This is a genomic window from Pseudomonas sp. CYM-20-01 (genome assembly GCF_023169845.1).
GTDB lineage: Bacteria > Pseudomonadota > Gammaproteobacteria > Pseudomonadales > Pseudomonadaceae > Aquipseudomonas > Aquipseudomonas azotoformans.
The window spans coordinates 572,430-630,100 of the sequence record NZ_AP025169.1 but is presented as its reverse complement, the minus strand read 5'-3'; the positions used below and the strand labels follow the sequence as shown (position 1 = coordinate 630,100).

General features: G+C 61.2%; 50 protein-coding genes (2 of these 50 cut by a window edge). 15 read left to right on the top strand and 35 right to left on the bottom strand.

What is annotated here, in order from left to right; all coding sequences use genetic code 11:
• Positions 1-864: the end of a methyl-accepting chemotaxis protein gene (locus M2497_RS02805; protein WP_248485754.1), read on the top strand. Its footprint begins 1,044 nt before the window's first position; only the last 864 of its 1,908 coding nucleotides appear in the window; the start codon falls outside the window, past its left edge; the stop codon is at positions 862-864.
• A gap of 3 nt (positions 865-867) precedes the next feature.
• On the opposite strand, the gene M2497_RS02800 is transcribed toward M2497_RS02805, so the two are convergent.
• The 22 genes from M2497_RS02800 to hutC all read right to left on the bottom strand — a co-directional run bounded on the left by M2497_RS02800 (position 868) and on the right by hutC (position 27,378).
• Complete coding sequence (locus tag M2497_RS02800; protein WP_057724449.1) at positions 868-1,602, bottom strand: amino acid ABC transporter ATP-binding protein; 735 nt, start codon at positions 1,600-1,602, stop codon at positions 868-870.
• The gene (locus M2497_RS02795; protein ID WP_071492396.1) at positions 1,595-2,554 is read right to left on the bottom strand and encodes an amino acid ABC transporter permease; all 960 of its coding nucleotides are present in this window, start codon (positions 2,552-2,554) and stop codon (positions 1,595-1,597) included. The genes M2497_RS02800 and M2497_RS02795 overlap by 8 nt, the downstream gene beginning before the upstream one ends.
• Positions 2,555-2,685: 131 nt before the next feature.
• A complete protein-coding gene (locus M2497_RS02790) occupies positions 2,686-3,483 on the bottom strand; it encodes a transporter substrate-binding domain-containing protein (protein WP_058423699.1) in 798 nt (265 codons plus the stop codon).
• 219 nt (positions 3,484-3,702) lie between these two features.
• Positions 3,703-4,503: a transporter substrate-binding domain-containing protein gene (locus M2497_RS02785; protein WP_248485753.1), complete on the bottom strand. Its 801-nt coding sequence runs from the start codon at positions 4,501-4,503 to the stop codon at positions 3,703-3,705.
• 185 nt (positions 4,504-4,688) lie between these two features.
• Positions 4,689-7,259, bottom strand: coding sequence for a glucans biosynthesis glucosyltransferase MdoH (mdoH, locus tag M2497_RS02780; RefSeq protein WP_248485752.1), 2,571 nt, complete (start codon positions 7,257-7,259; stop codon positions 4,689-4,691).
• Positions 7,252-8,988, bottom strand: a complete 1,737-nt coding sequence (locus M2497_RS02775; RefSeq protein WP_071497236.1) for a glucan biosynthesis protein G — start codon at positions 8,986-8,988, stop codon at positions 7,252-7,254. The genes mdoH and M2497_RS02775 overlap by 8 nt, the downstream gene beginning before the upstream one ends.
• A gap of 267 nt (positions 8,989-9,255) precedes the next feature.
• Positions 9,256-9,693, bottom strand: a complete 438-nt coding sequence (dtd, locus tag M2497_RS02770) for a D-aminoacyl-tRNA deacylase (RefSeq protein WP_248485751.1) — start codon at positions 9,691-9,693, stop codon at positions 9,256-9,258.
• The gene (gene pip / locus M2497_RS02765) at positions 9,690-10,661 is read right to left on the bottom strand and encodes a prolyl aminopeptidase (RefSeq protein WP_248485750.1); all 972 of its coding nucleotides are present in this window, start codon (positions 10,659-10,661) and stop codon (positions 9,690-9,692) included. The genes dtd and pip overlap by 4 nt, the downstream gene beginning before the upstream one ends.
• Before the next feature lie 103 nt (positions 10,662-10,764).
• Positions 10,765-11,700: an alpha/beta hydrolase gene (locus tag M2497_RS02760; protein WP_248485749.1), complete on the bottom strand. Its 936-nt coding sequence runs from the start codon at positions 11,698-11,700 to the stop codon at positions 10,765-10,767.
• Entirely contained in the window at positions 11,697-12,629 is a 933-nt protein-coding gene (locus M2497_RS02755) for a choline ABC transporter substrate-binding protein (RefSeq protein WP_248485748.1), read from the bottom strand. The genes M2497_RS02760 and M2497_RS02755 overlap by 4 nt, the downstream gene beginning before the upstream one ends.
• A gap of 204 nt (positions 12,630-12,833) precedes the next feature.
• Positions 12,834-13,634: an N-formylglutamate deformylase gene (gene hutG / locus M2497_RS02750; protein WP_248485747.1), complete on the bottom strand. Its 801-nt coding sequence runs from the start codon at positions 13,632-13,634 to the stop codon at positions 12,834-12,836.
• 12 nt (positions 13,635-13,646) lie between these two features.
• Complete coding sequence (hutI, locus tag M2497_RS02745) at positions 13,647-14,852, bottom strand: imidazolonepropionase (RefSeq protein ID WP_248485746.1); 1,206 nt, start codon at positions 14,850-14,852, stop codon at positions 13,647-13,649.
• Positions 14,853-14,867: 15 nt separating this feature from the next.
• A complete protein-coding gene (locus M2497_RS02740; RefSeq protein ID WP_071497071.1) occupies positions 14,868-16,277 on the bottom strand; it encodes an amino acid permease in 1,410 nt (469 codons plus the stop codon).
• A 202-nt stretch (positions 16,278-16,479) separates the two neighbouring features.
• Positions 16,480-18,018, bottom strand: coding sequence for a histidine ammonia-lyase (gene hutH, locus M2497_RS02735; RefSeq protein ID WP_248485745.1), 1,539 nt, complete (start codon positions 18,016-18,018; stop codon positions 16,480-16,482).
• Positions 18,019-18,038: 20 nt separating this feature from the next.
• Positions 18,039-19,550 (bottom strand): histidine ammonia-lyase, encoded by a 1,512-nt coding sequence (gene hutH / locus M2497_RS02730; RefSeq protein WP_248485744.1) that lies wholly within the window; start codon positions 19,548-19,550, stop codon positions 18,039-18,041.
• A gap of 136 nt (positions 19,551-19,686) precedes the next feature.
• A complete protein-coding gene (locus tag M2497_RS02725) occupies positions 19,687-20,511 on the bottom strand; it encodes a glycine betaine/L-proline ABC transporter ATP-binding protein (RefSeq protein WP_050572407.1) in 825 nt (274 codons plus the stop codon).
• Positions 20,508-21,359 carry a proline/glycine betaine ABC transporter permease gene (locus M2497_RS02720; RefSeq protein WP_012721776.1) on the bottom strand — a complete coding sequence of 284 codons (852 nt, stop codon included), beginning with the start codon at positions 21,357-21,359 and terminating at the stop codon, positions 20,508-20,510. The genes M2497_RS02725 and M2497_RS02720 overlap by 4 nt, the downstream gene beginning before the upstream one ends.
• 71 nt (positions 21,360-21,430) lie before the next feature.
• The gene (locus M2497_RS02715; RefSeq protein WP_248485743.1) at positions 21,431-22,396 is read right to left on the bottom strand and encodes an ABC transporter substrate-binding protein; all 966 of its coding nucleotides are present in this window, start codon (positions 22,394-22,396) and stop codon (positions 21,431-21,433) included.
• 69 nt (positions 22,397-22,465) lie between these two features.
• Positions 22,466-23,911 carry a cytosine permease gene (locus M2497_RS02710; RefSeq protein ID WP_248485742.1) on the bottom strand — a complete coding sequence of 482 codons (1,446 nt, stop codon included), beginning with the start codon at positions 23,909-23,911 and terminating at the stop codon, positions 22,466-22,468.
• A 42-nt stretch (positions 23,912-23,953) separates the two neighbouring features.
• Positions 23,954-25,639, bottom strand: a complete 1,686-nt coding sequence (gene hutU / locus M2497_RS02705; RefSeq protein WP_248485741.1) for a urocanate hydratase — start codon at positions 25,637-25,639, stop codon at positions 23,954-23,956.
• 402 nt (positions 25,640-26,041) lie between these two features.
• On the bottom strand, positions 26,042-26,602 hold the full coding sequence (locus M2497_RS02700; protein WP_179030494.1) for a HutD family protein: 561 nt from the start codon (positions 26,600-26,602) through the stop codon (positions 26,042-26,044).
• A complete protein-coding gene (hutC, locus tag M2497_RS02695) occupies positions 26,599-27,378 on the bottom strand; it encodes a histidine utilization repressor (protein ID WP_248485740.1) in 780 nt (259 codons plus the stop codon). The genes M2497_RS02700 and hutC overlap by 4 nt, the downstream gene beginning before the upstream one ends.
• A gap of 78 nt (positions 27,379-27,456) precedes the next feature.
• On the opposite strand from hutC, the gene M2497_RS02690 reads away from it, so the two are divergent.
• The gene (locus M2497_RS02690) at positions 27,457-28,821 is read left to right on the top strand and encodes a formimidoylglutamate deiminase (RefSeq protein ID WP_248485739.1); all 1,365 of its coding nucleotides are present in this window, start codon (positions 27,457-27,459) and stop codon (positions 28,819-28,821) included.
• Positions 28,822-28,937: 116 nt separating this feature from the next.
• Here M2497_RS02690 and M2497_RS02685 read toward each other — a convergent pair whose 3' ends face one another.
• The gene (locus tag M2497_RS02685; RefSeq protein WP_058423714.1) at positions 28,938-29,507 is read right to left on the bottom strand and encodes a lipocalin family protein; all 570 of its coding nucleotides are present in this window, start codon (positions 29,505-29,507) and stop codon (positions 28,938-28,940) included.
• A gap of 30 nt (positions 29,508-29,537) precedes the next feature.
• A complete protein-coding gene (locus M2497_RS02680) occupies positions 29,538-29,792 on the bottom strand; it encodes a lipoprotein (protein WP_033897714.1) in 255 nt (84 codons plus the stop codon).
• A 219-nt stretch (positions 29,793-30,011) separates the two neighbouring features.
• On the opposite strand from M2497_RS02680, the gene M2497_RS02675 reads away from it, so the two are divergent.
• Positions 30,012-30,284: a type II toxin-antitoxin system Phd/YefM family antitoxin gene (locus tag M2497_RS02675; RefSeq protein WP_248485738.1), complete on the top strand. Its 273-nt coding sequence runs from the start codon at positions 30,012-30,014 to the stop codon at positions 30,282-30,284.
• Positions 30,281-30,604: a type II toxin-antitoxin system RelE/ParE family toxin gene (locus tag M2497_RS02670; RefSeq protein ID WP_248485737.1), complete on the top strand. Its 324-nt coding sequence runs from the start codon at positions 30,281-30,283 to the stop codon at positions 30,602-30,604. Before M2497_RS02675 ends, M2497_RS02670 begins: the two co-directional genes overlap by 4 nt.
• A gap of 56 nt (positions 30,605-30,660) precedes the next feature.
• Here M2497_RS02670 and M2497_RS02665 read toward each other — a convergent pair whose 3' ends face one another.
• From M2497_RS02665 to M2497_RS02650, 4 genes are all read right to left on the bottom strand, one after another.
• Positions 30,661-31,671: a class 1 fructose-bisphosphatase gene (locus M2497_RS02665; RefSeq protein WP_248485736.1), complete on the bottom strand. Its 1,011-nt coding sequence runs from the start codon at positions 31,669-31,671 to the stop codon at positions 30,661-30,663.
• Positions 31,672-31,780: 109 nt separating this feature from the next.
• Positions 31,781-33,133 carry a DUF3999 domain-containing protein gene (locus tag M2497_RS02660; RefSeq protein ID WP_248488164.1) on the bottom strand — a complete coding sequence of 451 codons (1,353 nt, stop codon included), beginning with the start codon at positions 33,131-33,133 and terminating at the stop codon, positions 31,781-31,783.
• Positions 33,133-36,654 carry a DUF2339 domain-containing protein gene (locus M2497_RS02655; protein ID WP_248485735.1) on the bottom strand — a complete coding sequence of 1,174 codons (3,522 nt, stop codon included), beginning with the start codon at positions 36,652-36,654 and terminating at the stop codon, positions 33,133-33,135. Before M2497_RS02655 ends, M2497_RS02660 begins: the two co-directional genes overlap by 1 nt.
• 159 nt (positions 36,655-36,813) lie before the next feature.
• Positions 36,814-39,264, bottom strand: coding sequence for a glycogen/starch/alpha-glucan phosphorylase (locus M2497_RS02650; protein ID WP_248485734.1), 2,451 nt, complete (start codon positions 39,262-39,264; stop codon positions 36,814-36,816).
• Between the two features lie 228 nt (positions 39,265-39,492).
• On the opposite strand from M2497_RS02650, the gene M2497_RS02645 reads away from it, so the two are divergent.
• Entirely contained in the window at positions 39,493-39,927 is a 435-nt protein-coding gene (locus M2497_RS02645; protein WP_017529542.1) for a YkgJ family cysteine cluster protein, read from the top strand.
• Positions 39,928-40,120: 193 nt separating this feature from the next.
• Here the strand turns inward: M2497_RS02645 and typA are convergent, their stop codons facing one another.
• Positions 40,121-41,941: a translational GTPase TypA gene (gene typA, locus M2497_RS02640; RefSeq protein WP_058423717.1), complete on the bottom strand. Its 1,821-nt coding sequence runs from the start codon at positions 41,939-41,941 to the stop codon at positions 40,121-40,123.
• Between the two features lie 139 nt (positions 41,942-42,080).
• Positions 42,081-43,535, bottom strand: coding sequence for a tRNA uracil 4-sulfurtransferase ThiI (gene thiI, locus M2497_RS02635; RefSeq protein ID WP_248485733.1), 1,455 nt, complete (start codon positions 43,533-43,535; stop codon positions 42,081-42,083).
• Positions 43,536-43,869: 334 nt separating this feature from the next.
• On the opposite strand from thiI, the gene glnA reads away from it, so the two are divergent.
• Positions 43,870-45,276 carry a type I glutamate--ammonia ligase gene (gene glnA, locus M2497_RS02630; RefSeq protein ID WP_236411277.1) on the top strand — a complete coding sequence of 469 codons (1,407 nt, stop codon included), beginning with the start codon at positions 43,870-43,872 and terminating at the stop codon, positions 45,274-45,276.
• Positions 45,277-45,352: 76 nt separating this feature from the next.
• Here the strand turns inward: glnA and M2497_RS02625 are convergent, their stop codons facing one another.
• The gene (locus tag M2497_RS02625) at positions 45,353-45,592 is read right to left on the bottom strand and encodes a DUF6124 family protein (protein WP_033897708.1); all 240 of its coding nucleotides are present in this window, start codon (positions 45,590-45,592) and stop codon (positions 45,353-45,355) included.
• A 426-nt stretch (positions 45,593-46,018) separates the two neighbouring features.
• Between M2497_RS02625 and M2497_RS02620 the strand changes: the two genes are divergently transcribed.
• The 4 genes from M2497_RS02620 to ntrC all read left to right on the top strand — a co-directional run bounded on the left by M2497_RS02620 (position 46,019) and on the right by ntrC (position 49,863).
• Positions 46,019-46,555, top strand: coding sequence for a chorismate mutase (locus M2497_RS02620; RefSeq protein ID WP_248485732.1), 537 nt, complete (start codon positions 46,019-46,021; stop codon positions 46,553-46,555).
• Positions 46,556-46,632: 77 nt separating this feature from the next.
• Entirely contained in the window at positions 46,633-47,058 is a 426-nt protein-coding gene (locus M2497_RS02615; RefSeq protein ID WP_248485731.1) for a cupin domain-containing protein, read from the top strand.
• A gap of 286 nt (positions 47,059-47,344) precedes the next feature.
• The gene (gene glnL, locus M2497_RS02610; protein ID WP_056860661.1) at positions 47,345-48,430 is read left to right on the top strand and encodes a nitrogen regulation protein NR(II); all 1,086 of its coding nucleotides are present in this window, start codon (positions 47,345-47,347) and stop codon (positions 48,428-48,430) included.
• Complete coding sequence (ntrC, locus tag M2497_RS02605; RefSeq protein ID WP_248485730.1) at positions 48,427-49,863, top strand: nitrogen regulation protein NR(I); 1,437 nt, start codon at positions 48,427-48,429, stop codon at positions 49,861-49,863. Before glnL ends, ntrC begins: the two co-directional genes overlap by 4 nt.
• A 395-nt stretch (positions 49,864-50,258) precedes the next feature.
• On the opposite strand, the gene M2497_RS02600 is transcribed toward ntrC, so the two are convergent.
• Positions 50,259-50,699, bottom strand: a complete 441-nt coding sequence (locus M2497_RS02600; RefSeq protein WP_248485729.1) for a hypothetical protein — start codon at positions 50,697-50,699, stop codon at positions 50,259-50,261.
• Between M2497_RS02600 and M2497_RS02595 the strand changes: the two genes are divergently transcribed.
• Complete coding sequence (locus M2497_RS02595; protein WP_003171120.1) at positions 50,698-51,153, top strand: tRNA (cytidine(34)-2'-O)-methyltransferase; 456 nt, start codon at positions 50,698-50,700, stop codon at positions 51,151-51,153. The two genes, M2497_RS02600 and M2497_RS02595, sit on opposite strands and share 2 nt — an antisense overlap.
• 126 nt (positions 51,154-51,279) lie before the next feature.
• Here the strand turns inward: M2497_RS02595 and secB are convergent, their stop codons facing one another.
• The 3 genes from secB to M2497_RS02580 are packed head-to-tail and all read right to left on the bottom strand — an operon-like array spanning position 51,280 to position 52,471.
• Complete coding sequence (secB, locus tag M2497_RS02590; protein ID WP_071497058.1) at positions 51,280-51,759, bottom strand: protein-export chaperone SecB; 480 nt, start codon at positions 51,757-51,759, stop codon at positions 51,280-51,282.
• 42 nt (positions 51,760-51,801) lie between these two features.
• Positions 51,802-52,056: a glutaredoxin 3 gene (gene grxC, locus M2497_RS02585; protein ID WP_248485728.1), complete on the bottom strand. Its 255-nt coding sequence runs from the start codon at positions 52,054-52,056 to the stop codon at positions 51,802-51,804.
• A gap of 1 nt (position 52,057) precedes the next feature.
• Positions 52,058-52,471, bottom strand: coding sequence for a rhodanese-like domain-containing protein (locus M2497_RS02580; protein WP_010213877.1), 414 nt, complete (start codon positions 52,469-52,471; stop codon positions 52,058-52,060).
• Between the two features lie 151 nt (positions 52,472-52,622).
• Between M2497_RS02580 and gpmI the strand changes: the two genes are divergently transcribed.
• The 4 genes from gpmI to M2497_RS02560 all read left to right on the top strand — a co-directional run.
• On the top strand, positions 52,623-54,149 hold the full coding sequence (gpmI, locus tag M2497_RS02575) for a 2,3-bisphosphoglycerate-independent phosphoglycerate mutase (RefSeq protein WP_248485727.1): 1,527 nt from the start codon (positions 52,623-52,625) through the stop codon (positions 54,147-54,149).
• A gap of 258 nt (positions 54,150-54,407) precedes the next feature.
• On the top strand, positions 54,408-55,703 hold the full coding sequence (locus M2497_RS02570) for a murein hydrolase activator EnvC (protein ID WP_248485726.1): 1,296 nt from the start codon (positions 54,408-54,410) through the stop codon (positions 55,701-55,703).
• Between the two features lie 30 nt (positions 55,704-55,733).
• On the top strand, positions 55,734-57,050 hold the full coding sequence (locus M2497_RS02565; RefSeq protein ID WP_248485725.1) for a S41 family peptidase: 1,317 nt from the start codon (positions 55,734-55,736) through the stop codon (positions 57,048-57,050).
• A gap of 1 nt (position 57,051) precedes the next feature.
• Positions 57,052-57,671: the 5' portion of a divergent polysaccharide deacetylase family protein gene (locus M2497_RS02560; RefSeq protein WP_248485724.1), read on the top strand. Its footprint extends 166 nt past the window's final position; 620 of the gene's 786 nt are visible here — the first part of the coding sequence; its start codon is at positions 57,052-57,054; its stop codon lies beyond the right edge, outside the window.

Below are 57,671 nucleotides of genomic sequence, written 5' to 3'. Positions count from 1 at the left end.
ATGAACCGCAACCTGCGCAGCCTGATCAGCGGCATCGGCGACAGCGCCCGCCAGGTCGCCAGCGCCGCCACACAGCTGTCGGCCGTTACCGAACACAGTCACACCGGCATCAACCACCAAAAAGACGAAACCGATCAAGTGGCAACCGCCATGAACGAAATGCTCGCCACCACACAGGAAGTTGCCCGGCACGCCGAGCAAGCCTCGGTCGCGGCGAACGAAGCCGATCTGCAAGCCAGCGCCGGGGAGAAAGTGGTGACCCAGGCCGTTGAGCAGATAAGCCAACTGGCAGATGAGATGGCCCTCGCGGGCCGGGCGATGCTGGCGTTACAGCAAGAAAGCCAGAAGATCGGCAGCGTGCTGGATGTGATCAAATCGGTGTCCCAGCAGACCAACCTGCTGGCGCTGAACGCCGCAATCGAAGCCGCACGCGCGGGCACGGCCGGCGAAGGCTTTGCGGTGGTGGCCGATGAAGTACGCAGCCTTGCACAGCGCACCCAGGAATCGGCCGAAGAAATCGAAGGACTGATCCAGGGGTTGCAGACCGGCACCCAGCAAGTCGCCGACATCATGGACAGCAGCCGCAGCCTGACCGACGACAGTGTCGAGCTGACCCGCGACGCAGGTGACGCCCTGGCGGCGATTGCGCGCACGGTCTCGGTGATCCAGGAAATGAACCCGCAAATTGCCGCTGCGGCCGAACAGCAAAGTGCGGTGGCCGAAGAGATCAATCGCAGCGTGTTGAAGGTGCGGGATGTGTCGGAACAGACCGCCGCCGCCAGCGAGGAAACAGCGGCGGCGAGCGTCCAACTGACCAAACTGAGCCTGGATTTGCAGACGCTGGTCGGCAAATTCAGGCTCTGAGCCTTACAGGACCTGGCGCAGGAAAGCCTGGGCTCGTGGGTCTTTCGGTGCATCAAAGAACTCGGCCGGGGCGGCATCTTCGAGCAACTTGCCATGGTCGAAGAACAGCACGCGATCAGCCACTTCGCGGGCAAAGCCCATTTCGTGGGTGACGCAGACCATGGTCATGCCTTCCAGGGCCAAGGTCTTCATCACATCCAGCACTTCGCCGACCATTTCCGGGTCCAGCGCGGAGGTGGGTTCATCGAACAGCATCACCTTGGGCTCCATCGCCAGGGCCCGGGCAATCGCAACCCGTTGCTGCTGCCCGCCAGACAGGCGCGACGGAAACTCGTTGGCTTTCTGGGCGATGCCAACCTTTTCCAGCAGCGCCAGGGCTTTGGCCTCACGCTCCTGCTTGCCGCGCTTGCGCACGACTTTCTGCGCCAGGCACAGGTTCTCCAGCACAGTCATGTGGGGGAACAGGTTGAAGTGCTGGAACACCATGCCGACTTCGCGGCGGTAGGCGTTCACATCGGTCTTCGGGTCAGCCAGTTGCAGGCCGTCGATGCTCACCGAGCCGGAGTCGAATTCCTCCAGGCCGTTAAGGCAACGCAGGAAGGTGGACTTGCCGGAGCCGGACGGGCCGATGACCACCAGCACTTCGCCCTTGGCCACCTGCGTGGTGACGTGGTCCACCGCGCGGACCACATGGCCACGGGTGTCGAAGACTTTTACCAGATCGCGGACTTCAATCACTTTGCGCGAGCCTCCGCTCAAGCCGGCTGGCCATTTTCGACAGCGGCAGGTTGATCAGCAGGTACAGGCCTGCGACACAGAACAGGATTTCAAACGGTGAGAACGAGGTGGTGATGACTTCACGACCGCTCTTGAGCAGCTCGGTAATCGCGATCACCGACACCAGGGACGTGTCCTTCACCAGGCTGATAAATTGCCCGGCCAACGGCGGCAGCACACGCTTGAACGCCTGCGGCAACACCACGTGGCGCATCGACTGGCTGGCACTCAGGCCCAGGGAGCGGGCGGCTTCGTTCTGGCCACGGGTGATGGACTGCACGCCGGCGCGGACGATTTCCGCCACGTAGGCACCGGTAAACAGCGACAGCGCGGCGATCCCGGCGAACTCCCGAGACAGGTTGAGCACTGTGCCGATAAAGAAATAGAAAATGAAGATCTGCACCAACAGTGGTGTACCACGCACCAGTTCGACGTAGATCGTCGACAGATCCCGCAGGGTCGGGTTGCTGGACAAGCGACACAAACCCGTCGCCAGCCCGATCGCCAAACCGAGGATGCCGGACACCACCGACAACCACAGCGTGGTCCACAAGCCCCACATCAACGGGCCCAACGCCCACTGCCGGGTCACGCCCACCACGTCGCCTTCGGCCACATCGTCGCCACGCGCCACTTGCAGGCTGTTGTCGGCCACGGTCAGCTTTTGCTCGGCGCCTGCGTCGTTGCGCAGGGTGACTTCGGCCACATCGCCTTTGCGTACCAGCTCGACCACGGTGGAGATGTCAGCGGCGCGCTGGGATGTTTCGGCCTGGTAGGCGAAGTATTGCGGTACACGGTTCCAACGCCACTCGTAGGACATCAGCGAAGTGGCGTAGTACAAGGCGCCGGCCAGGCCGACCAGCACGACCACGGTCAGCAGGTGCCAGGGCCATTGGGCTTTTTTCTGTTTCATTTCACTTTCCGCGATTTGTGTTGCCTGTGAGGCCGCCATCGCGGGCAAGCCCCCTCCCACATGTTGATGTGTGAACACCGTCAAATGTGGGAGCTGGCTTGCCTGCGATACAGGCAACTCGGTCTGAAGCGTTATTCCATGTCCTTGAGCCACTCGGAGCTCTTGAACCACTTGTCATGGATGCGATCGTAGGTACCGTCATTACGGATCTGGTGCAGGAAGTTGTTGATGAAGTTGATGCTGTCGTAGTCGCCCTTCTTCAAGCCAAACGCCAGGGGTTCGAAGGTGAAGGGTTCTTCCAGGAACACCAGCTTGCCGTTGCCGACTTTCTTCTCGGCAACCACGTTGTACGGCGCGTCATACACGAAGGCATCGGCCTTGCCGTTGACCACGTCCAGCACGCCTTCCTGCTCGTTGTCGTAGCCGTGGTACTTGGCCTTGGAGATCAGCTTCTTGGCGACCATTTCACCCGTGGTGCCCAGCTTGGAAGTCAGGCGGTATTTCTCGTCGTTCAGGTCTTTGTAGGACTTGATGGTGCCTTCCAGCTCCTTGCGAATCAGCAGGGTCTGGCCGACCACGATGAACGGTTCGCTGAAGTTCAGGCGCAGGTTGCGTTCCTGGGTCAGGGTCATGCCGCTGCCGATCATGTCGAACTTGCCGGTCAGGAAGGCCGGAATGATGCCGTCGTAGCCGGTGGAGACCAGCTCCAGCTTGACGCCCATGGACTTGGCCATGGCCTTGAGGATGTCGACTTCGAAACCGATGATTTCACCGCGTTTATCTGTCATTTCGAACGGCATGTAGGTCGGGTCCATGCCGACCTTCAGCGTGCCGCGCTTGACTGCATCGTCGATCGCACCGGCCTGGGCCGCATTGGCCGCGACCAGCGCGGTGACGCCGAGCAGCAGCATCGAAAGATACTTTTTCATCATCAAGTCCCCTGAACCATTCTTATGAGATCGGCGCGCAAAAGGGCTGCACCATTTCGGGGTGCGATCCTAACCCACTCGCCTGCCGCCACAAAGGTTTCACGGCTATTTGTTGTCGGCGTATGTCGGAAAAGCCCCACAACGCTGCAGCAAACCGCAGGGGTAGACACTTGCTCAGGCAGCTCGGGCAACGGCTTGATGTGTAAGCAGTTATGACTTTCAGTCGATTTCCACCAGCCAGTCGGTGTCTTTAAACCACTTGTCGTGCAAGCGATCATAGGTCCCGTCCTGCGCCACCTGATTGAGGAAATGGTTGATCCAGTTGAGGCTGTCGAAATCACCTTTTTTCAAGCCGAACGCCAGGGGTTCGAAGGTGAAGGGTTGTTCCAACGCCAACAGCGCGCTGTTTTCCGGGCGGTTCAGGGCGATCAGGTTGTAGGGGGCGTCATGAATAAAGGCGTCAGCCTTGCCCTGCACCACCTGGCGTACGCCTTCCTCCGGCGTGGCAAAACTGCTGAGTCGCGCCGCCCCCAGAAAACGTCGGGCCGATGACTCGCCGGTGGTGCCTTCGGTGGCGGCAATTCGGTAGCCGGGATCATCGAGGTCTTCGACACTGGTGACCTTGCCCGCAAGGCTTGGGTGCAACAACACCGACTGGCCAACGACGATGAACGAATCGCTGAAATTCAGCTTGAGGTTGCGTTCCTGGGTGACGGTCATGCCGCTGCCGATCAGGTCGAACTTCTTCGCCAAGAGCCCCGCCACCAGTTCGGTGTAGGGCACCACGACCAACTCAAGTTCGACCCCGAGGGCTTGGCTCATGACCTTGAGCAGGTCGATTTCAAACCCAACGATGCGCCCCTGTTTATCGGTCATTTCGAAGGGCACGTAAGTGGGTGTGGTGCCGACTTTCAGCACGCCGCGCCGAACGGCGTCATCAATCGCGCCGGCCTGGGCCAGGCCCATGTGAATGAAAGCGACAGCGCCTATGAGCAGCGCCAAAACATACCGTTTGATCATGAATCCCCCCGTGCCAAGTCAAATGCGGGGGCGATGCTAACTCAGCCACGGGCACGGCAATACGCCTCAAGCGAGGGTCTTTTGTTTCGAAATAACAAGGTGTTGGCACAACAGAGAAAACGCGGGAAACGCTGTAGGACCAGCGCTGCGAACACCCCCGAGGCGAGCCCTCGGGGGTGCCTGAATCAGGCCGGTTGGGCCTGGGACGACAGCGGTTGCAGCGGCAGCAACGGTGCATGCGGATCTGCCTTGATCGAGTCCCGCCAGGCGGCGAGCCACTCGGCATGACCTTCGCTCCAGACCTGCTCGTGCAGGCGCGCCAGGGCGACCGGGTCACTGAGCAGGGCCAGGCGTTCGCCGTTGCTGAGGCCGGCAGGGCCGACTTTCAGCGCGTGGCGCACACGTTCGGTACGCAGGTACTCGATCGGTTCGGCCTGGGCGTGACGCGAGGTTGCCAGGGCGCAAGCCAAAGCGTTCTGCTGCGGGTCGACCACCGAACGCACAAAGCCGTCATTCAGCGCGTGCCAACGGTTTTCGTGGGTGTACTTGTCGGTAGACAGCAGCGCTTGCGGCGGATTGTATTCCTCAGGGATCAGGAACAGGCTCTCGTCGCGGGATTTGAGACCCAGCCCGACACGGCTGGAAATCACCGACACCGGGATCGACAGCATCAACGAACCGACGATCGGCACCAGCCACCACAGGAAGCTCGGGTTCAACCACACCACCAACAGCGCCCACAGGAAGCCCAGCACGGTTTGCGGACCATGACGCTTGACGGCCTCGCTCCACGGGGTGGAGTCGTCGTCACGCTGCGGTGAGTTCCAGGTCGCGGCCCAGCCGAGGAACGCGGCGAGGACGAAGCGGGTGTGGAAGATCATCCGCACCGGCGCCAGCAGCATGGAGAACAGCATCTCCAGCAGCATCGACAAGGTCACCTTGAACTTGCCACCGAACTCTTTGGCGCCCTTGGCCCAGATCAGGATGATGCTCAGCAGTTTCGGCAGGAACAGCAGCACGATGGTGGTGGAGAACAGCGCCACCGCCTTGTCCGGATGCCATTGCGGCCACAGCGGGTACAACTGGCGGGGTGCCATGAAGTACTGCGGTTCCATCAGGGTGTTCACCGCCAGCAAGGCCGTGGACAGCACCAGGAACAGGAACCACAACGGCGCCGACAGGTAGGACATCACACCCGTCAGGAACACCGCACGGTGCACCGGGTGCATGCCTTTGACCAGGAACAGGCGGAAGTTCATCAGGTTACCGTGGCACCAGCGACGGTCACGCTTGAGTTCATCCAGCAGGTTCGGCGGCAGCTCTTCATAGCTGCCCGGCAGGTCGTAGGCAATCCACACGCCCCAGCCGGCACGGCGCATCAGCGCGGCTTCAACGAAGTCGTGGGACAGGATGGAACCGGCGAACGCGCCCTTGCCCGGCAACGGCGCCAGGGCGCAATGCTCGATGAACGGTTTCATGCGGATGATCGCGTTGTGACCCCAGTAGTGGGATTCACCCAGCTGCCAGAAGTGCAGGCCGGCGGTGAACAGCGGGCCGTACACACGAGTAGCGAACTGCTGCATGCGCGCATACAGGGTGTCCATGCCCGACGCACGCGGCGCGGTCTGGATAATCCCCGCATCCGGCGTGGCTTCCATCAGGCGCACCAGGCTGGTCAGGCATTCGCCGCTCATCACGCTGTCGGCGTCGAGTACGACCATGTATTTATAGTCACCGCCCCAGCGACGGCAGAAGTCGTCGAGGTTGCCGCTCTTACGCTTCACGCGACGGCGACGACGACGATAGAAGATCTTGCCGAAACCACCGGCTTCGCGGCACACGTCAAGCCAGGCTTGCTGTTCGGCGATGCAGATGTCGGCCTCGTTACTGTCGCTGAGCACGAAGAAGTCGAAGCGATCCAGGTCACCGGTGGCGGCGACCGACTCGAACGTCGCACGCAAACCGGCAAACACCCGGGGCACGTCTTCGTTGCAGATCGGCATCACCAGCGCGGTGCGGGCGTCTTTCGGGATCGGCTCGTCGCCGGCGCTTTTACCGGAGATGCGGTATTTATCGTGACCGGTGAGCAACTCCAGGAAGCCCATCAACGCGGTCCAGAAACCGGCCGATACCCAGCAGAACAAGATCCCGAACATGATCAGGATGCTGGTTTGCAGGGCGTAGGGCAGTACCTGGGTCGCGGTTTGCAGCAGGGTCTGGTTGCGGATCTCGTCGAAGTCGACCAGCGACCAGCCCTGGTACGGCATGATGCCTTTCATGTACCAGCCGGCCACGAGGGTCTGGCCGATCATCAGCACCAGCAGGATGTAGCGGCGGATCGAACCGACGGTACGCCAGCGGGCAGCCGGCAATACGCGCTCATCTTTCGGCGGGGCCGGCGGGTTGCTGCGCCCGGTGATCCGGCGCCAGCCGCGCACCAGGATATTGGTGCGCCACGGCTCCGGGACCACACGAGTGCGACGGATCGGCGGCGTAGCCTTGAGGCACACGCGGCCCTCGGCGTCGAGGGCCAGCATTTCGGCGTCCTGCAGCTCTTCGGCGGTGCTGAGGGTCAACCGCGTGCCAACCGACGCCTGGGCGGCGTCGATGGGCGCGTCGAAGGTCTTCGACGACAAACGCTCGTGCAACTCGCTGAAGGATGAGCAGCCCGCCAGTTCGGCGCGCTGCTCAGCGGTCATCGGTAGATGCGCCAGGTACTCGGACAGAGTCTCCGGCTGGATTTGAGAATTACTCATCGGCAGGCAACTGATAGCTCCAGGTTTCGGTCAGGACTTGTTCGGTCTTGATCGGCTCCGGCGTGGCTGGGGCAGCTTCTGGCTGCTTGGCTTCCTTGTCTTTTGCGTCTTTCTTGGCCTGTTTCTCGTGTTGCTTGGCCAGGACCTTGTCGGCCTTGAGCACATGGCTCGTGTCCTGCTCAGGGGCCGGAGGCGGAACGTCCTGCACCAGCGCCGCACGCATTTCGGTCGGCTTGCCTGCGTCCTTGATCTTCATGCGCAGGGTCAGGCGCCAGCCTTTGGTGTGCTCGTTGTAGCGCACGCTGTTTTCAACCAGTTCGGCGTTGTCGCTGACACTCACCTGGCTGCGTACCGCGGCATCCGATGGCAGGGCCTTGAGGGACGGGCCCTCGAAGTCCACCAGGTACGCCACGCTGCCGTCAGGCTGACGGATCAGGTTGGATTGCTTCACATCACCGGTGGAACGCAGGGTCTGCTTGACCCAGGCGCTGTCGGCCGGGTGCAGGGATTTTTCGTCCATGGTCCAGTGCAGGCGGTAGGAAACGTCCAGCGGCTGCCCCACTTCCGGCAGTTTTTCCGGGCTCCAGAACGCAACGATGTTGTCGTTGGTTTCATCGGCGGTCGGAATCTCTACCAGATTGACGGTGCCCTTGCCCCAGTCGCCTTCAGGCTCGATCCAGGCGCTTGGGCGCTTGTCGTAGTTGTCGTCCAGGTCTTCGTAGTGGCTGAAGTCGCGGCCGCGTTGCAGCAGGCCGAAACCACGCGGGTTCTCGACGGTGAAGTTGCTGACCGACAGGTGTTTAGGGTTGTTCAGTGGGCGCCAGATCCACTCGCCGTTGCCGGCATGGATCGACAGGCCGCTGGAATCGTGCAGCTCACGGCGGTAGTTCAGCACCTTGGACGGCTGGTTCGCGCCGAACAGGTACATGCTGGTCAACGGGGCAACACCCAGTTTGCTGACCTTGTCGCGCAGGAACATCTGGGATTTCACGTCGACAATGGTGTCGGTGCCCGGACGCAGGATCAGCCGGTAAGCACCGGTAGCGCGCGGCGAGTCCAGCAGGGCAAAGATCACCAGTTGTTTCTCACCCGGTTTCGGACGCTCGATCCAGAACTCGGTGAAACGCGGGAATTCTTCGCCCGAAGGCAATGCCGTGTCGATTGCCATGCCACGGGCAGACAGGCCATAGGCTTGGCCCTTGCCGACCACGCGGAAGTAGCTCGCGCCCAGCATGGTCATGATTTCGTCTTGCTTGTCGGCCTTGTTGATCGGGTACAGCACACGGAAGCCGGCATAACCCAGCTGTTCGGTGGCTTTGGGATCAAACTTCACGTCGCCGAAATCGAAGCGTGTCGGGTCGTACTTGATTTCCTGGACGCTGTCGGCGGTGACTTCGTTGATTTTCACCGGTGTATCGAAGTGCATACCCTGGTGATAGAAGGACAGCTTGAACGGGGTGTTCTGATCAGCCCACTCGGCTTTTTCGTTGCGGAAACGAATCTTCTGGTAGTCCGCGAATTTCATTTCGCGGAATTCGTTCGGCAGATTGCTGCGCGGAGCTTCGTATTTCTGCCCGGCCAGCTCTTTTGCCTTGGCCGACACATCATCCAGACTGAATGCCCACAGTTGACCCGCGCCGAACAGGCAAAACAGGGCGGAGCCCGTCACCAGTGCGTTTCGTAACCGTTTGGCAGACAATTTTGGTGCATTACAGGGACTAACAATCACGAGCAACCCTCGCCGAAAACAGATCAAAAAACCAACGGCCAGCTATCTATATGCCAGGTTGGCGAGCATTGTTCCGACTCCCCTGGGGCAAAATGATTCCCCATTGGCGATCGGACAAGTCTCTACCTAAGTCAAAAATGGACCAAACAACGCTGATCCCCGTAGCGCGCGATTATCTAGTAGCCCGCGAGACAACGCATCAGGGACAACGAAGTATTTGTAGCGAAACCCTGCGTTTTTAGGCATTAAAAGTCGTTTTTAATACATTCACGTCTGCAAGAGGAAGGTCACAGGGCCATCATTGACCAAATGCACCTGCATATCCGCGCCAAAACGCCCCGACGCCACCTTGCCATGCAATTGTTGCGCTTGTAACAGCAAGTGATCAAAAAGCGCCGCTCCCAGGGCCGGCGGCGCCGCTGTGGAGAAGCTCGGCCGCAGCCCGCTCTTGGTATCCGCCGCCAGGGTGAACTGCGACACCAGCAACAAACCGCCGTCGATATCCTTCAACGACAGGTTCATCTTGCCTTCGGCATCGCTGAACACCCGGTAGTTCAGCAGCTTGTGCAGCAGCTTATCGGCACTTTCCGGCGTATCCGCAGGCTCGACGGCCACCAGCACCAGCAAACCCTGGTCGATGGCGCCGACGATTTCGCCCGCGACCTCGACCCGGGCGCCGCGCACCCGTTGCAACAGGCCCTTCATGCTTCTTCAGGCGGCAGATCGAGCAAGCGCCGTGCCATTTCGCTGGTCGCACGTACCAAGGCATCGGTGATGCCGGGTTCGGACGCCGCATGGCCGGCTTCGCGAATCACCTGCAGCTCACTGTTGGGCCACGCCTGGTGCAACTCCCAGGCGTTATCCAAAGGGCAGATCATATCGTAGCGCCCATGGATGATTACGCCAGGCAGATGGGCGATCTTGTGCATATCGCGGATCAGCTGGTTCGGCTCCAGGAACGAGTTGTTGGTGAAGTAGTGGCACTCGATCCGCGCGATGGACAGGGCGCGTTGCGGCTCGGAAAAACGCTCCACGTGCGCCGGGCTCGGGCACAGGCCCAACATGCGCCCTTCCCAGCCCGACCAGGCCTTGGCCGCGTGCATCTGGGCGATCTGGTCGTTGCCGGTGAGGCGCTTGTGGTAGGCCGCGATCATGTCGTGGCGCTCTTCCACCGGGATCGGCGCGATGTAGTCCTGCCAGTAATCCGGGAACAGGCGGCTCGCGCCCTCCTGGTAGAACCAATGAATGTCCTGCGGGCGGGCCAGGAAGATGCCGCGCACGATCAGGCCATGCACGCGCTCCGGGTGGGTTTGCGCGTAGGCAAGGGACAGGGTCGAGCCCCAGGAACCGCCGAACAGCACCCATTTTTCGATGCCCAGGTGCTCGCGGATGCGCTCAAGGTCGGCGACCAGGTCCCAGGTGGTGTTGTTTTCCAGGCTGGCGCGCGGGGTGGAGCGCCCGCAGCCGCGCTGGTCAAAGGTGACGATGCGGTACAGGTTGGGATCGAAGTAGCAGCGGCTCTGCGCATCACAACCGGAACCAGGGCCACCATGGATGAATACGACGGGCAAGCCTTCGGGGGAGCCACTTTCATCGACGTACAGCGTGTGGATGTCATCGACTGCCAGATCGTGCCGGGCGTAGGGTTTGATCTGCGGGTACCAAGTCTGCATTGCGCGCTCCGTAAGGGGTCGGGTTCATCCCTGGGGGGACGTCTTTTATTTTGCCGTCTGGCACTATAAACCCGAATTGTGCAATGAGCATGTCCTAGAGCGCTTAGACCTGTGTCAGCCCTTCGCTCCCCAGGTAATCCAGCAGGAAATCGTAGAGCCGGTCCACCTCCGGTACGTGCCGCCGGGCCCTCAGGCAACCGTGCACCAGGCCTTTGCCGGGATACAGCACGCTGCTCACACCCGCCGCTTGCAGGCGCTCGGCGTAAAGCATGCCGTCATCACGCAGCGGGTCGAACTGGGCCACGGCAATGAATGCCTTGGGCAAACCGCTGAAGTCGTCGACCAGCAGCGGCATGGCATACGCCGTGGGCTTGCCGCTGCCCTGCAGGTACAGCGCCAGGTAACTCTCAGTGTCGGCGCTGCTGAGCAAGGGCGCATCCGCACAGTCGCGCCGCGACGGCAGTTCAGGTGGGCCGCCCAGCCCCGGGTAAATCAGCACCTGGGCCAGCGGCAGTGGCTGCCGGTCGTCGCGCAACCCCAGGCACACCGCCGCGGCCAGGTTGCCGCCCGCGCTGTCGCCGATCACCACCAGGCGTTGCAGGTTGATGGCATGCGGCCCCTGCCCCGCCTGGATCGCCTGCCACACGGCGCGGCAATCCTCATAGGCCGCCGGAAACGGATGCTCGGGCGCCAAGCGGTAATCAATAGCGATTACCAGCACCTGCAAGGCCGTGGCCAATTCGAAGCAGATGAAGTCGTGGGAATCCAGCCCGCCGACCACCCAACCACCGCCGTGCATATAAAGAAGGCACGGCCAGCCAGCCAAGGGCGCGGGGGCAGCGGGCAGATAACTGCGCACACTCACGCCAGCCAGGGAAAAATCCGTCATCGCCAGCCCGTCGGGCACCGGCGGGGTAAACGCCTGGCACATGCGGTCGTAGCTGTGGCGCAACCCAGCCAGCGACGCGTCGTCGCTCGTGAAGGACTCCGTCTTCTCCACAAACGCCGCCAGTTCCGGCGAGATCGGGTATCGACTCATTTAAGGCTCGCCTGCACCGCCGCTACACCATCGCCGCCATCAAATGCCTTTACCCCAGCCAACCAGCGCTGCAAATCCTCGGGATGATCACGCAACCATTGCCTGGCCACCTCCTGCGGCGACTGGCGCTCCATGATCGGTACCATCAACTGGCTTTCCTGGGCGGCGGTGAAGGTAAGGTTCTCCAACAGGCGGTTGGCGTTGGGGCAGCGCTCGGCGAAGTCTGGCGCGGTGACGGTGGACACGGTGGCACGGCCTTCGTCGGGGCCGAACACGTCTTCGCTGCCGGTGAGGTAGGCCATTTTCATGTTGATGTTCATCGGGTGCGGGGTCCAACCGACGAACACCACGAACTCCTTGCGATTCACCGCGCGCTGCACGGCGGCGAGCATGCCCGCCTCACCCGAGGCCACCAGCTTGAAGCCACCCAGGCCGAAGCGGTTGGTGTCGATCATTTTCTGGATATCGGTGTTCGCGCCGCTGCCCGGCTCGATGCCATAGATCTTGCCGCCGAGCTTGTCCTTGAAGCGGGCGATGTCGGCAAAGGTCTTCAAGCCCGCGTCGGCCACATATTGCGGCACGGCCAGGGTGGCCTGGGCGTCGGCGAGGCTCGGGGTGTCGAAGACCTTGACCTGCCTGGCCGCCAGGAACGGCGCGATGTTGTTGTCCATCGCGGGTTTCCAGTAGCCGAGGAAGATGTCCAGGCGCTTGTCGCGGATGCCGGCGAAGATGATCTGCTGCACCGCGCTGGTCTGTTTGCTGTCGTAGCCCAGGCCATTGAGCAGCACGTCGGCCATGCCGGAGGTGGCGATCACATCGGTCCAGCTGACCACGCCCATGCGGATGCTTTTGCAGGAGGCCGGTTCGGCGGCCATGGCGTGTGCACTGAGCAGTGCGACACAGGTGAGGGGCAACAACAGTTTTTTCATGGATGAGCGCTCACTCGGCTGTTTTTATTCAACAACCTTACGCAGTGAAAATGCATTCAACACGAACTGTGGCGACCGGCAGTTGCACTGGGGCGACGGTGAGACCGCCATCGGGGGCAAGCCCCCTCCCACATTTGACTGGGTTCATAAATCAAAAGGTGGGAGGGGGCTTGCCCCCGATAGCTATTCCAGCAGCCCCGCAATTCACCGATAACGCGCTTGCCCCCAGGCCAATAGCCCTTCCAGCAATTGCTTCAGCACCACCCGCGTCGGCTCGGCCAAATCAGGGCGATATCGGAACGGCTCAACCTCTTCCATATAAGTGCTCTGGCACAACTCCAACTGCACCGCGTGGATATCCTGCGCCGGGTCGCCGTAATGCCGAGTGATGTGGCCGCCCTTGAAGCGTCCGTTCAATACATGGGAGTACTGCGGATGCGCGGCGCAAATGGCTTCCAATTGGCTGGCCAATTCGGGATCACACGCGGCGCCATTGAACGTACCAAGGTTAAAGTCCGGCAACTTTCCGTCGAACAGGTGCGGGATCACCGAGCGGATCGAGTGTGCATCGAACAGCAAGGCGTAGCCGAATTCGGCCTTGAGGCGTGCCAGCTCTTCTTGCAGGGCACGGTGGTACGGCCCCCAGATTTTCTGCAGATAGCTGACGCGTTCCTCCTGGGACGGCTCCAGCCCTTCGCGGAACAACGGCACGCCGTCGAACAGCGTCGCCGGGTACAGCCCGGTGGTCGCACCGGCGTACAACGGCTTGTCGTCGGACGGCCGGTTCAGGTCGATGACAAACCGCGAGTATTCGGCGGCCAGGGTGCTGGCGCCCAGCTCTTCGGCGAAGTCATACAGCGCAGGAATGTGCCAATCGGTATCCGGCAGGCTTTGCGCCTCGGGGATCAACCCGGCTTCGACCGCAGGCGTCACGCGCAGGCCGGCATGGGGCATGCTGATCAGCAGCGGCACGCGGCCTTGTTTGAAGTTCAGAACCTTATCCACAAGCAGTACTCCTCATACAGTGGCGTCGACGCCATGGCGCACGACGCGTTTATCCAGCTCGCCACCCAGCCAGTACGCCAGGTCGGCGGGACGATCAATCTGCCAAGCGACAAAATCCGCGACCTTGCCCACCTCCAGCGAACCGTGGGTGTCGCCCATGCCTAATGCGGTAGCCGCATGTTGCGTGGCACCGGCCAGGGCTTCTTCCGGGGTCATGCGGAACAGGGTGCAGGCCATGTTCAGCATCAGGCGTACCGACAACGCCGGCGAAGTACCGGGGTTGAGGTCGCTGGCGATGGCAATTTTCACGCCGTGCTTGCGCAGGGCCTCCATCGGCGGCAATTGGGTTTCGCGCAGGAAGTAGAAGGCGCCCGGCAGCAACACCGCGACGGTGCCGGAAGCGGCCATGGCGATGGCATCTTCTTCGGTCATGAATTCCAGGTGATCCGCCGACAATGCCTGGTAACGCGCGGCCAGGCTGGAACCGTGCAACGAAGAGAGCTGCTCGGCGTGCAGTTTCACCGGCAGGCCGAGTTGCTGGGCAACTTTGAACACGCGCTCCACCTGTTCGGTGGAGAACGCCAGGTACTCACAGAACGCATCCACCGCGTCCACCAGCCCTTCCGCCGCCAGGGCCGGCAGCATGTCGGCGCAGATATGGTCGATGTAGTCGTCGGCGCGGTCCTTGTACTCCGGCGGCAACGCATGGGCCGCCAGGCACGTGGCGCGCACGCTGACCGGCAGCGCTTCACCGAGGCGACGGGCCACACGCAGCATCTTGCGTTCGTTGGCCAGGTCCAGGCCGTAGCCGGACTTGATCTCCACGGTGGTGACGCCATCACGCAGCAGACTGCGCAGGCGTTTTTCAGCACTGGCAAACAGCTCATCTTCGGTTGCGGCGCGAGTGGCGCGCACCGTGCTGGCAATACCACCGCCCTTGGCCGCGATCTCGGCGTAGCTGACGCCTTCGAGGCGTTGCTCGAATTCGCCGCTGCGGTTACCGCCGAACACCGTGTGGGTGTGGCAGTCGATCAGCCCGGGGGTGACCCACGCGCCGTGCAGGTCATGCACCTGGGCGTAATCCGCCGTGGGTGCCTGGCTGCGGGGGCCGATCCACTCGATGAGCGAACCCGCGGTGACCATGGCGGCATCCTCGATGATCGAGTACTTGCCCTGGGCCATGGTTGCGACGTGGCAGTGTTGCCAAAGCGTTTTCATCAACGCCTCCCTAGATTAACGATGAGACAAAGCCGGGTCGTAATGGACCTTGGCCGCTTGCCCGGCAGCGGGTTTGACCCACAGCAGGTAGGCCACCACCAACAGCACGATCCATACGGCACCGACCAGCAAGGCAGCCTGGGTGTCCGGGAAGTAACCCAGCACACCAAACACGAACAGCATGAATACGATGGCGGCCGCCGGCGCATAGGGCCAGAACGGCACCGGGAATTTCAATTCGGCGACCTGCTCCTTGGTCATTGAGCGGCGCATGGCGACCTGGGTGAACAGGATCATCAGCCACACCCAAACGGTGGCGAAGGTGGCAATCGAGGCGATCAGCAGGAATACGTTTTCCGGGATCAGGTAGTTGAGCACCACGCCACCCAGCAAGGCTGCGCCCATCACCACCACAGTCATCCACGGCACACCGTGTTTCGACAGTTGCGCGAAGCCCTTGGGTGCCTGCCCCTGCTGGGCCAGGCCGTACATCATGCGGCCGGCGCCGAAGATGTCGCTGTTGATGGCCGAAACAGCGGCCGAGATCACCACGATATTGAGGATGGTCGCCGCCGAGCCAATGCCCAGGTTGCTGAAGATCTGCACGAACGGGCTGCCCTGGCTGCCGATCTGCGGCCATGGGTAGATGGCCATCAGCACGAACAGGGTCAGCACGTAGAACAACAGGATACGCAGCGGCACCGCGTTGATCGCCTTGGGGATCACGCGCTGCGGGTCCTTGGCTTCGCCGGCGGTGATGCCGATGATTTCGATGCCGCCGAAGGCAAACATCACCACCGCAAACGAAGCGATCAGGCCGCCGATACCATTAGGCATGAAGCCACCGTGGGCCCACAGGTTGCTGAGGCCACTGGCCTGGGTCTCACCGGCCGAGTGGATGCCGAACAGCATGATGCCGAAGCCGCCGAGGATCATCGCCACGATGGCGCCGACCTTGAGCAGCGACAGCCAGAACTCCATTTCGCCAAACACTTTGACGTTGCACAGGTTCAGGCCGCCGATCAGAAACACGATGCCGAGCACCCAGACCCAACGCGCGACCTCGGGAAACCAGAAGCCCATGTAGATGCCGAAGGCGGTGACGTCGGCCAGGCACACGATGATCATTTCAAACGCGTAGGTCCAGCCGAGGATAAACCCGGCCATGGGACCCAGGTAGGTGCTGGCGTACTGGCCGAAGGAACCGGCGACCGGGTTGTGCACGGCCATTTCACCGAGGGCACGCATCACCATGAACACGGCGGCGCCGCCGATCAGGTAGGCCAGCAGCACAGCGGGACCAGCCATCTGGATAGCCGAGGCGGAGCCATAGAACAACCCGGTACCGATCGCGGAACCGAGTGCCATGAAGCGAATATGTCGGGCGCTGAGCCCGCGTTTCAAACCTTTTTCTTGCTGGTGCATTTCTCGTCCTTAATTATTTTTATCCTGAGAAAATTTAGAGCCAGTTGCCTGACAACTGTAGTGAGCGGGCTTGCCCCGCGCTGGGCTGCGAAGCGGCCCTGAAGTTGCCACCGCATTTCTTCAGACAGAACGCGGCGGCAGTTTTTTGGGGCTGCTGCGCAGCCCAGCGCGGGGCAAGCCCGCTCACTACAGGGTGTGGCGGTTACAGGCTCGGCAGCAGCTTGGCCGGCACCAGCTCATTCAGGCAGCGAGTGGCGAGCAGTTCGCTGGCGGCGTTGATGTCCGGCGCGAAAAAGCGGTCCTTGTCGTAGAACGCCACTTTGCTGCGCAGGATGCCACGCGCCTTTTCCAGCTTCGGCGAAGTTTTCAGGCCTTCGCGCAGGTCCAGGCCCTGGCACGCGGCCAGCCACTCAACCGCGAGAATGCCACGGGTGTTCTCAGCCATTTCCCACAGGCGTTTGCCCGCAGCCGGGGCCATCGACACGTGGTCTTCCTGGTTGGCGGAGGTCGGCAGGCTGTCGACGCTATGGGGATGAGACAACGCCTTGTTCTCGCTGGCGAGCGCGGCAGCGGTCACCTGGGCGATCATGAAGCCGGAGTTCACGCCGCCATTGCCCACCAGGAACGGCGGCAGTTGCGACATGTGCTTGTCCATCATCAGCGAGATACGGCGCTCACTCAGCGAGCCGATTTCGGCGATGGCCAGCGCCATGTTGTCGGCCGCCATGGCCACCGGTTCGGCGTGGAAGTTGCCACCGGAGATCACGTCGCCTTCAGCGGCAAACACCAGCGGGTTGTCCGACACGGCGTTGGCCTCGACCACCAGCACTTCAGCGGCCTGGCGGAACTGGGTCAGGCAGGCGCCCATGACTTGTGGCTGGCAGCGCAGCGAGTACGGGTCTTGCACCTTGTCGCAGTTCTGGTGCGACTGGGACACCTGGCTGCTGTCGCCGAGCAGGTCACGGTAAGCCGCAGCAGAGTCAATCTGCCCACGCTGGCCGCGAGCGGCATGGATGCGCGCATCGAATGGCGAACGCGAACCCAACACCGCTTCCACAGTGAGGCCGCCGCAGGCCAGGGCGCCGGCGAACAGGTCTTCACCTTCGAACAGGCCGCGCAGTGCATAAGCAGTCGACACCTGGGTGCCGTTGAGCAGCGCCAGGCCTTCTTTGGCGGCAAGGGTCAGCGGCGTGAGGCCGGCGACTTTCAGCGCGTCAGTCGCTTCCAGCCACTCGCCTTTGTAGCGTGCCTTGCCTTCGCCCAGCAGCACCAGGGACATGTGCGCCAACGGCGCCAGGTCGCCGGAGGCACCCACCGAACCTTTCAGCGGAATATGCGGGTACACCTCGGCGTTGATCAGCGCAATCAGTGCGTCGATCACCTGTCGACGAATGCCGGAGAACCCACGGCTCAGGCTGTTGACCTTGAGCACCATGACCAACCGCACCAGCGCATCGCTGATCGGCTCACCGACGCCAGCGGCGTGGGACAGCACCAGCGAACGCTGAAGGTTTTCCAGGTCTTCGCTGGCGATGCGGGTCGAGGCCAGCAGGCCGAAACCGGTGTTGATACCGTAGGCGGTGCGGTTCTCGGCGAGAATCTGCTCCACGCAGGCCACACTGGCTTCGATCTGCGCCGTGGCGCTGTCATCCAGACTGAGGGTTACCGGCTGCTGGTAGATGGCTCGCAGTTGGGCAAGGCTCAGTTGGCCTGGAATCAGGTTTAGCGCAGTCACATTCATACTCCTTCTGAATTGTTCTTTTAAAAGTGCACATTCGGTAAATCGGTGTTTTTCAGCAGTTGAGCGGCGGCGGCAATGTCCGGCGCCAGCCAACGGTCCTGTTCATAGGCCGGCACGACGTCGCGCAGCAGACGCCAGGCACGTTCGGTGCCGACGCCGAAACGTTGTTCCTTGAGAAACTCGAACGCCTGGGCCGCCAACAAGTACTCGATGGCGAGAATCTGGGTCACGTTGGCCAGCACCTGGTGCAGCTTGAGCGCCGCATTGGTGCCCATGCTCAGGTGGTCTTCCTGCAGGCCCGAGGTGACGAAGTTGTCGAGCACCGCCGGTTGCGCCAATTGGCGGTTTTGCCCGCACAGTGAGGCGGCGACGTACTGCACGATCATCATCCCGGAGTTGACCCCAGGGTTGCTGACCAGGAACGCCGGCAAGCCGCTGACGTGCGGGTTGATCAGGCGGTCCAGGCGACGTTCGGCCACCGCGCCGATTTCGGCCATGGCAATCGCCAGCATGTCCGCCGCCAACGCCACGGACTGGCCATGCGGGTTGGCCTGGGACACCACGCGGTAGTGTTCCGGCGTGCCGAGCACCAGCGGGTTGTCGGTGGCGCTGTTGAGTTCAGTCTCGATCTGGCGCGTGGCGTGCTCTACCTGGTCGCGTGCCGCGCCGTGGATCTGCGGGATCGAGCGAATGCTTAACGCATCCTGTGTGCGAATGCCCTTGCTGCTGGCGATCACTTCGCTGCCATCAAGCAGGGCGCGCAGGTTGATACCCACTTGCTGCATGCCGGGGTGCGGCTTGAGGGCGATGATTTCTTCATCGAAGGCATCGATCTGACCACGCTGGGCTTCGAAGCTCATGGCGCCGATCACGTCGGCCCATTGCAGCAAGTGATGCGCGTCGGCCAGGGCCAGACAGCTCAGGCCAGTCATGCACGGCGTGCCGTTGACCAGGCACAGACCGTCCTTGGCGCCGAGCACCACCGGCTGCAGACCTTCCGCGTTCAATGCCTCTTGAGCCGGAACGATCCGACCTTGGTAACTCACATTGCCCACACCCAGCAGCGCCACGCCAACATGGGCCATATGGGTCAGGTAACCCACCGAGCCCTGGGACGGCACTTGCGGCGTGATGCCGTGGTTGAGCAGCGCCAGCAGCGAATGCACCACCTGCGGATGCAGGCCGGATTTGCCGTGGCTGTAGTTGATGATGGCGGCGCAGATGATCGCGCGGGTCTGTTCGTCGCTCAACACCGGGCCGACGCCACAGGCGTGGCTGAGCAAGGTGTTGCGCGAGAGTTGGCTGAGTTGCTCGCCCTTGAGCGACACATTGCACAGCGCGCCCAGGCCGGTGTTCACGCCATAGGCGCGCTCACCGCTGGTGACGATGCGCTGCACGATGGCCTGGGCATTGTCGATGCGCGCCCAGGCCTGGCCCGAGAGTTCGAGCACCGCGCCGTGGCGGGCGACGGCGACGACGTCCTGCCAGCGCAGCGGGGCGTTGGCGATGGTGATTTTTGTTGCCTGGGGCATCTTCATACCTTCTTGAATTTTTGTGCAGCTCTGCCGGACCTATCGGGGGCAAGCCCCCTCCCACATTTGGAATGCATTCCCCTGTGGGAGGGGGCTTGCCCCCGATGAGGTCATCAGCCTCACCAACAATTCCAGCTCAGACCACCGCCGCCCGCCGCTGGACAAACCGATCCACATACTCATCCGCCGGCGAATGCAGGATCTCCCGCGGCGTGCCGACCTGGATCAACTTGCCGTCCTTGAGGATTGCAATGCGGTTGCCGATGCGCACGGCCTCGTCGAGGTCGTGGGTGATGAACACGATGGTTTTGTGCAGGGTCTTTTGCAGCTCCAGCAACTGGTCCTGCATCTCGGCGCGGATCAGTGGGTCGAGGGCGCTGAAGGCTTCGTCCATCAGGATGATGTCGGTGTCGGCCGCTAACGCACGGGCCAGGCCGACACGCTGGCGCATGCCGCCGGAAAGCTGGTGCGGGTATTTGTTTTCGTAGCCCTTGAGGCCCACGGTTTCGATCCAGTGCAGGGCGCGTTCGGCGCACACCTGTTTGGTTTCGCCACGCACTTTCAGGCCGTAGGCGACGTTGTCGAGCACGCTCTTGTGGGGCAACAGGCCGAAGCTCTGGAACACCATGCTGATCTTGTGCCGACGGAATTGGCGCAGGGCTTCCATGTCCAGTTGCAGGATATCTTCACCGTCCACCAGGATCGCGCCGCTGGTGGGGTCGATCAGGCGGTTGAAGTGGCGCACCAGAGTGGACTTGCCGGAACCCGATAGGCCCATGATCACGAAGATCTCGCCAGTGCCGATGCTCAGGGACAGGTCGTTCACACCGACCACGCAGCCGGTTTCGGCCAGCACCTGGTCCTTGGTCTTGCCCTGGCCGATCAACGACAGCGCATCCTTGGAGCGGGCGCCGAAGATCTTGAAGACGTTTTTGACTTCGATTTTGCTGACAGTAGTCATTTGCTCGCCTCATGCCGTGGACGACCATAGGCCTGGGTAATGCGGTCGATGACCACTGCGAGAATCACGATCGCCAGGCCGGCTTCAAGGCCACGCCCGACGTTGAGGGTCTGGATGCCGACAAGTACGTCTTCACCCAGGCCACGGGCGCCGATCATCGAGGCGATCACCACCATTGACAGCGCCATCATGGTGGTCTGGTTGATACCGGCCATGATGCTCGGCAACGCCAGTGGCAGTTGCACGCCGAACAGTTGCTGCCAACGGTTGGCACCGAAGGCGTTGATGGCTTCCATGACTTCGCCGTCGACCTGGCGAATGCCCAGGTCTGTGAGGCGAATCAGCGGTGGCGCGGCGTAGATCACCGTGGCGAAAATCGCCGGGACCTTGCCCAGGCCGAACAGCATCAGCACCGGGATCAGGTATACGAAACTCGGCATGGTCTGCATGATGTCGAGCAGCGGCATCAGCACCGAACGCAGGCGATTGCTGCGTGCGGACAGAATGCCCAGCGGAATGCCGATCAGCACCGAGATCACCGTGGCGACCATCATCAAGGCCAGGGTCTGCATCAGCTTGTCCCACAGGCCAACCGCGCCCACCAGGAACAGCAGGCCGACGATCACTGCCGTGGTCACCACCTTGCGGGTAGCGTGCCAGGCGACGGCGCCGACAATGGCCAGCATCAGCCACCACGGCGCTGCGCGCAGCAACCCTTCCAGGTTGACGATGGCCCACAGCAGGGTGTCGGAAATGTGCCGGAACACATCACCGTAGTTGGTGACCAGTGAGTCCACCCAACCGTTGACCCAGTCGGCGATGGAAAACGTAAAACTCTCAGGAAACATATCGTGCTCTCGATCCAGTGGGTTGTGGCCAGGCGCCCGGCTGCCCCTCAGGGTAGCCGGGCACGCTTGACCTACAAGGCCGCGTCGATTTTCTTGGCTGCGTCGTCGCTCACCCAGGCGTGCCAGACTTCAGGATGTTCCTTGAGGAAAATTTTCGCCAGTTTTGGCGACTCAATTCGCTCCTTGGCCATGCGGCCCAGGTTCTGGTTCAGCAGGTCGATGGGCAGGTTGACCTTTTCCAGCACGGCCACCAGTTCTGGAGCTTGCTCGTGGAAGGTCTTGGACAGGCCGACCTTGATGCTCACGCTTTTATCCACGCCGGGTTTTTCTTCCAGCTTGACCAGGTCGACCTGGCCCATCAGCGGCGTGGGCGACCAGTAGTAGAACAGGATCGGCTCGCCACGCTTGTAGCTCGACAGCACCGCCGCATCCAGCGCCGGGCCGGTGCCTGGGCGGAAGTTGGTGTAGGTGCTTTCCAGGCCGTAGCTTTTCAGCATCTCGCTGTTGTCCAGCTCGCAAGTCCAGCCGGCCGGGCAGTTGTAGAAGCGGCCCTTGGAGGGCTCTTCCTGGTCCTTGAACACCGAGGCGTACTTGGCCAGGTCGGCGATGGTTTTCAGCTCCGGGGCCTTGGGCTCCAGCTTGCGCTTGGCATCGCCTTCGATCACATAACGCGGCACGTACCAGCCTTCGATAGCGCCCACAACCGGGGCGCCGACGCCGACGACTTTGCCGGCCTTCTCGGCCTTGTTCCAGACTTCACTGCGGCCGACCCACTCTTCGGCAAACACCTGGATGTCGTTGCTGCTCAGGGCGTTTTCCATGGTGATGGAGTTGCCCGGCAAGCTGTCGGTTTTGCAGTCGTAGCCTTTTTCCAGCACGGTTTGCAGGATGTCGGTGAGCAACATGCCGCTCTCCCAGTTCAGGCCGGCGAATTTCACCGGCTTGCCGGATTCGCACCAACCGGCTGCCTGGGCGCCAGCGCTGGCCAGCAAGCCTGCAGAGAGCAAGGTAGCCATCAGGGTCTTATGCATTTTCATTGTTGTGACGCTCCCAATCTTGAAATGGATTACGGCAGTCAGTAGGCATCCTGCCCTGTCCACGTCCCATCAGGCCTGTGCAGCCAGCCCGTTTGTTGTGGGTATAGCGCCCTGCTCTGTTGGCAGGATCAGTTGATCGGGCACGGCGCCGTGCCATTTTTTCGCACACAGGTAATACAGCGCTGCGGGCAGTACCAGGCCGATGATCCAGGAGATATCCACATCACCCAGCGCGGCCACCAAGGGACCTGTGTAGAACTTGGTGGAGATGAACGGCAACTGCACCAGCACGCCGAACACATACACGCTGATACCGAGCAGGTTCCAGCGCCCGTAGCGACCGTTCGGGTCGGCCAGCGCTGGTACGTCATAGCGCTCGCGGGTGATGCAGTAGTAGTCCACCAGGTTGATCGCGCTCCAGGGCGTGAAGAACGCCAGCAGGAACAGGATGAAGGACTTGAACGCCCCCAGGAACGAGTGCTGGCCGAGCAATGCGATCAGGGTCGCCGTACCGACAATCGCCAGCACGAACACCAGGCGTTGCAGGCGCGTGACCTCCAGGCGGCCACGAAAGCCGCTGACGATGGTCGCGATGCACATGAAGCTGCCGTAGGAGTTCAGCGTCGAAATGGTGACCTTGCCGAACGCGATGCTGAAGTACAGCAGCGCAGCGGTAGCGCCGGTGCCGCTCAGGCCCACGATGTAGGCCACTTCATGCCCGGCGAACTGACCGTTGGACATGGCCGCGGCAAACACGCCGAGCACCATCGCCACCTGCGCGCCCACCACCGAACCTGCACCGGCGGCGAAAAAGGTTTTCACCGACGAGGTCTTGCTCGGCAGGTAACGCGAATAGTCCGCCACGTACGGGCCGAAGGCTATCTGCCAGGAGGCCGCAAGCGACACCGCCAGCAGGAAACTGCTCCAGCTGAAGTGGCGGATCTGCAGGAGCGCGCCAACATCGGTCTGGCTCATCAGACGGCTGAACAGGTACACAAAGGCAATCACGCCAATCACGCTGGCGACACGCCCGATGAAATGGATCACCCGGTAGCCGAGCACCGTGACCAGCACGATGACGCTGGCGAAAATCAGGATGCCGACGCTGTCGCTGACCCCGAACAACTGGCCCAGCGCCTGCCCCGAAAGCACGGTGCCAGTGGCGGTGAAGCCCAGGTACATCAGGCACACCAGCACAATAGGGATGGCCGCGCCATACACACCGAACTGCACCCGACTGGAAATCATCTGCGGCAGGCCCAGCTTGGGCCCTTGCGCCGCATGCAACGCCATGACCCCACCGCCGATCAGCTGACCGATCAACAGACCGATCAACGACCAGAACACATCGCCGCCCAGCACCACGGCCAAGGCCCCGGTGACAATCGCGGTGATCTGCAGGTTGGCGCCCATCCACAGGGTGAACTGGCTGAACAGACGACCGTGTCTTTCGGCTTCCGGGATGTAGTCGATCGAACGCCTTTCGATCAACGGGGTGGTGTCATTTGCAGCCATGTCGGTTCAACCTCTGATGGATTGTTTCAGGGTGGTACTGGCTTACTTGATCATCGGCAGGTTCAAGCCCTGCTCCTTGGCGCAATCAATCGCGATCTGGTAACCGGCATCCGCATGGCGCATCACACCGGTGGCCGGGTCGTTGTGCAGCACACGGGCGATCCGCTCAGCCGCTTCGTCGGTGCCGTCGCAGACGATGACCATCCCGGAGTGCTGGGAGAAGCCCATGCCCACGCCGCCGCCGTGGTGCAGCGATACCCAGGTCGCGCCGCTCGCAGTGTTGAGCAGGGCGTTGAGCAGCGGCCAGTCGGACACGGCGTCGGAACCGTCCTGCATGGCTTCGGTTTCGCGGTTCGGGCTGGCGACCGAGCCGGAGTCGAGGTGGTCACGGCCGATCACCACCGGTGCCGACAACTCGCCGCTGCGCACCATTTCGTTGAACGCCAGGCCGAGCTTGGCGCGCTGACCCAGGCCAACCCAGCAGATACGTGCCGGCAAGCCCTGGAAGCTGATGCGTTCGCGGGCCATGTCCAGCCAGTTATGCAAGTGCGCGTCGTCCGGGATCAGCTCTTTGACTTTGGCGTCGGTCTTGTAGATGTCCTGCGGGTCACCGGACAGTGCCGCCCAGCGGAACGGGCCGATGCCACGGCAGAACAGCGGGCGGATGTAGGCCGGGACGAAACCCGGGAAATCGAAAGCGTTTTCCACGCCTTCTTCCTGGGCCATCTGGCGGATGTTGTTGCCGTAGTCGAAAGTCGGGATGCCTTGTTTCTGGAACTCGAGCATGGCTTTGACGTGCACGGCCATGGACTGCTTGGCGGCCTTGATCACGGCAGCGGGCTCGGTCTTGGCGCGGGCGCGGTATTCGTCCCAGGTCCAGCCCGCCGGCAGGTAACCGTTGAGGGGGTCGTGGGCGCTGGTCTGGTCGGTGACCATGTCCGGGCGTACGCCACGCTTGACCAGTTCCGGCAGGATTTCGGCGGCGTTGCCCAGCAGGGCGATGGAGATGGCCTTGCCTTCCTTGGTGTACTTGGCGATACGCGCCAGGGCGTCGTCGAGGTCGGTGGCTTGTTCGTCGACATAACGGCTGTTCAGGCGGAAATCGATGCTGACCTGCTGGCACTCGATGTTCAGCGAGCAGGCGCCGGCCAAGGTTGCGGCCAATGGCTGGGCGCCGCCCATGCCGCCGAGGCCGGCAGTCAGTACCCAACGGCCTTTGAGGTCACTGTTGTAGTGCTGGCGACCGGCTTCGACGAAGGTTTCGTAGGTGCCCTGGACGATGCCCTGGCTGCCGATGTAGATCCAGCTGCCGGCGGTCATCTGGCCGTACATGGCCAGGCCCTTGGCATCCAGTTCGTTGAAGTGTTCCCAGCTGGCCCAGTGCGGCACCAGGTTGGAGTTGGCGATCAGTACACGCGGGGCGTTGCTGTGGGTCTTGAACACGCCGACCGGTTTGCCGGATTGCACCAGCAGGGTTTCGTCGTCATTCAGGTGGGTGAGGCTCTCGACGATCTGGTCGTAGCACTCCCAGTTGCGTGCTGCACGGCCAATACCGCCGTACACCACCAGTTCTTTCGGGTTCTCGGCCACTTGTGGGTCAAGGTTGTTCATCAGCATGCGCAGCGGCGCTTCAGTCAGCCAGCTTTTGGCGGTGAGCTTGTTACCGTGGGCGGCACGGATTTCGACGTCACGGTATTTTGTAGGCTTGGCTTTAGAAAAATCGGTCACTGCTGGACTCCTCGGCACGATGCGCGAACATGGATGGTGCGAAGGAGAGTCTTACGCACACATCTTTACTTGTACATACAAGCATATGCAATCGAGCGGCCAACTTTTTCGGCGAGGCGTTTGGATTTTTTTTGAAAGCGCGTGCGAGCCTTGAAAATCAAGGTGTAGAGGCGTGATGAAATTTCTTACGGGAGGCGTTAGTGGTTGGGCGGGGTTATCGCGAAAGCATGGTTTTGCGCCACGCTGGGGCATTCGGTAACAAAGTGGTGCGCGCTCAGGAAACAGCTATCAAGAACAGCGGGAAACAAATGTGGGAGGGGGCTTGCCCCCGATGGCGGTGTATCAGTACCCGATAGGCTGGCTGACACACTGCAATCGGGGGCAAGCCCCCTCCCACATTTTTTAACCGAGTTGGGTCAGTTCGATAATACAGCTGCGGCCGCTGACAGCGAGGTCCAGCAGCTCATCGTTAGCGTCGATTTGCAGGCAGTCGTGATGACCGAGCTTGTGGCCCGACACTTTCACCTCATCGGCCACGCTAAACACCAACACCGTCTGCGCCGTCGTGAAAAATCGCTGCTCGCCATCAATCCATTGCAGCCTCGCGTGGTAACGCTGTGGCGAGTAGATCAGGTTGAAGTCGCGGATCGGCCCGGTGATCAAGCGGCATGCCACCTGGCTGTCACCCTTGAACGCAAAGGGTTGCAGCGGTAACAACCCGCGCTGCTCTTCGCCATCCACGGTCAGCACCATGCCGGCGCCCTGGATCACGGTGATGACACGCTGGTAACCGGCAAAGGTGGAAAAGCCACCCGACTCAGCGATATCCGCAATCGACAAGCGCCAGCCAAAGCCATCCAGCCCTGCACCTGCATCACGGGTGATTTCTTCGGTACTGCCACCGCCGTTTTTCCACGGCATGCGCACGTACTCGGCGGCGCGCCAGACTTTTACGCTACTCATTTGCTGAAGCGTCCTTCCAGGCTGTGGCGGGAACCGGGGTGGATCAAACGCGCGGCGGTCACCGGCTGGCGGCCCGACCAGGTGCGCCGGCGAATCAACAGGCACGGCTCGCCGGGTTCGATCTGCAGCAGTTTGCACTCGGCCGCATCGGCGAGGATGGCTTCGACCACATGCTCGCCTTCGGTCAGCGGCGCCACCTGGTTCAGGTAGGCGTAGGGCGTTTGCTGGGTGAAATCCTGTTGCAGGTATTCCGGCGCGACCAGGGCGTTGACGAAACGGTCTTCGATTTGCACGGGAATATCGTTTTCGAAGTGCACGATCAGCGAGTGAAACACCCGCCCGCCTTCGCGCATCTCCAGGGCAACGGCGCGCTCGGAACCGGCAGCCTCTTCACCCAGGGTGATGACTTGGCAGGTGTGCCGATGACCACGGGAGGCAATCTCATCGGCGATGTTGTGCACCTCGAACAGCGCCGACTGGCTCTTGGGCTCGGCGACAAACGTGCCGACGCCTTGCATGCGCACCAGCAAACCTTCGGCGGTGAGCTCGCGCAGGGCACGGTTGATGGTCATGCGGCTGAAACCCAGCTGGCTGACCAGTTCGCTCTCGGAAGGCACGCGGTAATGGGGCGGCCAGTTGCCGTTGAGAATCTGCTGGCTGATCATCTGTTTGACGCGGGCGTACAAGGGCGCCGGACTTTCGTCCATGTGGGCAGCCAGCGAAGAGTTGGCGGGCGGAGTCGGCACAGGGAATCCTTGCAGGGGGAAAAGATGCATAGATTGCCGGAGTTTACCGAGCAGGCAAACGTCTGTATATGTATATACAAATAAACACACGACCGAGGTGCCTTGATCATGTCCGCTTTCTTTGCCGAACGCGCGCTGCTGCCTAATGGATGGGCCAATGATGTACGTCTTGAAGTCAGCGCCGATGGCTTGCTGACCAACGTTGAGGCCAATGCCAGTGCAGAGGGTGCAGAACGGCTGAGAGGCCCGGTGTTGGCGGGTATGCCGAACCTGCATTCCCACGCATTCCAGCGTGCCATGGCCGGTTTGGCCGAAGTGGCCGGCAACCCGAATGACAGTTTCTGGACCTGGCGCGACCTGATGTACCGAATGGTCGGCAAGATCAACCCGGACCAACTCCAGGTCATCGCGCGCCAGCTGTATATCGAGATGCTCAAGGCCGGCTACACCTCGGTGGCGGAATTTCATTATGTGCACCATGACGTCAGCGGCCAGCCCTATGCCGATCGCACGGAACTGTCGCGGCAGATCAGCCAGGCGGCGGCCAGCAGCGGGATTGGCCTGACACTGCTGCCCGTGCTTTACACCCACTCCGGGTTTGGCGGCCAGGCGCCGAATGAAGGCCAGCGGCGGTTTATCAACAGCACTGAAAACTACCTGGACCTGCAGGCGCGGTTGAAACCCCTCCTCGCCGCACAACCGGCGCAGCAGTTGGGGCTGTGCTTCCACTCGCTGCGCGCAGTCACGCCGCAGCAAATCAATGACGTGCTGGCCGCCAGCGACAAGGCGTGCCCGGTGCATATCCACATCGCCGAACAGCAAAAGGAAGTCGATGACTGCCTGGCCTGGAGCGGCAAGCGCCCGCTGCAATGGCTGTATGACAATGTCGACGTCAATGAACGCTGGTGCCTGGTGCACGCCACCCATGCCGATGCCGATGAGGTGACGCGCATGGCCAAGAGCCGGGCGATTGCCGGCTTGTGCCTGACCACCGAGGCCAACCTGGGTGATGGGATCTTCCCGGCGGTGGATTTTCTCGCACAGGGCGGGCGCATGGGGATTGGGTCCGACAGCCATGTGTCGTTGAGCGTGGTAGAAGAGCTGCGCTGGTTGGAATATGGCCAGCGCCTGCGCGATCAGCGGCGTAATCGGTTGTATCGCAGTGATCAGCCGATGGTCGGGCGCACGCTGTTCGATGCCGCGCTGGATGGCGGCGCGCAGGCGCTAGGCCAGCTGATTGGGCGGCTGGAAGCGGGCAAGCGTGCGGATTGGATTGTGCTGGACGGTAATGATCCGTACCTGGCGACGGCGACCGAGGACGGGATTCTGAATCGCTGGTTGTTCGCCGGTGGTGATCGGCAGGTGCGGGATGTGCTGGTGAATGGAGAGTGGGTGGTGCGCGATGGGCATCATGCCGGCGAAGAAGAAAGCAGCCGAGCGTTCACACAGGTCTTGAGGGATTTACTCGGTTAAAAACGGTGGGAGGGGGCTTGCCCCCGATAGCGATGTATCAGAATCAGATGTGCTAACTGACACACTGCAATCGGGGGCAAGCCCCCTCCCACAATTGGATCGGTGGTGATCCAGACTTATTGCGAAGTCTTCGCCATCTGCTTGTCCGACGTACGCCAGATCAACCGTGTGGTGTCATACCCCTGTTGCCGCGCCCTGCTCAGCAGGTCTTCGCGAGTGTCCGCATTGACCGTCGGCGTGCGTGACAGGATCCACATGTAGCGTCGGCTCGGGCTGCCCACAATGGCGGTCTTGTAGTCATCGCTGACATACAGCACCCAGTAGTCGCCCTTGGCGACACCCGGCAGCAGCGAGGTGAACCAGTTATTGAATTCCACCCAGAGCTTGTCGGTCTTGCCCGGCACTTGCGGGGTGGCGGTGCCCTTGGCTTCTTCCCACTTCCACTCGGTCGTCAGGCAGCGGTTGAACACCGACATGTCGCCGTCAGGCAACAGGGTGTAACGGGCTTCGGACTGCGCACAGTTGCGCTGGAAGTACATCGGCAATCGGGCCAACTCATACCAGGTGCCCTGGTAACGCTTGAGGTTGACGTTGCTCGCTGTCTTGGGTTGCAGATCATCGCCAGAATGGCTGGCACAGCCCGCCAAAAACAGGCTGGCACAAAGGAACAAAACAAAACGCATCATTCTTCTTCTCCCGCAGGCTTGCGCCCCGGTTTACTTCAGGCCTTGCCCGGAAAACATCAGAACCTTGTCACCGGCATATTGAACGCTGATAAAGCTGTTTTTATCGCCCCAGGTGCAACTGGACATACCCAGTGCGCCGGAACAATCGGTCGGCTTGCCCAACAATGACTCCACCTCAGCCTTGGCCATGCCAGCCGACAATTTTTGATAGTTTTCTTGGTTGACCTTGCTGCAAGCGGCCAACAGCACGCAAAAAGCCAGCAACGCGAGACGGCGTAACGACATGGAAACACTCCTGGAGGGACGAAGCAGCGTGGGTATCTGCCAGAAGCTTAGAAGGGAAAAGAGGTGTCTGGTTCCCGATGAGGGTTGGTATTTATTTTTTCTGTGAACTGGTCGTTTTCACCGTATTTCGGCACGCAAAATCAGCCTTTCATCGGACACCTGCTACTAAAGACTGAATAAAGACTAAAATCAGTCTCACCATCTAGAGAGGGCCATTCCGTGAAGTTTTCATCTCAGATAAAACCGATTAGCTACCTGAAAAGTCACACCGCTGAGATCGTCAAAACGCTCACGGAGAGCCGCGAGCCACTGGTCATCACACAAAATGGTGAAGCAAAGCTGGTAGTGATGGATGTAAAGAGCTTCGAGGAGCAGGCGGAGACCATGGCGCTGCTAAAGCTACTGGCTCTAGGCAACCGGCAGATTGAATTGGGGCAATTCCAGGAAATGGAGGACGTGTTCGCCGAACTGGACAAGGACGACGTGCAATGACCTTCAGGGTTGTGATTCTCCACTCGGCAAAAAACGACCTTAAAGACATCAAGTCATACCTCATACGGCAGTTCTCGACATCAACCTGGCAGCAGTTCTATGACGCACTGAAGCAAGCCATTCGCCGCCTTGAGACTCAACCCTTTGCAGGCTCGATACCGGAAGAAATCGAGAAACTGAATCTCAGCCAGTACCGTCAAGTTGTCAGTGGAATGAATCGGATCATCTATGAAATCCGCGATCAGATCATTTACGTTCACATCATCGCCGACACCCGAAAAAATCTGCAGGCGCTGCTGCTAAGAAACCTCACCCAATAAGCAAAAAGCCCCGAAATGCCGTCAGCATTTCAGGGCTTTTTGCTTAACTCAAGGCATTACGCCTTGTGATAAGCGGTTACACGCTCAACTTCTTCCTTCGAACCCAGGAACACCGCCACACGCTGGTGCAGGCCTTCCGGCTGGATGTCGAGGATGCGCTGGTGGCCGTCAGTGGACGCACCGCCTGCCTGCTCCACCAGGAACGACATCGGGTTGGCTTCGTACATCAGGCGCAGTTTGCCCGGCTTGGATGGCTCGCGGCTGTCGCGTGGGTACATGAACAAGCCACCACGGGTCAGGATACGGTGCACGTCGGCGACCATCGCGGCCACCCAGCGCATGTTGAAGTTTTTCTTCAGCGGGCCTTCTTCGCCTGCCATCAACTCGCCTACGTAACGAGTGACCGGTTCTTCCCAGTGGCGCTGGTTGGACATGTTGATCGCGAATTCCTGGGTCGATGCAGGAATGGAGATGTCTTCGTGGGTCAGTACGAAGCTGCCCATTTCACGGTCCAGGGTGAAGCCTTTGACGCCATCACCCAGGGTCAGCACCAGCATGGTCTGCGGGCCGTAGATGGCGTAGCCGGCAGCCACCTGCTCGGTGCCTGGCTGCAGGAAGGCCTTTTCGTTCAGCGCTTCGTTCTGGCTCAGGTATTCGTTCGGGCAACGCAGTACCGAGAAGATGGTGCCAACCGGTGCGTTGATGTCGATGTTGGACGAACCGTCCAGCGGGTCGAATACCAGCAGGTACGCGCCTTTCGGGTATTTGCCGGGGATCTGGTAGGCATTGTCCATTTCTTCGGACGCCATGCCGGCCAGGTGACCGCCCCATTCGTTGGCTTCGAGCAGGATCTCGTTGGACAGGACGTCGAGCTTCTTCTGCACTTCGCCCTGCACGTTTTCAGTGCCCATGCTGCCCAGGACACCACCCAGTGCGCCTTTGGACACGGCGTGGCTGATTTCCTTGCAAGCACGCGCCACCACTTCGATAAGGAAGCGCAGATCGGCAGGCGTGTTGTTGCTGCGGGTCTGCTCGATCAAATAGCGACTCAAGGTAACGCGGGACATGTAAGGCTCCGGAGAATGGGGGGCTTGAAAACCCGCGCAGTTTAACGCGAGTCGGGGCGTATTTCCTCCTATCAGAGGATTTAAACCCAATAGAGTTCATGGACTTTATTTAACGTGCCGCCGGCGGCTTGCGCAGCAAACTGTAGGCCATGGCGCCCAGTGCCGCCACGCCGAGCAGCAGCACGGCCCAGAGCCCGAGCTTTTTCCAGTTCGTCCCGGCATCGGCAGCGCCTACCACCGCAACCGGCGTGACCGCGACTTCCCCGGCGACCTTGGCCTGCCCCAGCGTCTTGAAGCGCTCGGGTTTGTAGTCCGGGATCAGGGTCGACAGCGGCAGGCTTGCCGCCTTGGCCGACGCATTGCCCAGCGCCAGCGTAAACGGTGCCTCACCCCGCGCCAGGAACACCAACTGCGTGGCGCGCACCGCAAAGCGCAGGGCGGGCGCTTCGACGCCCAGGCCGCCACCGCGCTCATCCACCTGCAATTTGAGCTCGGCCACCGTTTGCCCCGGCAACTGCAGTTCATCCTGCACCACGTCCTGGCCATTCTGGGTCAGGCGATACAGCAAGCCATTGCTCAATGGTTGCCAAGCCTGCTTGCTGTCCCTTCGACCGGATAACGTCACGGGCGCCAGCGTGTTGGATTGCTTGAGCTCGATGCGCAAGCGTTCGAGACTCAGCCCCGCAGGCAACTGCCAACTGTATTCCCCGGCGCTGAGCCGCTTACCCGCCAGCGGCTGCGACCACACCAACGGCAGCGGCACGCTGCTGCGGGTAGCGCTCACCAGCTTGGCCGAGGTCAGCAACGGCGCCGCCTGGCCCTGCCAGACCAGCCGCAGGTAGCGCGCCGATTGCCCGGGCAAGTTCACGTCATGCTGCTCGACCCGCTCATCGGCAAACGACAAGCGCGCCACCTGCCCATCGCCCCAGGCGTCCCAGTGCTGCAAGTCATCACTGGCCTCGATGCTGAAACGCTGGAAGCCCTCCTGCTCGCGGCTCCAGTCCAGGCTCAATTGCTGCAAGGGCGCCTTGATCGCACTGGCGTCCAACACCCAGCCACGCAGTACTTGCTTGCCGGGTTTGGGTGCGGTGGACGGCTTGATTTCCACCAGGGTGCCGGTGGTGGTGGCTTTCATCACCACGTCGGGCAGGGCTTGCTGGGTGTCGGCGGCGTACAGCGGGAACCACTTCACATCGGTAACTTCGCGGCTTTCGGTGCGCTGCGACGCCTGGCGCGACAACGCATAGGCCTGGGGCTCGCCGGCGGCGTTGAACACCCGCACATCGGCGAGATCCGCCTGGCGCGCGTTCAATTGCACCGCCAGTGGCAACTCCAGGCGATACCAAGGGCCGTTGCCACTGACGCTCAGCGGCACCTGGGTGGTGAAGTCGGCGGGCGTTTCCTGCGCCCACACGGACAAGGTCGTACACAGGCCCAGCACGGCCACGCTCAACTTACCGATCAAGAGGATGCTCCTTCAGTTTCCAACACCGCTTCGGCGCGTTTGGGCGGAAGCGGCGCAAAGTAGCCCACCACCAGCAACAACCCGCCCACGCCGATAAACGACACGATCCGCGCCAAGCCGCCGCGGTTACTCAATTCGACAAAGAACAGCTTGGCCACCACCACCGCAATCAGCACCGCGCCGATCAGCCACACTTCGCGGCGATGGCGCAGGTGGCCGCCGATCATCAGGCCGAGGGCGATCAGGGTCCAGACGATCGACAGGCCGGCCTGCACCAGCATCGACTCCAGCAACGCATCCAATTGAAACGGCACACCGCCCCAATGGTGGGCCGTGCGCATCACCAACGCGGTAAAGAAGGCAAACAGCGAAAGCCCAGCGACGCCTTGTGCGATCAGCTCGGCACGCGGCCCGCGTAGCGGCGCGACACTTCGTGCGCACACATACACGCCCAGCAGCGCGAACAGCAGGCCCAGGTCCAGCGGGTTGATCAGCGGCACATAGGGCAGCGGCCTGGCGGTGCCATCGCTGAAGCTGTTCGCCAGCCAGAACCAACCGAGCATCAGCACCGCCAATGGCACGGCCGCCAACACTCGATATTCCCTTGGGTACGCCGAGACCGGCCATGGCCAATGGCGCGGCGCGGCAGCCAGCATAAGGTAGAGACTTGGCAGGATCGCCCAGCCCAGCCAGCGCCAGGCGTTGTATTCGGCAGAGAACCTGAGCAGACCGTAGCGCAACTCCAGCGCCAGCATGCCGATCAGCATCCAGCAGCCGAGCACGTGGGCCACGCTCAGCGCCTTGGCGGGAACGAGCGTCGCCAAACGCCGCAACGAGATGAAATGCACCACAAAGACCGCCGGCCACGCCAGCCAGCCGTACTGCGCCGCCGGGTGGTAATAGGTATGTGCGCACACCAGCAGCACCACGCCCACCGCCGGCATCAGCAACGTACACAGCACGCCCAGCGACACCCACTTGAGGCGCGAGGCCAGCAGCATCCAGATCGCCACGCTGATCGCAGCGCATCCCAGCAGGAATGCGCCCAGCAATTCCTGCGGAATAAACCGCAACACTTCGCCGGCCAGCGCCAACGTCCACCACGCCGCGCCCCACACCAACAGCACGTCGGACAGCCGCTGCAGCTTCAACACGGCAAACACCGGCGCATGGGGTTCGCGCTGCAAGCGCCAGGCGCCGACCATTGCCGCCAGGCCCAGCACCATCGGTGTCCAGAAACCGCTGTGGGCCAACGGGCGCAGCCCCTCACCGGACAACGGCCCGAGCAGCTCGGGCACCGCCAGCAGGAACGAACCGCCGCCGACCACTTGCAGCAGCAGGCCGAATACAAAGCTGACACGTTGTTGCAGGTACAGGCTCAGCCAGATGATCAGCAAACCACTGGCCGCCCACACACCGCTGGCGCTTTCCCACGGCAGCACGAACAGCACCGCGAGGTTGATCAATACCAGGCCCGCCAACAGCACCACCGACAACCCGCGCAACAGCCGCACGTCACTGCGCACCATGGCGTCACGCGCCGCCAGCAGCATGCCGCCGATCAACGCCAGGCCAACCAGTGAAGCGGTCAACAAGCCGCTCCAGCCCGCATTGAACACCGCCGCCCCGTCGCCACCTTGCAAACGCAACAGGAACAATGCGCCGCCCAGCAATTGCACAGCGAACGCGGTGAACAGGAAGGTGCGCGAACCGATACGCAGCCCGACGAACAACGTTGCCAGCCCGGCAATTGCCCAACTGACAGCCGTGCCTTGGGTGTCCAGCAGCAAGGGGGCAAGCAGGTACAAAAAGCTCAAGCCCAGGCTCGCCAGCACCGGCAGGCCTCTGCGTTCCCAATCCGCCGCCTGCTCAGTGGATGCCCTGCGCAGTTGATCAAAGCTGAACAGCAGCGCCGCACCCAGCAACAGCGCGCCCAACGGCGCGCCATTCAGCAAGCTGTGCTCACCGATGCGCAGCTCACTGAGGAACGCCAGCGCCGAGCCCAGTTGCAACAACAAACCGAAGGCGCGTGCCAGCGGTCGCTGTTGACGCAAACCGAGCCAGAAGATCCCGGCGCCCTCCACGGCCCAGGCGGCAGCGGTCCAGCGCGCATCTAGGCCCAGCGGAATAGCCAGGCTGGCGAAAATCACGCCCAGGGCCAGGCACGTCTCCGCCAGCAACAAGGCGCGACCGCCGCTCAACAGTCGCGCCAGTCCCATGTAAATAATGCCCAGGCCGAGGGCGCTGAACGCCGCGGCAAACTCCAGGTGCTGCACCAGCGCAAACTGCAAGCCAAAACCCACCAGCGGCGGGCCGAACAGCATGCTGCCGTCGACATAATCCCCCTTGGCCGCCGACCAGCGCAGCAACGCACCACGGCTGTCATCCTCGGGCGCGTCGCGCATCTCCAACAATTTGCGCCGGGCGAACAGCAAGCCGATGGCCAGGTACATCAGGAAAAACAGGATCAGGAACGGCTCGGTGCTCCACAGCAGCTCCGGCGTGTAGGAACGCATGCCCCACGCAAAACCGATACCAAAGGTGCCGACAAAACCGATCAGGTTGAGCAGGCGCCAGGCCTTGAACCAGGCGATGGCGAGGATGCCCGCATTGAGCAGGGCAAAATAGCTGAACAGCGCCACATGGTTACCAGCGCCGGTGGACGTCAGGATTGGCGCGGCAAACCCACCCAGAGCCGCCGCGCAGGCCAGGCCCAGCGCATCCTGGGTAATCGCCAGGATCGCCGAGAACACGGTGACGGCCACCAACAGGCCGAGTGCGGCACTGGGGTCGATCAACGGGTGCAAGCGCATCGCGGCAAACACCGTCAGGTACAGCACGGCAATCCCGGTGCCCTGCAGCATCAAGCCGTAATTGCTGTTGCGCAGCCGCAGCCACCAGCCCAGGCCCAGCAGGCCCAACGCCGCAGCGGCTACGCCGGCATAACGCAGCTCGATCGGCACCACCATGCCTTCGGTGGCGTAACGCAGCAGGAATGCCAGGCCGAGGAACAGCAGCACCACGCCGACGCGCAGCACGGTATTGCCGCCAAACAGCCAATTGCGTGCGCCGCTGAGGGCACGCTCGATGAGGTTGGGGCCACGCGGGATGGCAGGCTCTTCAGGGGACGGCGACGGAACCGGAGCCCAAACATCATCGGGCAGCGGCTGGCTCGGTTCGGCGACCATGGCCACGGGCGTCAGCTCGACGGGTAACTCCCAAACCAGCTCGGGCGCTTCGACGACAGGTGCGGGCTCGACAATGGCGGGCTCGACAAAAACACTGGCAGCTGCGGGGGTGGGCACTTCCAATTGCCGCAGGCGCTCACCCAGCGCTATCAGCGACTTCTGCGTGGTTTCCAACTGACGCGCCTGTTGGTCCGCCTGGGACGATAGCTTCGCCAGGCGGATCGCCTGGCCAATGCCCAGCCCCAACAGCGCACCGATGCCCGCATCGCTGAACGACTCATCGAGCGTCCAGCCGAGCACCAGGCCAATCAGCATGAAAATCCATTGCATGGTCGATATTCCCTAGGCAAACCGGCGCCCAGTATATCGACGCGCGCCCAATGTGGGAGGGGGCTTGCGCCCGATAGCGGTGTACCAGTCGACATATCTGCAAACTGACAGGCTGCTATCGGGGGCAAGCCCCCTCCCACATTTTTGGATCAGCGATGTTTAGTCGAGGGCTTTCCAGATCTCGGTCGCGTACTCCCTGATGGTCCGGTCCGAGCTGAACCAACCCATCCGCGCCGTATTCAGCACCGCCGAACGCCACCACGCCTTGGAATCATGCCAATGCGCCTCGACCCGTGCCTGGGCGTCCCAGTACGAATCGAAGTCGGCGCATACCAGGAAACGGTCGTAATCGACCAACCCGTCGATCAACCCCACATAGCGGCCCGGATCATCCGGCGAAAACACCCCGCCCCGGATCGCTTGCAGCACATCGTTCAATCGATGGGAGGCGGCGATGTCCGGCCCGGCGTTGAACTCCCCGGCATGCTTGCGGGCTTCCACCTGTTGCGCGCTGAGGCCAAAGATAAACATGTGCTCGGCACCCACGCGCTCATGCATCTCCACGTTGGCGCCGTCCATGGTGCCTATGGTCAGCGCGCCGTTGAGGCCGAACTTCATGTTGCTGGTGCCTGAGGCTTCGAAGCCGGCGGTGGAAATCTGCTCCGACAAGTCCGCCGCCGGAATGATGCTTTCCGCCAGGCTGACGTTGTAGTTGGGCAGGAACACCACCTTGAGCAGACCGCGCACGGTCGGGTCGTTATTGACCGTGCGGGCGATGTCGTTGGTCAGTTTGATGATCAACTTGGCCTGGTGGTAACTGGCCGCCGCCTTGCCCGCGAAGATCTTCACGCGCGGCACCCAGTCGGTGCCCGGTTCGGCACGGATCGCCTGGTACAGCGCCACGGTATGCAGCAGGTTGAGCAGTTGGCGCTTGTATTCGTGGATGCGCTTGACCTGCACGTCGAACATCGCCGCCGGGTTGACCGCAATGCCCAGGCGCTCGTGGATGATGTCGGCCAGTGCACGCTTACTGTGCAAACGTTGTTCGGCAAACGCCTTGCGGAAAGCCTGTTTCTCGGCAAACGGCTCAAGCTCCACCAATCGCTGCTCGGGCTTGTCGAGAATGTCCGGACCGAGCGCCTCCACCAACATGGACGTGAGCTTGGGGTTGGCCTGGTACAACCAGCGGCGGAAGGTAATGCCGTTGGTTTTGTTGTTGATGCGTTCCGGGTACAGCTTGTGCAGTTCCGAGAACACCGTGCTGCGCATCAGTTGGGTGTGCAAGCCGGATACACCATTGACGCTGTGGGAGCCGAGGAACGCCAGGTTACCCATGCGCACACGGCGGCCGTTGTCTTCCTCGATCAGCGACACGGCGCGCAGCACGTCGAAATCGTGGATGCCTTTGGCGCGCAGCGAATCGATGTGCTGGGCGTTGATCAGGTAGATGATCTGCATGTGCCGGGGCAGCATGCGTTCCATCAGGCCTACAGGCCAGGTTTCTAATGCTTCGGGCAACAGCGTGTGATTGGTGTAGGAAAGGGTTTCAACGGTGACGTCCCAAGCCGCTTCCCACGGAATATCGTGCAAATCCACCAACTGCCGCATCAACTCGGCCACGGCGATGGACGGGTGCGTGTCGTTGAGCTGGATCGCCGCGTGTTCGCCCAGGCTCAGTACTGAGCCGTGCATGTTCTTGTGACGGCGCAGCAAGTCCTGCAACGAGGCGGAGACGAAGAAATATTCCTGACGCAGGCGCAGTTCCTGCCCCGCTTCGGTGCTGTCGGCCGGGTAAAGCACCCGGGAGATGCTTTCGGCACGGGCCACTTCGGCGACAGCGCCCAGGTGGTCACCGGCGTTGAAGCGCTCCAGGTGCAGGTCTTCCACCGCACGCGCGCGCCACAGGCGCAGGGTGTTGACGCTGGCGCCGCGCCAGCCGACTACCGGCGTGTCGTAGGCCACGGCCCGCACGGTTTCGTTGGGCGACCACACCTGGATCATCTTGCCGGAGGCGTCCGCCAGGGTTTCGACGCTGCCGCCAAAGCCGATCGGGTAAATCACTTCGGCCCGCTCGAACTCCCACGGGTTGCCGAAATCCAGCCAACGCTCGGTCTGCTCCTGCTGCCAGCCATCGACTATCGCCTGGCGGAACAAGCCATGCTCATAACGAATGCCATAACCATGGCCGGCAATGCCCAGGGTCGACATGCTTTCCATGAAGCACGCGGCCAGGCGGCCCAGGCCACCGTTGCCGAGCGCCGCGTCGGGCTCCAGCAGGCGGATGCGCTCCAGGTCTACACCCAGCTCGGACAGCGCTTCGCGCGCAATCTCCAGCACGCCGAGGTTGCTCAGGCTGTCGTAGAGCAGGCGGCCGATCAGGAACTCCAGGGAGAGGTAGTAAACGCGTTTCTGGCCTTTGCGGTAGATACGCCGCGTATGGTTCATCCAGTGGTCGACCATCTGGTCGCGGGCGGCCAGGGCAATGGCTTCGAACCAGTCATGGTCGAAGGCGTGATCCGGGTCCTTGCCCACCGCGTAGGTGAGTTTGGTCAAGACGGCATCGCGGAATGCGGCTACCTCTGCTTCTCGTGCAAGTGGTTCCTGAGACATCAATTGCGACCTCGGGCGAGATAGAAGGAGTTGCTAGAGCCTAGACGGTCTGACAGACGGTAGACGCGCTGGTTCGGCAGTTTTTTAACTCATTCACCGTTGCGTGAATTAGATGCAGGGGTCGTGCCCGATCAGCCTTTGAGCTGAAACCCAGAAAATATTGTTCAAAAAATCACCAATCCCGGTATGATCGCGCGCCCGGATACAGCCCCACCTTTTGGAACCCTGATGAAGCCTCAATTGATCGCCGCCGCGGAACTCGACCGTCTTGAAACGTGGCAGAAATATTCCGCGCATATGTGCGGTGGTTGCGTGTCCAGCTGCTGCACGCTGCCGGTCGAAGTGAAGATCAAGGACCTGATCCGCATCGGTATCGTCGATGAATTCGAGCGTGGCGACCCGCCGAAGAACATCGCCAAACGCTTGCAGAAGGAAGGCATCGTCGAGCGCTTCAATTCCAAATCCGAGATTTTTACCTTGCAGCGCATGAGCAACAACGACTGCCTGTACCTGGATCGTAAGACGCGCTTCTGCACTATTTATGACAAGCGCCCGGACACCTGCCGCAACCACCCGAAAATCGGGCCGCGTCCGGGGTATTGCGCGTACAAGCCGAAGGAAGTGGTGCGCGAGACCAAGTTCAAGACCCTCGACAAGTTCTGATCCGGGTTTTGTGGGGCTCTCAAGGGCCTCATCGGGGGCAAGCCCCCTCCCACACTTGAAAGTGTTCACAGTTCAAAATGTGGGAGGGGGCTTGCCCCCGATAGGGCCGGCACAGTCACCACAAAACCTACAGCCATAAAAAAACGCCCCCGGCCTTTCGACCGGGGGCGTTCTTCATTCAGCCTGAGTTAACTCAGTTCTTGGCTTTCTTGGCAGCGCGGGTACGCTCGCCTTCGTCCAGGATCTTCTTACGCAGGCGGATCGACTTAGGCGTAACTTCGCACAGCTCGTCGTCCTGGATGAATTCCAGGGCCTGTTCCAGGGTGAAGCGAACAGGTGGAACCAGAGCGATGGTTTCGTCTTTACCCGAAGCACGCATGTTGTCGAGCTTCTTGCCTTTGGTTGGGTTGACGCCCATGTCGTTGTCACGGCTGTTCAGACCAACGATCTGACCGTTGTAGATCTCTTGACCGTGTTCAACGAACAGCTTGCCACGTGCCTGGAGGGTTTCCAGGGAGTAGGTCAGCGCCTTGCCGGTTTCTACCGATACCAGAACACCGTTCTGACGGCCGGACATGTCGCCGGACTTCATGGTGTCGTAGCGATCGAAGATCGAGGTCAGGATGCCAGCACCGTTGGTCAGGGTCAGGAACTGGTTACGGAAACCGATCAGACCGCGAGCAGGGATGTTGTATTCCAGACGCACACGGCCTTTGCCATCCGGCACCATGTTGGTCAGGTCGCCCTTACGCAGGCCCATCTCTTCCATGACCTTGCCCTGGGATTCTTCAGGGGTGTCGATGGTGACGTTTTCGAACGGTTCCTGCTTCACGCCGTCAACTTGACGGATGATCACTTCCGGACGACCAACGCCCATTTCGAAGCCTTCGCGACGCATGGTTTCGATCAGTACCGAGAGGTGCAGCTCACCACGGCCGGATACCTTGAACTTGTCAGCCGAGTCGCCTTCTTCAACGCGCAGTGCAACGTTGTACAGCAGCTCTTTGTCCAGACGTTCCTTGATGTTACGGGAGGTCACGAACTTGCCTTCTTTACCGCAGAAAGGCGAGTCGTTTACCTGGAAGGTCATGGAAACGGTTGGCTCGTCAACGGTCAGAGGCTTCATCGCTTCTACCGCGTCCGGGTGGCACAGGGTGTCGGAGATGAACAGCGAGTCCATGCCGCTGATGCACACGATATCGCCAGCTGCTGCTTCTTCAACGTCGATGCGGTGCAGGCCGTGGTGACCCATCAGCTTCAGGATACGACCGTTGCGCTTCTTGCCGTCGGCGCCGATAGCGACAACCGGGGTGTTCGGCTTGACGCGACCACGGGCGATACGGCCAACGCCGATAACACCCAGGAAGCTGTTGTAGTCCAGTGCCGAGATTTGCATCTGGAACGGACCGTCACGGTCAACAGCCGGCGCAGGTACGTTGTCGACGATCGACTGGTACAGCGGGGTCATGTCTTCAGCCATGTCGGTGTGGTCCAGACCGGCAATACCGTTCAGGGCCGAGGCGTAGACGACTTTAAAATCCAGCTGTTCTTCGGTGGCACCCAGGTTATCGAACAGGTCGAAGATCTGGTCCAGAACCCAGTCCGGACGCGCGCCTGGACGGTCAACCTTGTTGATGCACACGATCGGACGCAGGCCGGCTTCGAAAGCCTTCTTGGTCACGAAACGGGTTTGCGGCATAGGGCCGTCTTGAGCGTCAACCAGCAGCAGAACGGAGTCAACCATCGACATTACGCGTTCTACTTCGCCGCCGAAGTCGGCGTGGCCCGGGGTGTCCACGATGTTGATGTGGTAGCCGTTCCAGTTGATGGCGGTGTTTTTCGCCAGGATGGTAATGCCGCGCTCTTTTTCCTGGTCGTTGGAGTCCATCACGCGCTCGTCGTTGAGCTCGTTGCGCTCCAGGGTGCCGGATTGACGCAGGAGTTTGTCTACCAGGGTGGTTTTACCATGGTCAACGTGAGCAATGATGGCGATGTTACGTAGATTTTCGATCACTTGTGTATCTCGATCAGAGGATTCGGTGTGCTGACAGGTCGTGGCAGCGATTAACAGTAGAGTCAGGCCTTGCCGTTACAGCTTGACGGCAGAGTCGGGGGGCCGGTGACGCAGGCCACAGGCAAACAGCCCCGGGCTCTTAGCTCGGTCGATAAACGCGCACATTGGCATGCCCCTCACTGAGCAAATGGTGGGCATGCAGGCGACTCATCACGCCTTTGTCGCAATACAGCAGGTACTGACGGCTGTTATCCAGTTCCTTGAAACGCGCGTTCAATGCATAGAACGGCAGCGTTTGTACGTCGATGCCGGCGATTTCCAGCGGCTCATCCTCAGCGGCATCCGGGTGACGGATATCGATGACGATCTGGCCGGCCAGGGCTTCGCTGACTTCTTCGATCTTCACATCCTGGCCCAGTTCGTCGATGACGCGATCGATCGGGACCAGCTTGGCGTTCTCGAGCGCACGCTCCAGGATCGCCATGTCGAATTCTTTCTCTTCATGCTCCACGCGGTGACGCTTGGCGTGGGTCTTGGGGTTCACCGAGATGACCCCGCAGTACTCAGGCATGTGCTTGGCAAAGTCGGCGGTGCCGATTTCTTCTGCCAGGTCGATGATGTCCTGCTTGTGGCTGGCGATCAGTGGGCGCAGTACCAGCTTCTCGGTAACGCAATCGATGATCGACAGGTTCGGCAGCGTCTGGCTCGATACCTGGGAGATCGCTTCACCGGTGACCAGCGCGTCGATCTGCAACTGGTCGGCGATCCGCGAGGCAGCGCGCAACATCATACGCTTCAATACCACGCCCATATGACCGTTATCGACTTTGCCGAGAATTTCGCCCAGCACTTCCTCGAACGGTACGCTCACAAATAGCACGCGCTGGGAGCTGCCGTACTTCTTCCAGATAAAGTGCGCAACTTCCATCACGCCCAATTCGTGTGCACGCCCGCCCAGGTTAAAGAAGCAGAAGTGGCTCATCAGGCCGCGACGCATGATCTGGTAGGCCGCCACCGTGGAATCGAAACCGCCGGACATCAGTACCAGGGTCTGTTCCAGGGCGCCCAGCGGGTAACCGCCGATGCTGTTGTGCTGGCTGTGGATCACAAACAACCGTTGGTCGCGAATTTCCATGCGCACTTCAATTTGCGGTGCTTTCAGGGAAATTCCGGCGGCGCCGCACTCGCGACGCAGCTTGCTGCCGACGTATTTCTCGACATCCATGGAGCTGAAGCTGTGCTTGCCGGCACGCTTGCAGCGCACCGAAAAGATCTTGCCTTCAAGCTCACTGCCATAGTGCTGTTTGCACTTCTCGGTGATGTCGTCGAAGTCGCCCAACGGGTACTCATCGACCTGCAGGAAATGCGCGATGCCCGGCATGCAACTCAGGCGCTCGGTCATGTCCTTCAAGGCTTTGGGCTCGGTGACACGGGTTTCCAGCTCGAGGTTGTCCCACACACCGTTCACCACCACAGCCGGGTCCAAGTCACGGAGCACGGCACGGATGTTCTTGGCCAACTGACGGATGAAACGCGTCCGTACCGGTCGGCTTTTGATGGTGATCTCGGGGAAGACTTTAACGATTAATTTCATGGAAACAGCGCGCGCCGGGCCTGCTGAAAAAGGGGGGCGCGGATTATAGCGGAAATCGCTCAAGGTTTAACCAGTTAATATGCATCGCAAGCGCAACGCACTAAAGAGGTGCATTTACGCATCCTTGCGCTACATTGCGGTGCGCTATTTTTGGGCTTTTGTCGCAATGCACCTTTATAGGGGCGTTTTTGGAGCAGAAAACCCATGTTGGCGCACTGGCATGCAATTTGCTCTCTTGTGAGGCAGGTTGCCATGGCGGAGTATCCGCGCCGGCATCACCCACATTCTAAGGGCTAACTCCACTACCCCAGCCCGAAGCCACCCGGAGGACACTATGTCGAAGTCGGTTCAACTCATCAAAGATCATGACGTTAAATGGATTGATCTGCGCTTCACGGACACCAAAGGCACTCAGCACCACGTGACCATGCCGGCTCGCGACGCGCTGGATGAAGCTTTCTTCGAAGAAGGCAAAATGTTCGACGGTTCCTCCATCGCCGGCTGGAAAGGCATCGAAGCCTCCGACATGATCCTGATGCCGGACGACAGCACTGCCGTGCTCGACCCGTTCACCGAAGAAGCCACCCTGATCCTGGTGTGCGACGTGATCGAGCCTTCGACCATGCAAGGCTACGACCGCGACCCACGTGCGATCGCCAAGCGTGCCGAGGAATACCTGAAGTCCACCGGTATCGGTGACACCGTATTCGTGGGCCCAGAGCCAGAATTCTTCATCTTCGACCAAGTGAAGTTCAAGTCCGACATCTCCGGTTCCATGTTCAAGATCTACTCCGAACAAGGCTCCTGGATGTCCGACCAGGACGTGGAAGGCGGCAACCATGGCCACCGTCCAGGTATCAAAGGTGGCTACTTCCCGGTTCCGCCGTTCGACCACGACCACGAAATCCGTACTTCCATGTGCAACGCCATGGAAGACATGGGCTTGGTCATCGAAGTGCACCACCACGAAGTGGCCACTGCCGGTCAGAACGAAATCGGTGTGAAGTTCAACACCCTGGTTGCCAAGGCTGACGAAGTACAAACCCTGAAGTACTGCGTACACAACACTGCCGTGGCTTACGGCCGTACCGCTACCTTCATGCCTAAGCCTCTGTACGGCGATAACGGTTCGGGTATGCACGTTCACCTGTCCATCGCCAAAGATGGCAAGAACACCTTCGCTGGCGAAGGTTATGCCGGCCTGTCCGACACCGCCCTGTACTTCATCGGCGGCATCATCAAGCACGGTAAGGCCCTGAACGGCTTCACCAACCCGTCGACCAACTCCTACAAGCGTCTGGTCCCAGGTTTCGAAGCACCGGTAATGCTGGCCTACTCGGCTCGCAACCGTTCCGCCTCGATCCGTATTCCTTACGTGTCCAGCCCGCGTGCTCGCCGTATCGAAGCCCGCTTCCCGGACCCAGCAGCCAACCCATACCTGGCCTTCGCTGCCTTGGTCATGGCCGGCCTGGATGGTATCCAGAACAAGATCCACCCAGGCGACGCCGCCGACAAAAACTTGTACGACCTGCCGCCTGAAGAGGCCAAAGAGATCCCACAAGTGTGCGGCAGCCTGAAAGAAGCCCTGGAAGAACTGGACAAGGGCCGTGCGTTCCTGACCAAAGGCGGCGTGTTCAGCGACGACTTCATCGACGCTTACATCGGCCTGAAAAGCGAAGAAGAAATCAAGGTGCGTACCTTCGTACACCCACTGGAATACGAGCTGTACTACAGCTGCTGATCCGGTAGCGCTGCGTCCTTAAGAGCGGCGTGACGAAAAAAGACCTCCCTCGGGAGGTCTTTTTTTTGCCTGGGATTTAGCGGGTCGGGGCATGGCGGTCGAGCATCTGGCCGACCATCTGCGTGCCCAACGCACTCAGTTGGTGAATGGCCAAGGTGGTGTCACGGTGCTTGCCGCCCAAGTCCTCGGATAAATCCAGCAACAGGGCGCTGACCGAGGTGAGGGTTTCGAAGGTATTGATCATCAAGGCTTCGTCGTCGATATCGGCGGCGATGGTGAAGACAGAGGGTGGTGGATTGGGGGTTGGCTTGAACATGTCTTAACTTCCTCAAGTGAGGCCGCCATCGACTCGCTACTAAACGTTAGGGTGGCGGCTGTGCGCAGGTTAGTAGACCGGGGAAGTTAAGCAAAAGCCGGCGCACCCGAAGATGCCCTACACACAGCCACCATAAAGAACGGTGCGGTACGAGCTTAACTTAACCCTCAGGCTACTAAACCTGATCGCTGATGAGCAGCGACCGAGCAACCTTAGAGACGACAAGCCAGCCGTACAAGCCGGCGGATTCTGGCGTAACTGTAGGCAAGCACGCAAGTTAAGGTAGCCTCTGACTGACGCCGCTGTAGACCTGCAAACCCCATTAAAATGTGGGAGCTGGCTTGCCTGCGATGGCATCAGCTAGGTATACCTGATGCATCGAGTTGCCCGCATCGCAGGCAAGCCAGCTCCCACAGGAGATCGCCTTTGAAACATCGATTTGTGTTCGCTCTGTTATTTGTCAGCGTCAGTGCGAGTGCTGCGCCGCCCACTCTGGAGCCCCTTCTCAACAGCGTCGCCGAACGCCTGGAGATCGCCGACCAGGTAGCCCTCAGCAAATGGGACAGCCACAAGCCGGTAGAGGACAAAAAGCGCGAACAAGAAGTGATCGCCAGCGTTGTCGCCCAGGCACCGGGCTACAACTTGGCACCTGCCGCCGTTGAGCAGTTTTTCGCGGCGCAGATCGAGGCGAACAAGCTGGTGCAGTACACCCGTCTGTCAGACTGGCAGTTCCAGGGCAAGGCACCTAACGATCCGCGCCCGGACCTGGTGAAACAGATCCGCCCGCAGTTGGACGAACTGCAAAAACGCCTGCTACAGCAATTGGCTGACTTCACCCCGCAGCGCACCGATCCGCAGTGCCCACAATGGCTGGCCGAAGCCGTGCATGAGCCGCTGAATGATCCGCTGCGTCAACTGGCGATGATCCGTGCCACGGCCGAGCTCTGCGTTCGACCTACCTGATTTGAGGAACCGTCCTGCATCGTCACCTGGGCCGACAGCCATAGCCTGAGCGTTCACTCAATGAACAGGATGGAACCATGGACACCTTCAAGTGCTTGATCGCTGCTGCGGTAGGCTTGTCGTTGCTGGGCTGCGGCACGCAGGCAAAGGATACGGCACAGATCGAGAAAGAGGTTTTGCTTGAACGCAGCGAGTCGTGGGATGGCACACCCTACAAAGCCTACCCCTCCGGCCCGCCGCAGCTCACGCTGATTCGCCTGAAGATCCCTGCGCACACCCAATTGCCCTGGCACACCCACCCCATGCCCAACGCCGCCTACATCGTTTCAGGTGAGCTGACCGTCGAGGCCCGCAGCAGTGGGGCTACGCGCACCTTGAGGCAAGGCCAAACCCTGGCCGAGATGGTGAGTACCGAACATCGCGGCGTCACCGGAGACACCCCGGTGGAGCTTTTGGTGTTTTACGCGGGCACACAGGACATGCCGCTGTCAGAGCAGCACTGACCCTCCCGGATCATTTTCACTCGCGCTGGAAACGGTCCGTTCACCACTTCCTGAACAACCTTCACAAAACCGCACTATATTGGTGCGATAGGCTGCACCCTTCCCAGCTGTCCAGCCCATTTTGGTTCGAAACTTCCCGAGCAAGCTGGCAGAACGCCACAGTTTCGCGCCTTAAACCCCCATTTCAGGGCTTTCACGCTTCTTTTCGGAGCCTTGGTTTGGTTTTTGCATTTTCCTTGTATCAGCGTGTGCCTCAAGCCCGCGCCTTGCTCCAAAAGAGGTCCTGATGACCATCAGCGATGCACTGCACCGTTTGCTACTCGACAACCTGACCACCGCGACCATCCTGCTCAATGACGACTTGCGTCTTGAGTACATGAACCCGGCGGCGGAGATGCTCCTGGCCATCAGCGGCCAGCGCAGCCATGGGCAGTTCATCAGCGAATTGTTCACCGAGTCGGCCGAGGCCCTGAGTTCATTGCGCCAGGCAGTGGAGCAGGCGCACCCGTTCACCAAACGCGAAGCGATGCTCACCGCCCTCACCGGCCAGACGCTGACCGTCGACTATGCCGTGACGCCGATCCTGAGCAACGGCGCGACCTTGCTACTGCTGGAAGTGCATCCGCGTGATCGCCTGCTGCGCATCACCAAGGAAGAAGCGCAACTGTCCAAGCAGGAAACCAGCAAGATGCTGGTACGCGGCCTGGCCCATGAGATCAAGAACCCGCTGGGCGGTATTCGCGGCGCCGCGCAACTGCTGGCCCGCGAGCTGCCAGAGGAACACCTCAAGGACTACACCAACGTCATCATTGAAGAGGCCGATCGCCTGCGTAACCTGGTGGACCGTATGCTCGGCTCCAACAAGTTGCCGTCCCTGGCGATGACCAACGTGCACGAAGTACTTGAGCGCGTCTGCCAACTGGTCGAGGCCGAAAGCCAGGGCTGCATCACCTTGGTGCGTGACTACGACCCGAGCATCCCTGACGTTCTGATCGACCGCGAACAGATGATCCAGGCGGTGCTCAACATCGTGCGCAACGCGATGCAGGCCATCAGCAGCCAGAATGAGCTGCGCCTGGGTCGCATCAGCCTGCGCACCCGCGCCCTGCGCCAGTTCACCATCGGCCACGTGCGCCACCGCCTGGTGACCAAGGTCGAGATCATCGACAACGGCCCGGGGATTCCTGCGGAACTCCAGGAAACCATTTTCTTTCCCATGGTCAGTGGCCGCCCGGACGGTACCGGGCTGGGCCTGGCCATTACCCAGAACATCATCAGCCAGCACCAGGGTCTGATCGAATGTGAGAGCCATCCCGGCCACACCACCTTCTCGATCTTTCTGCCCCTGGAACAAGGAGCCCCATCGACATGAGCCGTAGTGAAACTGTCTGGATCGTCGATGACGACCGTTCTATCCGCTGGGTCCTCGAGAAAGCCTTGCAACAGGAAGGCATGACCACCCAGAGCTTCGACAGCGCCGATGGGGTGATGAGCCGACTGGCGCGCCAGCAGCCCGACGTGATCATCTCCGACATCCGCATGCCCGGCGCCAGTGGCCTGGACCTGCTGGCGCGGATTCGCGAGCAGCACCCGCGCCTGCCGGTGATCATCATGACTGCGCATTCGGACCTGGACAGCGCTGTCGCGTCCTACCAGGGCGGCGCCTTTGAGTACCTGCCCAAGCCGTTCGACGTGGACGAGGCGGTGGCGCTGGTCAAGCGCGCCAACCAGCACGCCCAGGAACAGCAGAACCAGGAAGCCCCTCCGGCCCTGACCCGCACCCCGGAAATCATCGGCGAAGCGCCGGCGATGCAGGAAGTGTTTCGCGCCATCGGGCGTTTGAGCCACTCCAACATCACCGTGCTGATCAACGGCGAGTCCGGCACCGGTAAAGAGCTTGTCGCCCACGCGCTGCACCGTCACAGCCCGCGGGCGGCTTCGCCGTTCATCGCGCTGAACATGGCGGCGATTCCCAAGGACTTGATGGAGTCCGAGCTGTTCGGCCATGAAAAAGGCGCGTTCACCGGCGCAGCCAACCTGCGGCGCGGGCGCTTTGAACAGGCTGACGGCGGTACGCTGTTCCTCGATGAGATCGGCGACATGCCGGCCGACACCCAGACCCGCCTGCTGCGGGTACTGGCTGACGGTGAGTTCTATCGCGTTGGCGGGCACACGCCGGTCAAGGTCGACGTACGCATCATCGCGGCAACCCACCAGAACCTGGAAACCCTGGTACACGCCGGCAAATTCCGTGAGGACTTGTTCCACCGCCTCAACGTGATCCGTATCCACATCCCACGCATGTCGGACCGTCGCGAAGACATCCCGACCCTCGCCCGCCACTTCCTCAGCCGCGCGGCCCAGGAGCTGGCCGTCGAGCCGAAGCTGCTGAAAAGCGAGACCGAGGAATACCTGAAGAACCTGCCGTGGCCGGGCAACGTTCGCCAGCTGGAGAACACCTGCCGCTGGATCACCGTGATGGCGTCCGGGCGCGAAGTGCATATCAGCGACCTGCCGCCGGAGCTGTTGAGCCTGCCACAGGACTCTGCACCCGTGACCAACTGGGAACAGGCGCTGCGCCAGTGGGCCGACCAGGCCCTGGCACGCGGCCAGTCGAGCCTGCTGGACAGCGCCGTACCGGCCTTTGAGCGGATCATGATCGAGACTGCCTTGAAGCACACCGCAGGCCGCCGTCGCGATGCTGCGGTATTGCTGGGCTGGGGGCGTAATACCTTGACCCGCAAGATCAAGGAATTGGGGATGAAGGTTGATGGCGGGGATGATGACGAGGCCGACGAGGGCTAAAGGTGCACCGCTTCAATGCACCATGAACTAGCATCGGGCACGGATCCAATACCGAAAACTCCAGCGCTGCTGAAAAAACCCTGAAAACCAAAAGCACCAAAGCCCCGTATTCCGGGGCTTTGCGTTTTATACAGATTTTTTTTGGCACAACCTGGCCACTCTGGCACGCGCCCTGCAATAACCCCTGTACTACCCAGTTTCGGGGACCTTGGTACAGGCAGGCCGAGAATCCCCTCTTTACACCCGGGGCGCTGGATGCGAATCGCATCGCGCTCCACACCGTTTCGGGAACCTCGGTACAGGCAGGCCGGGGATTCCCTCTTTAACACCGAAGCCTTTCGAGGCTTCACCCCGTTTTGGGAGCCCTGGTACAGGCAGGCCGGGAACTCCCTCTTTTATTCCTCCTGGAGATGGATCTCCAGCCGCCAGCGGCCATCGGCCTTCTCGCCCTTCCACTCCCCACGCAACGGCCGAGCCGCCACCAGGTTCAGCAACAGGCCGCCATCGGTCTTGCGTACGCGCCAGTTCACGTCTTTGTCATTGACCTTGAGTCGCCCAGCCGCAGCCTTGCCCTGGGCGTCGAACAACAGCGCCACGGTGCCATCGATATGCTCACCGTGCAGCTTGGGCTCGCTGTTGAACCACACCACCACGCCGTCCGCTGCGGTCTCGACCTGTTGCAGTTCGACCGGGTCCGGGGTGGTCAGGCGACCGATCATCAGGCCGACCATCATGCCGACAATCGCCAAAGAACCCATGACCCTCGGCATAAGCTTCGGCCTCGGGTCCTCTTCGAGGGTAGAATGCAGCGCATCTTTGCCTTCGGAGCCGTGCATGTTTCACGTCATCCTTTTTCAACCAGAAATTCCGCCGAATACCGGCAACGTTATCAGGCTGTGCGCCAACAGTGGCTGCCACCTGCATTTGATCGAGCCGCTGGGCTTCGACATGGACGACAAGCGCCTGCGCCGCGCCGGGCTGGATTACCACGAGTACGCCACGCTCAAGCGCCACGCCGATCTGGCCAGTTGCCTGGAAAGCCTGGGCCACCCACGGCTGTTCGCGTTCACCACCAAGGGTTCGCGGCCGTTCCATGATGCCAGTTTTGCCGAGGGCGATGCCTTCCTGTTCGGCCCCGAAAGCAGGGGCCTGCCGGCCGAGGTACTCGACGCCCTGCCCGACGGCCATCGCCTGCGCTTGCCGATGCGCGAGGGGTGCCGCAGCTTGAACCTGTCCAACACCGTGGCCGTGGCCGTCTATGAAGGCTGGCGCCAGCTCGGCTTCAAGTAACACACATAACAAATGTGGGAGGGGGCTTGCCCCCGATGACGGAGTACCAGTCGATATCTATGTGACTGATCTACCGCTATCGGGGGCAAGCCCCCTCCCACATGGGGTCCTGCACCGGGTTCGAGATTACTGAACCGTCGACGAGCCTTCCTGTTGCATGCGCTGCAGCTCTTGCGCGTACAGGGCATCGAAGTTCACCGGCGCCAGCATCAGCGCGGGGAACGAGCCACGGGTGACCAGGCTGTCCAGGGTCTCACGGGCGTACGGGAACAGGATGTTCGGGCAGAACGCGCCCAGGGTGTGGCTCATGGAGGCTTCGTCCAGGCCCTGGATCAGGAAGATACCAGCCTGTTGCACTTCTGCGATGAAGGCCACTTCTTCGCCGTTCTTGACGGTCACGGACAGGGTCAGCACCACTTCGTGGAAGTCGCTTTCCAGCGCCTTCTGGCGGGTGTTCAGGTCCAGCGCAACGCTTGGGGTCCATTCCTGACGGAAGATGGCCGGGCTTTTCGGCGCTTCAAACGACAGGTCACGCACGTAGATGCGCTGCAGCGAGAACTGTGGAGCTGGGGCTTCTGCTGCTTCGGTGTTCTGTTGGTCAGTCATCTCAGATCCTTGTGATCTTGGGGTCTTTTAGGGTTTAAGGAGTCAGACGAGCAGCAGCGCATCGAGTTTACCGGCGCGCTCCAGGGCGAACAGGTCGTCGCAGCCACCGATGTGCCTGGCGCCGACCCAGATCTGCGGCACGGACGTGCGCCCCGCCTTCTGGGCCATTTCGGCGCGCACCTGGGGTTTGCCGTCGACCTTGATCTCTTCGAAGGCGACGCCCTTTTTCTCCAGCAAGGCCTTGGCCCGCATGCAGTAAGGGCACCAATCGCTGGAATACACGACAACCTGACTCATATCACTTCACCAGCGGCAGGTTATCGGCGCGCCAGCTGCTGATGCCACCGGACAACTTGGCGGCGGTGAAACCGGTCTTGAGCATTTCGCGGGCGTGGGTGCCGGCGTGCTGGCCTTGGGCGTCGACCAGGATGATGGTCTTGGCCTTGTGCTTTTCCAGCTCGGCCAGGCGCGCGATCAGCTTGTCCTGCGGAATGTTCAGGGCGCCGACGATATGGCCGGTGGCGAAATCCTTGGCCGGACGGATGTCCACGACAACGGCCTCATCCTTGTTGACCAGCGCGGTCAGCTCCGCCGTGCTCAGGCTGCGGCCACCGCGGCTCAATTCGTGAGCGATCAACAGCGCCAGCAGGATGACGAAGGCACCCACGAGCAGATAGTGGGCAGTGGCAAATGCAATCAGGTGATCAACCATCAAGGAGGTTCCAGGGCGTTAAAATGGCGGTAAGTATACACAGCCGTCAGGGGGGGCCAACCCCCGTAAAGCGGTGACGTGGTCGGAACTTCGCTTTAAACTGCCACTCCCTTTTCAATTGTCTTCCTTTATTACCGCCACGAGAGGATCTATGACTACTACGCCTAAACCTTTGGTCCTGATAATTCTCGATGGCTTCGGACACAGTGAAAGCCACCACGACAACGCGGTATACGCGGCCAAGAAGCCTGTACTCGACCGCCTGACCGCCACCGTACCCAACGGCCTGATCTCCGGCTCGGGCATGGACGTGGGTCTGCCGGACGGCCAGATGGGCAATTCGGAAGTCGGCCACATGAACCTCGGCGCCGGACGAGTGGTATACCAGGACTTCACCCGTGTGACCAAAGCGATCCGCGATGGCGAGTTCTTCGAGAACCCGACCATCTGCGCGGCAGTCGATAAAGCAGTGGCTGCCGGTAAGGCCGTGCACTTCATGGGCCTGCTGTCCGATGGCGGCGTCCACAGCCACCAGGACCACCTGGTCGCCATGGCCGAGCTGGCCTTCAAGCGCGGCGCCGACAAGATCTACCTGCACGCCTTCCTCGACGGCCGCGACACCCCGCCGAAAAGCGCGCAGTCGTCCATCGAACTGCTCGACACCACCTTCGCCGCCCTCGGCAAAGGCCGCATCGCCAGCCTGGTGGGCCGTTACTTCGCCATGGACCGTGACAACCGTTGGGACCGCGTCTCCCAGGCCTACAACCTGATTGTCGACGGCCAGGCCGAATTCAATGCCGCCACCGCCCAGGAAGGCCTTGAAGCTGCCTACGCCCGTGGCGAAAGCGACGAGTTCGTCAAAGCCACCACCATCGGTGAGCCGGTCAAGGTCGAAGACGGCGACGCCGTGGTGTTCATGAACTTCCGCGCCGACCGCGCCCGCGAGCTGAGCCGCGTGTTTGTCGAAGACGGCTTCAAGGAATTCGAGCGCTCCCGCCAGCCGAAGGTGCAGTACGTGGGCCTGACCCAATACGCCGCCAGCATCCCGGCCCCCGCCGCCTTTGCCGCCAGCAGCCTGGACAACGTGCTGGGCGACTACCTGGCAAAAAACGGCAAGACCCAGCTGCGCATTGCCGAAACCGAAAAATACGCCCACGTGACCTTCTTCTTCTCCGGCGGCCGTGAAGAGCCGTTCCCGGGCGAAGAACGCATTTTGATCCCTTCGCCAAAGGTCGCCACCTACGACCTGCAACCGGAAATGAGCGCGCCGGAAGTCACCGACAAGATCGTCGACGCCATCGACCACCAGCGTTACGACGTGATCGTGGTCAACTACGCCAACGGTGACATGGTCGGCCACAGCGGCAACCTGGAAGCTGCGACCAAGGCCGTGGAATGCCTGGACCTGTGCGTCGGCCGTATCGTCGACGCCCTGGAAAAGGTTGGCGGCGAAGCGTTGATCACCGCCGACCACGGCAACTGCGAGCAGATGTCCGACGAATCCACCGGCCAGGCCCATACCGCGCACACCACCGAGCCAGTGCCGTTCATCTATGTCGGCAAGCGTGATTTCAAAGTGCGTAACGGTGGCGTGCTGGCGGATGTGGCGCCGACCATGCTGATGTTGATGGGGCTGGAGAAGCCGGTGGAGATGACCGGGACTTCGATTCTGGTCTGATTTCCAGCTTCACCGAAAAACAATGTGGGAGGGGGCTTGCCCCCGATTACGGTAGATCAGCTGACACCTATGTGGCTGACACACTGCAATCGGGGGCAAGCCCCCTCCCACATTGGATCTGCGCAGTTTGGAACATGTCTTTTTGCCATACCACTGCCACTCGGCACCTATCTTGCGCTACAGCCCGAATTGGGCGTTTTTTTTGCCGCGCTTGGCGGGCATACTAGGCCGTCCATTTCCCTGGTGTCGCCCGCCTCTATGCTTCGCGCCTTGATTACCCTTGCTTTTGTCTGCCTGCTCCAACCGGCGTTTGCCGACGAGCGCGCACAAACCCAACAACAGTTGGACGCTACGCGTCAGGACATTACCGAGCTGAAAAAACTGCTCGGCAAGCTCCAGGAAGAGAAATCCGGGGTGCAGAAAGACCTGCGCGGCACGGAAACCGAGATGGGCAAGCTGGAGAAGCAGGTCCAGGAGCTACAAAAAGAATTAAAGAAGAGCGAGTCGGAACTGGAGCGACTCGACGCTGAGAAAAAAAAACTCCAGAGCGCACGCGTTGAACAGCAACGCCTGATCGCGATCCAGGCCCGTGCCGCCTACCAGAACGGCCGCCAGGAATACCTCAAGCTGCTGCTCAACCAGCAGAACCCCGAGAAATTCGCGCGCACCCTCACTTACTACGACTACCTGAGCAAGGCCCGGCTGGAGCAACTCAAAAGCTTCAATGAAACCCTGCGCCAGTTGGTCAATGTCGAGCAGGAAATCGCCAATCAGCAATCCCAGTTGCAAGACCAGAAAGTCGCCCTCGACACCCAGCGCAGCGAGCTGGACAAGGTCCGCAAGGAGCGCCAACTAGCGCTGGCCAAGCTCAATGACGACGTAAAGGCCCGCGACGCCAAGCTCCAGGCGCGCGAGCAGGACCAGGCTGACCTGGCCAAAGTGCTTAAAACCATCGAAGAAACCCTGGCCCGCCAGGCACGCGAGGCCGAAGAAGCGCGGCAGAAAGCGCTGATCGCCCAGCAGGAAGCCGAAAAAAAGCGCCAGCGTGAGGCCGAACTGGCCGCCACTACGGATAAGCCGGCACCGCGCAAACCGGCGCATGCAGCGCCTGGCCCACTGGTTTCCAGCGCCGGCGAGTCGTTCGGCGGGCCTTTTGCTTCAGCCCGCGGCAAACTTCCATGGCCAGTTGATGGTCGATTGCTGGCACGCTTTGGGGAAACCCGTGGTGATGACACCCGCGCCAAGTGGGATGGGGTGATGATCAGCGCCTCCGCTGGCAGCCAGGTCCACGCGGTCCACGGTGGGCGTGTGGTGTTTGCCGATTGGCTGCGGGGCGCCGGTTTATTGGTGATTCTCGACCACGGTAATGGCTATTTGAGCCTTTACGGCCACAATCAGACATTACTCAAGTCGGCAGGTGATGTTGTAAAAGCCGGTGAATCCATCTCCACTGTGGGTAACAGTGGTGGCCAGGACACCCCGGCGCTGTACTTCGCTATTCGTCAGCAGGGTCGCCCAAGCGATCCCGCACAATGGTGCCGTTCCCAAGGATAGGGCCGCATCTACATTAGGAGTTCGTTCGACATGCTGCATTTGTCCCGCCTCACATCGCTGGCCCTGACGATCGCCCTGGTGATCGGTGCGCCCCTGGCTTTCGCCGACCAGGCTGCCCCGGCGGCCCCGGCCAGCACGGCCGCGACCACCAAGGCGCCGCTGCCGCTGGACGAGCTGCGCACCTTTGCCGAGGTCATGGACCGCATCAAGGCCGCGTATGTCGAACCCGTAGACGACAAGACCCTGCTGGAAAATGCCATCAAGGGCATGCTCAGCAACCTCGACCCGCACTCCGCCTACCTGGGTCCTGAAGACTTCGCCGAGCTGCAGGAAAGCACCAGCGGTGAGTTCGGCGGCCTGGGCATCGAAGTCGGCGCCGAAGACGGCAACATCAAGGTGGTCTCGCCGATCGATGACACCCCGGCGTCCAAGGCCGGCATCCAGGCCGGTGACTTCATCGTCAAGATCAACGGCCAGCCGACCCGCGGCCAGACCATGACCGAAGCCGTCGACAAGATGCGTGGCAAGATCGGCCAGAAAATCACCCTGACCCTGGTACGCGACGGCGGTAACCCGTTCGACGTGACGCTGACGCGCGCGACCATCGTGGTCAAGAGCGTGAAGAGCCAGCTGCTGGAGTCGGGCTACGGCTACATCCGCATCACCCAGTTCCAGGTCAAGACCGGCGACGAAGTGGCCAAGGCCCTGGCCAAGCTGCGCAAAGACAACGGCAAGAAGCTCAGCGGTATCGTGCTCGACCTGCGCAACAACCCAGGCGGCGTGTTGCAGGCGGCGGTGGAAGTGGTCGACCACTTCATCACCAAAGGCCTGATCGTGTACACCAAGGGCCGCATCGCCAATTCCGAGCTGCGCTTCTCGGCCACCGGCAACGACCTCAGTGAAAACGTGCCATTGGCCGTGCTGATCAACGGCGGCAGCGCCTCGGCTTCCGAGATCGTCGCCGGCGCCCTGCAAGACCAGAAGCGCGGCGTGCTGATGGGCACCACCAGCTTCGGCAAAGGCTCGGTGCAAACCGTATTGCCGCTGAACAACGAGCGTGCGCTGAAGATCACCACGGCGCTGTACTACACGCCGAATGGCCGCTCGATCCAGGCCCAGGGCATCGTGCCGGACATCGAGGTGCGTAAAGCCAAGATCACCAACGAGATCGACAGCGAATACTACAAAGAGGCCGACCTGCAAGGCCACCTGGGCAATGGCAACGGCGGCGCCGACCAGCCCACCGGCAGCGGCAAGAAAGCCAAGCCGATGCCGCAGGACGATGACTACCAACTCGCCCAGGCGTTGAGCCTGCTCAAGGGCTTGAGCATCACGCGCAGCCGTTGATATGCGTTTTGCGCTGATCATCGCTGTGCTGTGCAGCTTGGCCGGGGTCGCCCACGCGACCCCGGTCGGCGAGCCTCAAAAAGCCTACCTGACCCTCATCATCGACGACCTCGGGCAAAACCTGCCCAGGGATCGTCGCGTGCTGGCCCTGCCCGGGCCAGTGACCACGGCGATCATGCCCGACACGCCCCACGCCGCCGAATTCGCCCGCGAAGCGCACAAGGCCGGCAAGATCGTGATCCTGCACATGCCCATGGACCCGGCCACCGGCCCGTTCGCCTGGCACCCGGAGCTGCCCATCGAAGAACTCGGCAGGCGCCTGGACGCTGCCTTCAAGGCAGTGCCCTATACCGCCGGCATCAACAACCACATGGGCAGCCGCATGACCGCGCAGCCCGAGGCCATGGCCTGGTTGATGGCCGAGTTGCAACGACGCAACAAGTTCTTTGTCGACAGCCGCACCAGCGCCAAGACGGTCGCCGCCGCAGAGGCCCAGAAGATCGGCCTGGCCAGCGTCTCGCGGGACGTCTTCCTGGACGACGAACGCACCGAAGCGGCAATCACCACACAGTTGCAGACCGCAATCAAACTGGCGCACAAACAGGGTTCGGCGGTGATGAT

Coding starts and splice junctions, on each gene's coding strand:
- M2497_RS02795 (WP_071492396.1), bottom strand. CDS start 2,554: ATGAAACAGAAAAAAGCCCAATGGCCCTGGCACCTGCTGACCGTGGTC.
- M2497_RS02790 (WP_058423699.1), bottom strand. CDS start 3,483: ATGAAAAAGTATCTTTCGATGCTGCTGCTCGGCGTCACCGCGCTGGTC.
- M2497_RS02785 (WP_248485753.1), bottom strand. CDS start 4,503: ATGATCAAACGGTATGTTTTGGCGCTGCTCATAGGCGCTGTCGCTTTC.
- mdoH (WP_248485752.1), bottom strand. CDS start 7,259: ATGAGTAATTCTCAAATCCAGCCGGAGACTCTGTCCGAGTACCTGGCG.
- dtd (WP_248485751.1), bottom strand. CDS start 9,693: ATGAAGGGCCTGTTGCAACGGGTGCGCGGCGCCCGGGTCGAGGTCGCG.
- pip (WP_248485750.1), bottom strand. CDS start 10,661: ATGCAGACTTGGTACCCGCAGATCAAACCCTACGCCCGGCACGATCTG.
- M2497_RS02760 (WP_248485749.1), bottom strand. CDS start 11,700: ATGAGTCGATACCCGATCTCGCCGGAACTGGCGGCGTTTGTGGAGAAG.
- M2497_RS02755 (WP_248485748.1), bottom strand. CDS start 12,629: ATGAAAAAACTGTTGTTGCCCCTCACCTGTGTCGCACTGCTCAGTGCA.
- hutI (WP_248485746.1), bottom strand. CDS start 14,852: ATGAAAACGCTTTGGCAACACTGCCACGTCGCAACCATGGCCCAGGGC.
- M2497_RS02740 (WP_071497071.1), bottom strand. CDS start 16,277: ATGCACCAGCAAGAAAAAGGTTTGAAACGCGGGCTCAGCGCCCGACAT.
- hutH (WP_248485745.1), bottom strand. CDS start 18,018: ATGAATGTGACTGCGCTAAACCTGATTCCAGGCCAACTGAGCCTTGCC.
- hutH (WP_248485744.1), bottom strand. CDS start 19,550: ATGCCCCAGGCAACAAAAATCACCATCGCCAACGCCCCGCTGCGCTGG.
- M2497_RS02725 (WP_050572407.1), bottom strand. CDS start 20,511: ATGACTACTGTCAGCAAAATCGAAGTCAAAAACGTCTTCAAGATCTTC.
- M2497_RS02720 (WP_012721776.1), bottom strand. CDS start 21,359: ATGTTTCCTGAGAGTTTTACGTTTTCCATCGCCGACTGGGTCAACGGT.
- M2497_RS02715 (WP_248485743.1), bottom strand. CDS start 22,396: ATGAAAATGCATAAGACCCTGATGGCTACCTTGCTCTCTGCAGGCTTG.
- M2497_RS02710 (WP_248485742.1), bottom strand. CDS start 23,911: ATGGCTGCAAATGACACCACCCCGTTGATCGAAAGGCGTTCGATCGAC.
- M2497_RS02700 (WP_179030494.1), bottom strand. CDS start 26,602: ATGAGTAGCGTAAAAGTCTGGCGCGCCGCCGAGTACGTGCGCATGCCG.
- hutC (WP_248485740.1), bottom strand. CDS start 27,378: ATGCATCTTTTCCCCCTGCAAGGATTCCCTGTGCCGACTCCGCCCGCC.
- M2497_RS02690 (WP_248485739.1), top strand. CDS start 27,457: ATGTCCGCTTTCTTTGCCGAACGCGCGCTGCTGCCTAATGGATGGGCC.
- M2497_RS02685 (WP_058423714.1), bottom strand. CDS start 29,507: ATGATGCGTTTTGTTTTGTTCCTTTGTGCCAGCCTGTTTTTGGCGGGC.
- M2497_RS02680 (WP_033897714.1), bottom strand. CDS start 29,792: ATGTCGTTACGCCGTCTCGCGTTGCTGGCTTTTTGCGTGCTGTTGGCC.
- M2497_RS02670 (WP_248485737.1), top strand. CDS start 30,281: ATGACCTTCAGGGTTGTGATTCTCCACTCGGCAAAAAACGACCTTAAA.
- M2497_RS02665 (WP_248485736.1), bottom strand. CDS start 31,671: ATGTCCCGCGTTACCTTGAGTCGCTATTTGATCGAGCAGACCCGCAGC.
- M2497_RS02655 (WP_248485735.1), bottom strand. CDS start 36,654: ATGCAATGGATTTTCATGCTGATTGGCCTGGTGCTCGGCTGGACGCTC.
- M2497_RS02650 (WP_248485734.1), bottom strand. CDS start 39,264: ATGTCTCAGGAACCACTTGCACGAGAAGCAGAGGTAGCCGCATTCCGC.
- M2497_RS02645 (WP_017529542.1), top strand. CDS start 39,493: ATGAAGCCTCAATTGATCGCCGCCGCGGAACTCGACCGTCTTGAAACG.
- thiI (WP_248485733.1), bottom strand. CDS start 43,535: ATGAAATTAATCGTTAAAGTCTTCCCCGAGATCACCATCAAAAGCCGA.
- glnA (WP_236411277.1), top strand. CDS start 43,870: ATGTCGAAGTCGGTTCAACTCATCAAAGATCATGACGTTAAATGGATT.
- M2497_RS02625 (WP_033897708.1), bottom strand. CDS start 45,592: ATGTTCAAGCCAACCCCCAATCCACCACCCTCTGTCTTCACCATCGCC.
- M2497_RS02615 (WP_248485731.1), top strand. CDS start 46,633: ATGGACACCTTCAAGTGCTTGATCGCTGCTGCGGTAGGCTTGTCGTTG.
- glnL (WP_056860661.1), top strand. CDS start 47,345: ATGACCATCAGCGATGCACTGCACCGTTTGCTACTCGACAACCTGACC.
- ntrC (WP_248485730.1), top strand. CDS start 48,427: ATGAGCCGTAGTGAAACTGTCTGGATCGTCGATGACGACCGTTCTATC.
- M2497_RS02595 (WP_003171120.1), top strand. CDS start 50,698: ATGTTTCACGTCATCCTTTTTCAACCAGAAATTCCGCCGAATACCGGC.
- M2497_RS02600 (WP_248485729.1), bottom strand. CDS start 50,699: ATGCACGGCTCCGAAGGCAAAGATGCGCTGCATTCTACCCTCGAAGAG.
- secB (WP_071497058.1), bottom strand. CDS start 51,759: ATGACTGACCAACAGAACACCGAAGCAGCAGAAGCCCCAGCTCCACAG.
- grxC (WP_248485728.1), bottom strand. CDS start 52,056: ATGAGTCAGGTTGTCGTGTATTCCAGCGATTGGTGCCCTTACTGCATG.
- M2497_RS02580 (WP_010213877.1), bottom strand. CDS start 52,471: ATGGTTGATCACCTGATTGCATTTGCCACTGCCCACTATCTGCTCGTG.
- gpmI (WP_248485727.1), top strand. CDS start 52,623: ATGACTACTACGCCTAAACCTTTGGTCCTGATAATTCTCGATGGCTTC.
- M2497_RS02570 (WP_248485726.1), top strand. CDS start 54,408: ATGCTTCGCGCCTTGATTACCCTTGCTTTTGTCTGCCTGCTCCAACCG.
- M2497_RS02565 (WP_248485725.1), top strand. CDS start 55,734: ATGCTGCATTTGTCCCGCCTCACATCGCTGGCCCTGACGATCGCCCTG.